The organism is Planomonospora sp. ID82291 (assembly GCF_015711645.1).
Lineage (GTDB): Bacteria > Actinomycetota > Actinomycetes > Streptosporangiales > Streptosporangiaceae > Planomonospora.
In genome coordinates, this window is record NZ_JABTEX010000003.1 from 573818 (window position 1) to 630536 (window position 56719).

General features: G+C 73.2%; 51 protein-coding genes (1 of these 51 only partly in view). 17 read left to right on the forward strand and 34 right to left on the reverse strand.

The window, feature by feature from the left end:
- Together HS045_RS21815 and HS045_RS21820 are read right to left on the reverse strand one after the other, a co-directional pair.
- On the reverse strand, positions 1-831 hold the 5' portion of the coding sequence (locus HS045_RS21815; protein ID WP_196453292.1) for a carbohydrate kinase family protein. The gene continues 87 nt to the left of window position 1, outside the view; only the first 831 of its 918 coding nucleotides appear in the window; it begins with the start codon at positions 829-831; the stop codon falls past the left edge of the window.
- 108 nt (positions 832-939) lie between these two features.
- Entirely contained in the window at positions 940-1728 is a 789-nt protein-coding gene (locus HS045_RS21820) for a serine/threonine-protein kinase (RefSeq protein ID WP_196453293.1), read from the reverse strand.
- A 126-nt stretch (positions 1729-1854) separates the two neighbouring features.
- Here HS045_RS21820 and HS045_RS21825 point away from each other — a divergent pair, with 126 nt between their 5' ends.
- Positions 1855-3855, forward strand: coding sequence for a cation:proton antiporter (locus tag HS045_RS21825; protein WP_230884691.1), 2001 nt, complete (start codon positions 1855-1857; stop codon positions 3853-3855).
- Positions 3856-3918: 63 nt separating this feature from the next.
- Here HS045_RS21825 and HS045_RS21830 read toward each other — a convergent pair whose 3' ends face one another.
- The 4 genes from HS045_RS21830 to HS045_RS21845 form a co-directional block, all read right to left on the reverse strand.
- Positions 3919-5457 (reverse strand): FHA domain-containing protein, encoded by a 1539-nt coding sequence (locus HS045_RS21830; protein WP_196453295.1) that lies wholly within the window; start codon positions 5455-5457, stop codon positions 3919-3921.
- A complete protein-coding gene (locus HS045_RS21835; protein ID WP_196453296.1) occupies positions 5454-5891 on the reverse strand; it encodes a hypothetical protein in 438 nt (145 codons plus the stop codon). Before HS045_RS21835 ends, HS045_RS21830 begins: the two co-directional genes overlap by 4 nt.
- Positions 5892-5904: 13 nt before the next feature.
- Positions 5905-7440 (reverse strand): hypothetical protein, encoded by a 1536-nt coding sequence (locus HS045_RS21840; RefSeq protein WP_196453297.1) that lies wholly within the window; start codon positions 7438-7440, stop codon positions 5905-5907.
- A 280-nt stretch (positions 7441-7720) separates the two neighbouring features.
- Complete coding sequence (locus HS045_RS21845) at positions 7721-8812, reverse strand: site-2 protease family protein (protein WP_196453777.1); 1092 nt, start codon at positions 8810-8812, stop codon at positions 7721-7723.
- 189 nt (positions 8813-9001) lie between these two features.
- On the opposite strand from HS045_RS21845, the gene HS045_RS21850 reads away from it, so the two are divergent.
- From HS045_RS21850 to HS045_RS21865, 3 genes are all read left to right on the forward strand, one after another.
- Positions 9002-9871 (forward strand): RecB family exonuclease, encoded by an 870-nt coding sequence (locus HS045_RS21850; RefSeq protein ID WP_196453298.1) that lies wholly within the window; start codon positions 9002-9004, stop codon positions 9869-9871.
- Between the two features lie 176 nt (positions 9872-10047).
- Positions 10048-11406 (forward strand): histidine kinase, encoded by a 1359-nt coding sequence (locus tag HS045_RS34840; protein WP_307827641.1) that lies wholly within the window; start codon positions 10048-10050, stop codon positions 11404-11406.
- The gene (locus tag HS045_RS21865; protein WP_196453299.1) at positions 11403-12086 is read left to right on the forward strand and encodes a response regulator transcription factor; all 684 of its coding nucleotides are present in this window, start codon (positions 11403-11405) and stop codon (positions 12084-12086) included. Before HS045_RS34840 ends, HS045_RS21865 begins: the two co-directional genes overlap by 4 nt.
- 48 nt (positions 12087-12134) lie before the next feature.
- Here the strand turns inward: HS045_RS21865 and HS045_RS21870 are convergent, their stop codons facing one another.
- Entirely contained in the window at positions 12135-12761 is a 627-nt protein-coding gene (locus HS045_RS21870) for a transcriptional regulator (RefSeq protein ID WP_196453300.1), read from the reverse strand.
- Between the two features lie 17 nt (positions 12762-12778).
- Between HS045_RS21870 and HS045_RS21875 the strand changes: the two genes are divergently transcribed.
- Both HS045_RS21875 and HS045_RS21880 read left to right on the forward strand, forming a co-directional pair.
- Positions 12779-14584, forward strand: a complete 1806-nt coding sequence (locus HS045_RS21875) for a pyruvate, phosphate dikinase (protein ID WP_196453301.1) — start codon at positions 12779-12781, stop codon at positions 14582-14584.
- 89 nt (positions 14585-14673) lie between these two features.
- On the forward strand, positions 14674-15453 hold the full coding sequence (locus tag HS045_RS21880; protein WP_230884527.1) for a GNAT family N-acetyltransferase: 780 nt from the start codon (positions 14674-14676) through the stop codon (positions 15451-15453).
- 31 nt (positions 15454-15484) lie between these two features.
- Here HS045_RS21880 and HS045_RS21885 read toward each other — a convergent pair whose 3' ends face one another.
- Positions 15485-16339 carry a LysR family transcriptional regulator gene (locus HS045_RS21885; protein WP_196453302.1) on the reverse strand — a complete coding sequence of 285 codons (855 nt, stop codon included), beginning with the start codon at positions 16337-16339 and terminating at the stop codon, positions 15485-15487.
- 79 nt (positions 16340-16418) lie between these two features.
- Between HS045_RS21885 and HS045_RS21890 the strand changes: the two genes are divergently transcribed.
- Positions 16419-17243: a GNAT family N-acetyltransferase gene (locus HS045_RS21890; RefSeq protein WP_196453303.1), complete on the forward strand. Its 825-nt coding sequence runs from the start codon at positions 16419-16421 to the stop codon at positions 17241-17243.
- A gap of 69 nt (positions 17244-17312) precedes the next feature.
- Here HS045_RS21890 and HS045_RS21895 read toward each other — a convergent pair whose 3' ends face one another.
- From HS045_RS21895 to metH, 9 genes are all read right to left on the reverse strand, one after another.
- Positions 17313-18986: an ABC transporter substrate-binding protein gene (locus tag HS045_RS21895; protein WP_196453304.1), complete on the reverse strand. Its 1674-nt coding sequence runs from the start codon at positions 18984-18986 to the stop codon at positions 17313-17315.
- A 256-nt stretch (positions 18987-19242) separates the two neighbouring features.
- Entirely contained in the window at positions 19243-20319 is a 1077-nt protein-coding gene (locus HS045_RS21900; RefSeq protein ID WP_196453305.1) for an ABC transporter ATP-binding protein, read from the reverse strand.
- A complete protein-coding gene (locus HS045_RS21905; protein ID WP_196453306.1) occupies positions 20316-21353 on the reverse strand; it encodes an ABC transporter ATP-binding protein in 1038 nt (345 codons plus the stop codon). The genes HS045_RS21900 and HS045_RS21905 overlap by 4 nt, the downstream gene beginning before the upstream one ends.
- Positions 21350-22363, reverse strand: a complete 1014-nt coding sequence (locus tag HS045_RS21910) for an ABC transporter permease (protein ID WP_196453307.1) — start codon at positions 22361-22363, stop codon at positions 21350-21352. Before HS045_RS21910 ends, HS045_RS21905 begins: the two co-directional genes overlap by 4 nt.
- Positions 22364-22445: 82 nt before the next feature.
- Entirely contained in the window at positions 22446-24221 is a 1776-nt protein-coding gene (locus HS045_RS21915; protein WP_196453308.1) for an ABC transporter substrate-binding protein, read from the reverse strand.
- A 63-nt stretch (positions 24222-24284) separates the two neighbouring features.
- Complete coding sequence (locus HS045_RS21920) at positions 24285-25286, reverse strand: ABC transporter permease (protein ID WP_196453309.1); 1002 nt, start codon at positions 25284-25286, stop codon at positions 24285-24287.
- Between the two features lie 269 nt (positions 25287-25555).
- Positions 25556-26092 (reverse strand): cellulose synthase, encoded by a 537-nt coding sequence (locus tag HS045_RS21925; protein WP_196453310.1) that lies wholly within the window; start codon positions 26090-26092, stop codon positions 25556-25558.
- Positions 26093-26183: 91 nt separating this feature from the next.
- Positions 26184-26867 (reverse strand): HAD family phosphatase, encoded by a 684-nt coding sequence (locus HS045_RS21930; RefSeq protein ID WP_196453311.1) that lies wholly within the window; start codon positions 26865-26867, stop codon positions 26184-26186.
- Between the two features lie 19 nt (positions 26868-26886).
- Positions 26887-30387, reverse strand: a complete 3501-nt coding sequence (gene metH / locus HS045_RS21935; protein ID WP_196453312.1) for a methionine synthase — start codon at positions 30385-30387, stop codon at positions 26887-26889.
- Positions 30388-30496: 109 nt separating this feature from the next.
- On the opposite strand from metH, the gene HS045_RS21940 reads away from it, so the two are divergent.
- The 3 genes from HS045_RS21940 (at position 30497) to HS045_RS21950 (ending at position 32769) form a co-directional block, all read left to right on the forward strand.
- Complete coding sequence (locus HS045_RS21940; RefSeq protein WP_307827642.1) at positions 30497-30952, forward strand: universal stress protein; 456 nt, start codon at positions 30497-30499, stop codon at positions 30950-30952.
- Between the two features lie 64 nt (positions 30953-31016).
- A complete protein-coding gene (locus tag HS045_RS21945) occupies positions 31017-31871 on the forward strand; it encodes a PAC2 family protein (RefSeq protein ID WP_196453314.1) in 855 nt (284 codons plus the stop codon).
- Between the two features lie 373 nt (positions 31872-32244).
- Positions 32245-32769 carry a hypothetical protein gene (locus HS045_RS21950; RefSeq protein ID WP_230884528.1) on the forward strand — a complete coding sequence of 175 codons (525 nt, stop codon included), beginning with the start codon at positions 32245-32247 and terminating at the stop codon, positions 32767-32769.
- Here the strand turns inward: HS045_RS21950 and HS045_RS21955 are convergent.
- From HS045_RS21955 to HS045_RS21985, 7 genes are all read right to left on the reverse strand, one after another.
- A complete protein-coding gene (locus tag HS045_RS21955) occupies positions 32673-33425 on the reverse strand; it encodes a sirohydrochlorin chelatase (protein WP_196453316.1) in 753 nt (250 codons plus the stop codon). The two genes, HS045_RS21950 and HS045_RS21955, sit on opposite strands and share 97 nt — an antisense overlap.
- Complete coding sequence (locus tag HS045_RS21960; RefSeq protein WP_374191409.1) at positions 33422-34615, reverse strand: uroporphyrinogen-III synthase; 1194 nt, start codon at positions 34613-34615, stop codon at positions 33422-33424. Before HS045_RS21960 ends, HS045_RS21955 begins: the two co-directional genes overlap by 4 nt.
- 17 nt (positions 34616-34632) lie before the next feature.
- Complete coding sequence (gene nirD, locus HS045_RS21965; protein WP_196453317.1) at positions 34633-35013, reverse strand: nitrite reductase small subunit NirD; 381 nt, start codon at positions 35011-35013, stop codon at positions 34633-34635.
- Positions 35014-35066: 53 nt separating this feature from the next.
- The gene (gene nirB, locus HS045_RS21970) at positions 35067-37514 is read right to left on the reverse strand and encodes a nitrite reductase large subunit NirB (protein WP_196453318.1); all 2448 of its coding nucleotides are present in this window, start codon (positions 37512-37514) and stop codon (positions 35067-35069) included.
- A 29-nt stretch (positions 37515-37543) separates the two neighbouring features.
- Positions 37544-38956, reverse strand: coding sequence for an FAD-dependent oxidoreductase (locus HS045_RS21975; protein WP_196453319.1), 1413 nt, complete (start codon positions 38954-38956; stop codon positions 37544-37546).
- Positions 38953-41079, reverse strand: coding sequence for a molybdopterin oxidoreductase family protein (locus tag HS045_RS21980; protein WP_196453320.1), 2127 nt, complete (start codon positions 41077-41079; stop codon positions 38953-38955). Before HS045_RS21980 ends, HS045_RS21975 begins: the two co-directional genes overlap by 4 nt.
- 127 nt (positions 41080-41206) lie before the next feature.
- The gene (locus HS045_RS21985) at positions 41207-42529 is read right to left on the reverse strand and encodes an MFS transporter (RefSeq protein WP_196453321.1); all 1323 of its coding nucleotides are present in this window, start codon (positions 42527-42529) and stop codon (positions 41207-41209) included.
- A 239-nt stretch (positions 42530-42768) separates the two neighbouring features.
- Between HS045_RS21985 and HS045_RS21990 the strand changes: the two genes are divergently transcribed.
- Together HS045_RS21990 and HS045_RS21995 are read left to right on the forward strand one after the other, a co-directional pair.
- Entirely contained in the window at positions 42769-43248 is a 480-nt protein-coding gene (locus HS045_RS21990) for a peptide deformylase (RefSeq protein ID WP_196453322.1), read from the forward strand.
- A 332-nt stretch (positions 43249-43580) separates the two neighbouring features.
- Complete coding sequence (locus HS045_RS21995; RefSeq protein WP_189236257.1) at positions 43581-43784, forward strand: cold-shock protein; 204 nt, start codon at positions 43581-43583, stop codon at positions 43782-43784.
- Between the two features lie 312 nt (positions 43785-44096).
- Here HS045_RS21995 and mshC read toward each other — a convergent pair whose 3' ends face one another.
- The 5 genes from mshC to HS045_RS22020 form a co-directional block, all read right to left on the reverse strand.
- Positions 44097-45320, reverse strand: coding sequence for a cysteine--1-D-myo-inosityl 2-amino-2-deoxy-alpha-D-glucopyranoside ligase (gene mshC, locus HS045_RS22000; RefSeq protein ID WP_196453323.1), 1224 nt, complete (start codon positions 45318-45320; stop codon positions 44097-44099).
- Between the two features lie 89 nt (positions 45321-45409).
- Positions 45410-46126, reverse strand: coding sequence for an NRDE family protein (locus tag HS045_RS22005; protein ID WP_196453324.1), 717 nt, complete (start codon positions 46124-46126; stop codon positions 45410-45412).
- 35 nt (positions 46127-46161) lie between these two features.
- The gene (locus HS045_RS22010) at positions 46162-46923 is read right to left on the reverse strand and encodes an SCO1664 family protein (protein WP_196453325.1); all 762 of its coding nucleotides are present in this window, start codon (positions 46921-46923) and stop codon (positions 46162-46164) included.
- Positions 46920-47495, reverse strand: a complete 576-nt coding sequence (locus HS045_RS22015; RefSeq protein ID WP_196453326.1) for a DUF3090 domain-containing protein — start codon at positions 47493-47495, stop codon at positions 46920-46922. The genes HS045_RS22010 and HS045_RS22015 overlap by 4 nt, the downstream gene beginning before the upstream one ends.
- 9 nt (positions 47496-47504) lie before the next feature.
- Positions 47505-48203, reverse strand: a complete 699-nt coding sequence (locus tag HS045_RS22020) for a histidine phosphatase family protein (protein ID WP_196453327.1) — start codon at positions 48201-48203, stop codon at positions 47505-47507.
- A gap of 65 nt (positions 48204-48268) precedes the next feature.
- Here HS045_RS22020 and HS045_RS22025 point away from each other — a divergent pair, with 65 nt between their 5' ends.
- Both HS045_RS22025 and HS045_RS22030 read left to right on the forward strand, forming a co-directional pair.
- Positions 48269-49213, forward strand: coding sequence for an aldo/keto reductase (locus HS045_RS22025; protein WP_196453328.1), 945 nt, complete (start codon positions 48269-48271; stop codon positions 49211-49213).
- Between the two features lie 180 nt (positions 49214-49393).
- The gene (locus HS045_RS22030; protein ID WP_196453329.1) at positions 49394-50281 is read left to right on the forward strand and encodes a hypothetical protein; all 888 of its coding nucleotides are present in this window, start codon (positions 49394-49396) and stop codon (positions 50279-50281) included.
- Between the two features lie 77 nt (positions 50282-50358).
- Here the strand turns inward: HS045_RS22030 and fabI are convergent, their stop codons facing one another.
- Both fabI and HS045_RS22040 read right to left on the reverse strand, forming a co-directional pair.
- Positions 50359-51123 carry an enoyl-ACP reductase FabI gene (gene fabI, locus HS045_RS22035; protein ID WP_196453330.1) on the reverse strand — a complete coding sequence of 255 codons (765 nt, stop codon included), beginning with the start codon at positions 51121-51123 and terminating at the stop codon, positions 50359-50361.
- Positions 51124-51265: 142 nt separating this feature from the next.
- Entirely contained in the window at positions 51266-51970 is a 705-nt protein-coding gene (locus HS045_RS22040) for a beta-ketoacyl-ACP reductase (RefSeq protein ID WP_196453331.1), read from the reverse strand.
- A 77-nt stretch (positions 51971-52047) separates the two neighbouring features.
- Between HS045_RS22040 and HS045_RS22045 the strand changes: the two genes are divergently transcribed.
- Positions 52048-53547 (forward strand): TldD/PmbA family protein, encoded by a 1500-nt coding sequence (locus tag HS045_RS22045; RefSeq protein WP_196453332.1) that lies wholly within the window; start codon positions 52048-52050, stop codon positions 53545-53547.
- On the forward strand, positions 53547-54926 hold the full coding sequence (locus HS045_RS22050; RefSeq protein WP_196453333.1) for a metallopeptidase TldD-related protein: 1380 nt from the start codon (positions 53547-53549) through the stop codon (positions 54924-54926). The genes HS045_RS22045 and HS045_RS22050 overlap by 1 nt, the downstream gene beginning before the upstream one ends.
- A 94-nt stretch (positions 54927-55020) precedes the next feature.
- On the opposite strand, the gene HS045_RS22055 is transcribed toward HS045_RS22050, so the two are convergent.
- Positions 55021-55233, reverse strand: coding sequence for a dodecin (locus tag HS045_RS22055; RefSeq protein ID WP_189236246.1), 213 nt, complete (start codon positions 55231-55233; stop codon positions 55021-55023).
- Between the two features lie 82 nt (positions 55234-55315).
- Between HS045_RS22055 and HS045_RS22060 the strand changes: the two genes are divergently transcribed.
- Positions 55316-55633, forward strand: a complete 318-nt coding sequence (locus tag HS045_RS22060; RefSeq protein ID WP_230884529.1) for a DUF3099 domain-containing protein — start codon at positions 55316-55318, stop codon at positions 55631-55633.
- A 229-nt stretch (positions 55634-55862) separates the two neighbouring features.
- Here the strand turns inward: HS045_RS22060 and HS045_RS22065 are convergent, their stop codons facing one another.
- Entirely contained in the window at positions 55863-56120 is a 258-nt protein-coding gene (locus HS045_RS22065; protein ID WP_196453334.1) for a DUF6457 domain-containing protein, read from the reverse strand.
- A complete protein-coding gene (locus tag HS045_RS22070; protein WP_196453335.1) occupies positions 56117-56689 on the reverse strand; it encodes a molybdenum cofactor guanylyltransferase in 573 nt (190 codons plus the stop codon). Before HS045_RS22070 ends, HS045_RS22065 begins: the two co-directional genes overlap by 4 nt.
- Positions 56690-56719: the final 30 nt, after the last annotated feature.

The window sequence follows — 56719 nt, forward strand, 5'->3', positions numbered from 1 at the left end:
GCCGAGCCGGGCGGCGTCCAGGACCGCGCGCCCGCCGGCCAGTCCCGCGATGAACCCGGCGCAGTAGGCGTCGCCGCAGCCGGTGGTGTCGACCACCGCGACGTCGAGCGCGGGCAGCCGGACGGTCTCCGCGGCGGTGGCGACGAGGCTGCCCGCGCCGCCCAGCGTGACCAGCACCCCGCGCGGCCCCTCGGCCAGCAGCGCGGCGGCGGCCTCCTCGACCCCGGCCCGGCCGCTCATCATCAGCGCCTGCTCCTCGTTGGGCAGCACGTAGTCGATGTGCGGCAGGAAGACCTTCGCGCCGAGCACCAGGTCGGGCATGTTGGACAGCAGGTCCATCGTGACGACCGTCCCCGCCGCCCGCACCTCGTCCAGCAGGGCGAGGAAGGCGGGATCGTGCAGGCCCCAGGTCACGTCCATGCCGCCCAGGTGCAGGACCCGGGCCGCCCGCAGCCGCTCCGGGTCCACGTCGGCCGCCGACAGGCCCAGGTTGGCGCCGGGCACGTGGAAGGAGGGGCGTCCGCCGTCCGGGCGGATCGGCAGGATCGAGGCGGCGGTCTGCTCGCCGGGCCTGCGGACGATCCCGGCCACGTCCACCCCGTGCCGCCCCATCACCATCAGCAGGAAGTCGCCCAGCTCGTCGTCGCCGACCGCGCCGGCGGAGGCGACCGGGACGCCCAGCTTGGCCAGGTCGACGGCGGTGCCGGCCGCCGCGCCGGCCGCGGTGATGCGGATCTGCTCCAGCAGGTGGGTGTCCTGCCCCGCGGGGATGGACTCCACCGGCCGGGCCAGGACGTCCACGATGTGCACCCCGAGAGTGACGACGGCCATGGCGAGCCCTCCTCATGTTTTGCGCGCCTGAGCGGATGATAGACGTCCTCCCGGACACGCTGTCAACGGATCCGCCGCCTCCGGTCCGCCCGCGGCCCGGCGCAGAGCTCAGGAGAGCAGGGCGTAGAGGCGGTCGGCCAGCCCTCTGGCCGTGGGCCGCCCGGCCGCGTCCCCGATGCAGGAGCCCACCAGGTCGGCCAGCTCCGGCTCCAGGTCGCCGCGGACCGCGGGCGGGGTGCTGTTGATCTTCCGCAGGGTCAGCAGCGGATCGTGGACGGGCAGCTCGCCGTAGAGCCCGGCGCCGGTCGCCGCCCAGTGGAGCGTCGCGCCGAGCGACCAGACGTCCCCGGCCGGCGTGGGCCGGTCCCCGCGCAGCAGCGCCGGGTCGGTGAACTCCACCGACCCGATCCCGCCCATCCCGGTCACCGTCGCGCCCGGCGCCAGCACCTGCGACAGGCCCAGGTCGGACAGCTTGCCGCCGAGATCGGTGAGGAGCACGTTGCCGGGGGTGATGTCCCGGTGCACGATCCCCTCCTCGTGCAGCGCCTGCGCGGCGTGCGCGACGCAGGCGACGGCGCGCAGCGCCCGGTCCCGGGAGGGCGCCTCGGCCGGGCGGCCCAGCGACCCGCCGGGCAGGTACTCCATCGAGTAGTAGAACGCCCCGCCCTGCCGGCCCGCGTCGTAGAGCGTCACCAGGTACGGCGAGCGCACCGCGGCGAACGCCTTCAACTCCCGGGTGGCCCGCCGGAACGCGTCGGTCCCGGTCCCCCCCAGCACCTTCACCGCGACGAACTCGGCCTCCACCGGCAGCCGCGCCGGTCTCCGGGCGAGATAGAACTCGCCGTGGTTGCCCGCTCCCAGCGACCGGACGAACTCGTAGTCGGCGATGCCTTCCACCGCTGTCTCCCCTCCATGCCCCGTCTCACGCGACCCTCGCGGCGACCTCCGCCAGACGGTAACGTCGCCCTGGTCATTGTCGGGGCTTTTCATGACCTACGGGAAGCGTGCTCGCCTGTGCTCCACATGGACCTCCTCCTGCTCGATCTGGTGATCGTCCTGTCCGCGGCGAGGCTCCTGGGCGCCCTGGCCGGACGGCTCGGCCAGCCGCCGGTCGTCGGCGAGATCCTGGCCGGCATCCTGCTCGGCCCCACCCTGCTCGGCCCGCTCCTCGGCGACGAGCTGTTCGGCCCGGAGATGAAGCCCCCGCTGCAGGCCCTGGCCAACGTCGGGCTGGTGCTGTTCATGTTCGTCGTCGGCCTGGAGCTGGACCAGAAGCTGGTCCGGGGCAAGGGCCGGATCGCGGTGACCGTCGCGCTCGGTTCCACGGTGCTGCCGTTCGTGCTGGGCTGTGCGCTCGCCCTCGCCATCGCCGCCGACCACGTCGGCGGGGACAGGACCCTGCCCTTCGTGCTGTTCATGGGCGCGGCGATGGCCGCCACCGCGTTCCCCGTGCTGGCCCGCATCCTGACCGACCGCGGGATGCAGCGCATCACCCTCGGCGGCCTGTCGCTGGCCGCCGCCGCCGTGATCGACGTGCTCGCCTGGACCGTGCTCGCCGTGGTCGTGGCCGTCGCCGGGGCCGGAGACGCCGAGGGACAGTGGAAGGTCCTGCTCGCGCTGCCGTACGCGCTGGCCATGTTCCTGGTGGCGCGTCCGCTGCTGGCCCGGCTGGTGCCGGCCTACGAGCGGGCGGGGCGGCTGACGCCGGGCCTGCTCTCGGTGGTGCTCCTGGGCCTGATCGGCTCGGCCTGGGCCACCGAGTGGATGCACGTGCACTTCATCTTCGGGGCGTTCCTGTTCGGCGCGGTGATGCCGCGGGAGGGCGCCGAGCGGCTCAACCACGAGATCCTGGAGCGGCTGGAGCAGCTCGCCGTCCTGCTGCTGCTGCCGGTGTTCTTCGTGGTGGCCGGACTCAACGTGAACCTGCGCGCGCTGGACCTGTCCAGTCTGGGCACGCTGGCCGCGATCCTGGCGGTGGCGATCGGCGGCAAGCTGCTGGGCTCGTACGCCGCGGCGCGGGCCGCGGGGGTGGCCGGGCGGCAGTCGTGGGCGCTGGCCACCCTGCTGAACACCCGGGGGCTGACCGAGATCGTCATCCTCACCGTCGGCCTGCAGAAGGGCGTGCTCGACAACGAGCTGTACTCGCTGATGGTGGTGATGGCCCTGGTCACCACCGGGATGACCGGCCCGCTGCTGCGCCGGGTCTACTCCGACCGGCGCGTCGCCCGCGACATCGCCGAGGCCGAGCGCACCGCACTCGGGGAGACGGCCGCGCACCGGGTGCTGGCCGTCGTCCCCGATCCGCCCGGCGCACAGCGCCCGCTGGTGGACCTGGCCACCGCCCTGGCGCAGGCCGCCTCCCCCTCCGAGGTGGCCCTGACCCATCTGCGCCCCTACCCCCGGGAACGGCTGGAGGTCGGCACCGGCCTGTCGTCCGAGCTCGCCGAGATGGCCGAGGTCCTCCACGAGCTGGAGGCGCTGGCCGCCGCCGCCCGCGCGCGGGGCCCCGAGGCGAGGGTGGTGAGCCGGTTCGCCGCCGACACGGCCGCCGAGCTGCCCGAGGTGGTGACCGGCGCCCGGCCGGACCTGCTGGTGCTGCCGGCGGACGTGTCGGGACACGCCGAGGTGCACGCCGCCGCGACGTGCCGGGTGGTGACGGTGCTCTCCCCCGGCGAACCGGAGGCCGCCCTCCCCGGGACCGGGCCGGTCGCGCTCCACCGCGGCTCCGGAGGCTCCGGCGGCTCGGACGCCGCGGCCCACGTGGCGCTCGTCCTCGCGATGCTCGGCGACCGCCCGCTGGTCGTCTCCGGCGGCGGGCGGGCCGCCGCGCTGGCCCAGCGGCTGTCCCGGCTCGGCGTGGCGGCCACCGCGGGCGAGGTCCCGCCCGGCGCCCTGGTCGTGGCTCCCGACACGGGGACCGTGCCGGACGGCGTGCACCTGCTGGTCCGGGCCGAGCAGGACCCCGACCCCGTCGACTGGGCCGCCGCCGTCTCGGCCCTGCGCGCTCCGGCGCCGCGAGGCTGAGGGCGGGCACGGCGCGGGGTACGGCGTGCGCCGTACCCCGCGCCGTGCCCGGAGGCGCTCCGCCTACCGGTTGCGGTGCGACTCGTAGCGCATGGTGCGCGAGACGCCGATCCGCACGGTCGTGCCGGGCATGATCGTGACCGGCTCGTTCGGCGGGATGTCGTAGAAGTTCGGGTCGCCGGGCGGCTGGATCTGGGTCCCGTTGACCGAGCCCAGGTCGATCAGGTTGACGTCCCAGCCGTCCAGCGCCACCCGCAGGTGCCGGCGGGAGACCGAGCCGTCGGGGCTGGTGACCTTGGCCGGGCGGACCGCGCCGTCGGCGACCTCCGGGGCCCGCTCCGGGTCGCGGCCGAGCAGGTAGTCGGCGTCGAGGCGGAGCGTCATGCCGTCGTCCAGCAGGAGCACGCCCAGCGGCGGGCGCGGCCCCTTGTAGGGGACGAGCGTGCGCTGCACCAGGGCGATGCCGCAGACCGCGCAGTAGGGCACCCGGGGGTCGTTGAAGTGGTCGTTCTTGCAGTCCACGCCGTGGACCAGCGGCCGCGACTCCGGCTCGGGCGCCGCGGGCGGCAGGAGGTCCGGCGAGCCCGGCGGGCCGCCGGGGGTCAGCAGTTCGTACTCGAACGACTCGTTGCGCAGGTCGCCCGGGCCGAGGGGGTCGCCGCCCATCCCGTTCGCCCGGGCGGTCTCCATGTCCTCCTGCGAGGCGAAGGCCGGGCCGGAGAGGGGACCCTGCCCCTGCGCGGGGACCGACGGCATCGGCCCGGAGTCCCACGGGTGGGCGGGGACCTGCGGCTCCGCCGGCGGGAGGGGAGGCTGCGCGTAGTGGTCCTGCGGGGTCGGCGGAGGACCCATCGGGTACGGCGGTGCGGGCTGCGCGGGCGGCGCGGCCTCCGCCGGCGGGGCGGACCACTCGGAGGGCGCGGGGACCGCGGAGGCCGCGGAGGGCTCCGAGGAGAACGGCGACCAGTCGGAGTGCGCGGCGGGGAGCACGACGGGCGCCTCCACCGGAGGCGGCGTCACCGGGGCCGGCTCCATCATCATCGGGGCCGGCTCCGGCGTCCGGAGCTCCGGCGCCCGCGGCGCGGAGTCCGCGGACCGGGCCTGCGGCGCGGGGAGCGGCGGGGTCGCGCCCGCCGCCGACGGGTCGCACTCGACACCGCCGCCGACGACCACGCCGCCGTCCAGCCGGGTGAGCCGCTGCGCCGCGCCCGCCTCGGGCAGGCGCAGCTCGACCCGGGTGACCGGGCCCGGAACCAGCCGGTCGGACCAGGTGAGCGCGTCACGCCCGGCGAGCCGGACCTCACCGGCGGAACCGGTGACCGACGCCGACGCGGGGCCGCTGACCAGCACGGCCACGCCCTCGGGCACGGGCCCGGCCACGGCGCACGCCACGGGCTCGCCCATCATGGCGGCCAGCACCTGGGCGACCCGGCGGGCCAGCGCCCGCCCGTCGCCACCCGAGGCCGCGGTCTCCCGCAGCGCCCTCAGCAGGTCCTCCATGACGGCCTCGGCCGCGTCGCACACCAGCAGCAGGCCGCCCACATGGGCCACCAGCCCGTTGCCCGGCAGCGGACGCACCGCTCCGAAGCCCTGGTCGGTCACAGAACTCTCCCTCCCCGGAAACGCCACCGGATGAACGGCACGCGCATCGGCCCGTTCGCCACCAGCCACATGCATACCCAGACCACGGTGAAGTGCGTCCAGAAGGTGCCCGCTGGAATCGGCCCGATGACATCAATCGCACCAGACCGTAGCAAAAAGTACAGTACAAGGCCCTCGGGAATGAGGGTGAGCAGCCCGAACAGGGTCGGCCAGTCCTTCTCCCACCGGAACTGCATGAGGAAGTGGTAGAGCAGCTCCCAGGCGATCCCCAGCGCCCCCACCGCCGCCAGGACGAGCAGCCCGGTGACGTAGCGGTCGCCGAGCGGCGCCCCCGTGCCCGGCAGCAGCGGCATGATCAGCAAGGTGACGACCACGCCCACCGTGGCGAGCAGGAAGAGACGCGTCTGGATGCGCCCCGTCAACGTCGGAACCATGAGGCCGACCTCCTTACACCGGTGAGTTGAGAACCCATTTGAACCACTGCGAGGTGGAGCGCAGCGGTCCCATCCTCCGGACGAATCCGCGCCTGGCCAGGTCGTCGGCGATCTCCTGGGCCGCGATCTGCAGGCCGAGGAAGGTGTCGACGCCCGGGAAGTAGCCGCCCAGGGTGGCCGAGCCGGAGGCGTAGAGCACGCCGTCGCCGCTGGCGGTCCCCTTCACCTCGAAGTGGCGCTCCACGTCCAGGCGGCCGACCGGGTTGCGTCCGGCTCCGCCGTGCTCCAGCAGATCGGCGAAGATCCGGTGCTCGGCGATGTCGGCCTCCAGGCCCGTGCAGTCGATGATGTAGTCGGACACCGGTTCGCGGACGGTCCCGTCGGCGCTGCGCACGTGGCTGACCAGCCGCCCGTCGGGGGAACGCTCCACACGGTCCACCGTGCCCTGCACCGCGTGGTAGTAGCCGCCCTCGCGCCCGGCGCGCATCTGCTCCTGCCAGCGCCGCCGGTAGGGGGTGTTCGTCCCGCCCATCTCCTTGTACTTCTTGGCCCGCTCGGCGCCCTCGAGCTTGCGCATCTCCGCCTTGAGCTGGCCGCCCCACACGGACTTGGGATAGTTGAAGCCCTGGTAGGCCCAGCCGTTGCCGCCCTTGCGCCGCGCCCAGGCGTGCGGGCCGTGGGAGCCGGTGACGAAGGTCCGGAAGATGTGGACGATCTGGGTCTTCAGCCCGAACCTCTCCCGGTCGTCGAACAGGCGCTGGAGCACCCGCGAGGCGACGATGCCGCCGCCCCGGATGACCACCGTGCCCGGCCGGGCCTTGAGGAACTCGTAGACCTGCTCGTGCGGCTCGTAGGCGTTCACCACGTGCTGGTAGTCGCCGTGCTTGGTGCGGAACTCCTGCAGGTCGGGCAGGAACTTCAGGCCCGGGTAGCCGACGGCGATGTGCACGAAGCGCGAGCGGAAGACGATGCGCTTGGTGGGCGCGGCCCCCTCGGGCGGGGTCACCACGGTGAAGTAGCCGCCGCCCGCCCGGCGGCGCACCATCCGGACCTGGCCCTTGACCAGCATGTCCCAGTAGCCGATGCGCCTGGCCTCGCGTTCCAGGTTCTCGAAGACCGTCCCGGCGCGCGGGGTCCAGTAGTCGTTGATCAGGGGCTCGGTGAGCAGCTGCCACAGGTAGGCGGGGTTCTTGTCCTTCCACGCCTCCTCCAGGGCGTAGGAGGGGAAGCCCCAGAGGTTGTCCGGCCGGGAGGAGGAGTCGGAGCGGATCCGCTCGGAGCGGGGGATCTGCGAGCACCGGGTGAGGAACTCGTAGGTCTGCCACGGGTGGTCGATGTTGGAGACCACCCGCATCTGCGAGGCGGGGACCCCGTAGATCCGCAGGTAGTCGAGGGTCACGAAGGAGCCGATCCCGCCGCCGACGGTCAGGAAGGGGATGTCGTAGATCGGGATCCCGGCGGTCGCGACCAGCTGGTCGGTCCATTCGGACGCGCCGAGCAGCTCGGGGGTGAGGTCACCGGGCGAGGCCGGCGTGCGGGGGGGTGCCAATGCGATGCGTCCCTTGGATCCGTGGCCAACCGCTTCGGTCGGCCAAACACTAGTCCCGGTGCGCCCTGAAAACGAGTGGGACGAAGAGGCGTTTTCTCCTCAGACTGCGCCGTCGTCCCCGTTTCGCCGTTCGTGCGCACTCAGTGAGACGCCCGTACCCGCCGGGTGGTTCGCCCGTCCGCTCGGAGCCCGTTCACGGCCCGCTCGGAGCCCGTTCACGGCCCGCTCGGAAGCCCCTCGGAAGCCGCTCCGGCCCCGGGCGGCCCCTCCCGCGGTCCGCTCAGACCCCGGTGAACATCCGGTTCACGTCCGCGGTGGCGAGCACGCCGAAGATCTCCCCGCCGCGCTCGACCAGGAGGTACTCCCCGGCGGGGGCCCCGCGCATCGCCTCGATCAGCGGCTCCCCCTCCAGGTCGGCGGCCAGCACCAGCGACGGCTCCAGGCTGCGCGCCAGCGAGCCGGCCGTCACCCAGGGACGGCGCGCCTCCGGGGTCGCCTCCACCGCCACCTCGCTGACGATCCCGGTCGGGCTGCCCTCGTGGTCCACCACGACCAGGGCGCCGGCCTGCGCCTCCGCGGCCCGGCGCAGCGCCTCGGCCAGCGGCACGTCGGCGGTGACCGGAACGGCCCGCCTGGCCAGGGCGCGGGCGTTGATCTGCGGGATGCGGGCCCGCATCCGGGCGCCGCGCAGCGCCTGGGTGGCGCCGAACCAGATGAAGGAGGCCAGCAGGACCGACCAGACGAGCATGCTCCAGCTCGGCTCCTGCCCGCTCATCAGCGACAGGCCGGCGGGCCAGACCACCAGGAGCACGGCCAGCACGCGCCCGGCCCAGGCCGCCGCGACCGTCCCGGAGGCCGGGTTGCGGGTGAGCCTCCACACTCCGGCGCGGAGCATCCGGCCGCCGTCCAGCGGCAGGCCGGGCAGCAGGTTGAAGACCCCGACGATCAGGTTCGCCACCCACAGCTGGAGGGTCAGGACGCTCAGCACGGTGCCGGGGTCCAGGACATGCTCGAGGGCGTAGCCCGCGCCGCCGAGGCCCAGCGAGAGCAGCGGCCCGGCGAAGGAGATCATGAACTCCCTGCCGGGGGTGTCCGGTTCGCGCTCGATCTCCGAGACGCCGCCGAGCAGGTAGAGCGTGATGCGGCGGACCGGCAGGCCGTACGCCTTGGCGACCACGCAGTGCGCCAGCTCGTGCAGGAGGACCGAGACGTACAGCAGCACCGCGAAGGCGAGCGCCACGAGGTAGGAGAGCCCGGTGCTCAGCTCCGGCAGGCGCGACACCACGACGGGCTGGAAGGTGAAGGTGATGAACGCCGCCACCAGGAACCAGGTCGGCGAGACGTAGACAGGGACGCCGAACGGGCGTCCCATCCGCAGACCCGGGCTGTCCTGGCGCGGGCTGTCGTTGCTCACCGCTGGCTCACCACTCCTCGTCGCACACCGCTTCCGGCCTCGATGCTACGCGCCGGCGGCCTGTCCGTCGGCTCCGAGCGGTCACCGCGCGGCCACCGGACGGCCGGGTGAGCCCGAACTGTCGCCGGGGTGGCCTACAGTGCGGGCATGTCACTGACCGAGCCCACGATCGTCGGAGCGCTGTCGCCGTCCCGTGCCGGTGACTTCATGACGTGTCCGCTGCTCTACCGGTTCCGGGTGATCGACCAGCTGCCCGAGCCGCCGTCGCCCGCCGCCGTGCGCGGCACGGTGGTCCACTCGGTGCTGGAGCGGCTCTACGACCTGCCGGCGCCCGCGCGCACCGTCGCCGCCGCCCTGGACCTGCTGGAGCCCCAGTGGCGGCGGCTGCTGGAGCGGGAGCCCGCCTACGCCGGCATGTTCGACGGCGAGGAGGAGCAGGCCCGGTGGCTGGCCCAGGCCCGCGCCCTGCTGGAGCGCTACTTCACCCTGGAGGACCCCAGCCGGCTGGAGCCCGCCGAGCGGGAGCTCTACGTCGAGGTGGTGCTCGACAGCGGCCTGATGCTGCGGGGCTACATCGACCGGCTGGACGTCGCGCCCACCGGCGAGGTCCGCGTCGTCGACTACAAGACCGGGAGCGCGCCCGGGCCCGCCTTCGAGGGCAGGGCGCTGTTCCAGATGAAGTTCTACGCGCTGGTGCTGTGGCGGCTGCACGGCTCGGTGCCCCGCCTGCTCCAGCTGATGTACCTCGGAGGCGGCGGTGAGATCCTCCGCTACTCCCCCGACGAAGCGGACCTGCGGGCCACCGAGCGCAAGGTCCAGGCCCTGTGGACGGCCATCGAGCGGGCGCTGGACAGCGGCGAGTGGGTCGCCCGGCCCAGCCGCCTGTGCGACTGGTGCAGTTACAAGGAGCTCTGCCCCGCCTACGGCGGCACTCCTCCGCCCCTGCCGGCCCGGCAGCCCGGCGACACCGTGCGCAGCACCCGCCGCGCGGTCAAGGAGGCCACCGACGAGGTCTGAGCGCCGCGCGGACGGCCGTACGGCCCGGCGCGGAGCATCCGCCGCACGGAGTGGTCCGCAGCCGCACGGCCGCCGCGGCGCTCCGGATGGCGGTGGCGCGGCGTCCTCCGCGGGGATGAGGCCGATCTCCCCCTCCAGCAGGGTGGAGCGCCGGGCAGGACGCCTAGATTGATGGTGTGCGCACCACCCTGGGCGGCCTGCGGCCCTGGCTCCGCGACCGGCCGCTGATCGCGGACGCGGCCGTCGCGGTGCTGCTCGCGGTCGCCGCGGTCTCCTCCGTCCGCCTCCCCCTCGCCTCGGACGGTTCCCCGCAAGGTCCCGCCGGGGGACCCGGCTGGCCGGGCGCGGCCCTGCTCGTGCTGGGCTGCCTGGCCGCGGCGCTGCGCGGCTCCCGCCCGCTCCTGGCGCTCGGCCTGGTCCTCGCCGCCGAGCTGGCGCTGGCCCTGCTCGGCGCGGACGGACCGGTGCTCGGGCTCGCCGTGCTCTGGCTGGTCTCCACCGTCTCCGCCCGGCGCGGCCTGGCGCTCAGCCTGTGCGCGCTGGCGGCGGCCATCGCCGGCCGCCTCGCGGTCGCGGTGATCCGGAGCGACCCGGGCGACTGGACCTCCCCGTCGTTCGAGGTCGTCCTCACCGTGACGTGCTGGCTGGTGGGGCGGAGCCTGCGGCTGCGCCGCGCCTACCTGGCGGAGCTGCGCGACCGCGCGGACCGGCTGGAGCGCGCGCGAAAGGCCGACACCCGGGCCGCCAGGGCCGAGGAGCGCTCCCGCATCGCCCGGGAACTGCACGACGTGGTCGCCCACCACGTGAGCGTGATGACCGTGCAGGCCGCCGCGGCCCGGCGGGTGCTGGCGAGCAACCCCGACGGGGCCCGTGAGGCGCTGTCGGCGATCGAGCACACGGGCCGGGCCGCGATGGCCGAGATGCGCGCCATCGTGGGCGTGCTGAGGACCGAGTCGGCCCCCGCCGAGCGGGAACCGCGCCCCGGTCTCCGCTCGCTCCCCTTCCTGGCCGCTCAGATGTCCGAGGCGGGCCTGCGCACGCGGCTGCGGTTCGAGGAGATCGACGGCGCCGGACGGGTCCGCTCCTGCGCGACCGGGAACGCGACCGGGAACGGGAACGACGGCGAAGACGAGACCGGGACCGCGGACCGGAACGGAGGCGGGGACGGAACCGAGGACCGGGGCGAGAACGGGAGCCGGGGCGGGGACCGCGCGGGGGGACCGTCCCCGCTGCCGCCCGGGGTGGACCTGGCCGCCTACCGGCTGGTCCAGGAGGCGCTCACCAACTCCCTGCGGCACGCGGGGCCGGGCGCCCGCGCCTGGGTGACCGTACGGCGCGGCCCCGGCGAGCTGACCGTCCGGGTCGAGGACGACGGCCGGGGCCCCGTCCCCGTCCCCGACGGCGGCCGGATCGGCCACGGGCTGGTCGGCATTCGCGAACGGGTCGCCCTCTATGGTGGAATCCTGAGAATCGGCCCGCGTCCGGAAGGCGGATTCGCGGTCGATGCCCGGTTCCCCTTCAAGGATGCGCGATGACGATCAGGGTGCTGCTCGTGGACGACCAGCCGCTGCTGCGCACCGGATTCCGCCTCATCCTGGAGAGCGAGCCGGACATCGCGGTGGTCGGTGAGGCCGGTGACGGCAAGGTCGCCCAGGACCAGGCGCGGGCGCTGCTGCCCGACGTGGTGCTGATGGACATCCGGATGCCGGGGGTGGACGGCATCGAGGCGACCCACCGGATCGTCCGCGGGGCCACCGGCGGCGCGCACGTGCCGAGGGTCCTGGTGCTGACCACCTTCGACCTCGACGAGTACATCGTGGAGGCGCTCCGCGCCGGCGCCAGCGGCTTCCTGCTGAAGGACGTCCCGCCGGACGAGCTCGTGCAGGCCATCCGGGTGATCGCGGCGGGGGACGCCATCGTCGCGCCGAGCGTCACCCGGCGGCTGCTGGACAGGTTCGGCGCCCGTCTGCCCTCGGTCCACCAGCAGTCCACCCCCGCCCGCCTGGACCGGCTCACCGACCGGGAGCTGGAGGTGCTGAAACTGATCGCGCGCGGCCTGTCCAACGCGGAGATCGCCGCCGAGCTGGTGGTGAGCGAGACGACGGTCAAGACCCACGTCGGCAACGTGCTCACCAAGCTCGGCCTGCGCGATCGCGTCCAGGCCGTGGTCCTGGCCTACGAGACCGGCCTGATCACGCCGGGCGCCACCTCCTAGGCGCGTCCCCCGCCAGGTCCGTCCCGGGGCGCCGCGGGCCGGGACGGGTCAGTGCCGCGGGATGCCCAAGGTGACGAGCAGGTCTTCGTGGAGCTGGAACCAGACGGTGTGGTAGGACTCGACGTCGTCCGTCAGCCGCTCCGGCGCGCCGGAGCCGGCGCGCGCGAGCGCGTCGGCGAGCCGGACGCGGTACCGCCGGAACCGGGGCAGCGCCGCGGACAGCCGCCCGCAGACGGCGTCGGCACGCCGGTCGAAGTCGGTGAACAGCCTCAGGATCCGGGCGTCGTAGGCCGGGTCGGCGTGGTCGTTCTGCGTCACGACGCCGTCGACGGACCGCAGCTGCCACGCCGAGCAGAGATCCAGCAGCTCCGGGTTGAGCACGAGGAAGTCGTCGTACGCCGCGGCCACCGCGCTCCGGGCGCCCGCCGCGTCCAGCTCGGCGGCGATCCGCTCGGCGTCCGCGACGCGACCGGCCTCGGTGAGGCCCCACCCGCCGAACTCCCCGGGAACGCGCGTGACCAGGCCCGCCACCGCGAGGTCGATCAGCTCGGATTCGGCGTCCGGCTCCGGCAGCCCCGTCACCGCGGACACGCGGGCGAGCTCGGCGAACCCGATGCAGCGGAGGGTGTGCAGCACCAGCAGGTCGGCGCTGGTCGGCAGAGGAGGGGTCGGCACGGTGAAAGGATATCCCGGTGACCTGGATCCACCCCCTCGCGCCGGAGACCGAGGAGAGCCCGGACGTCCTCGGCGGCAAGGGCCACGGCCTGGTCGTGCTGCGGCGTCTCGGGCTCCCCGTGCCGCCGGGGTTCGTCATCGGCACCGGGGCGTGCCGCGCCTTCCTGCGCGACGGCCGGCTGCCCGACGGCCTGGGCGCCGAGCTGGCGGCCGCCGTCTCGGGGCTGGAGGCCGCCACGGGCCGGCGCTTCGGCGGCCCCGGGCGGCCGCTGGTCGTGTCGGTCCGCTCGGGCGGCGGCGTGTCGATGCCCGGCATGATGAACACGGTCCTCGACCTCGGGCTGACCACCGGGGCCACGGCGGCGCTGGCGGCCGAGACGGGCGATCCGCGGTTCGCGCTCGACTCGCGCCTGCGGTTCCTGACCGGCTACGCCTCGGCGGTCCTCGGCCTGGACCCGGAGCACCTGGAGGCCGCCGCGCGGGCGGCGGCCGGCCCCGGCGGCGGGGACGACCGCACCGGAGAGGACGACCGCGGCGGTCCGCACGACGGCCACCGCGACGACGGCCACGACGACGGGGCACGCCTCGCCGGGGCGGTCCGACGCGTGGAGGCCCTCATCCGCGAACGCGCCGGACGGCCCGTCCCGGACGACGCGATGGAGCAGCTGGAACCGGCCGTGCGGGCCGTGTTCGCGTCCTGGGACACGCCGCGCGCCAGGACCTACCGCGAGCTGCACGGCATCCCGCACGATCTCGGCACGGCGGTCACCGTGCAGGCCATGGTGTTCGGGAACCGCGATGAGCGCAGCGGCTCCGGCGTCGCCTTCAGCCGCGATCCCAACACCGGTGAGCGCGTCCCCTTCGGCGAGTTCCTGCCCGGCCGCCAGGGCGAGGACGTCGTCTCCGGCAGGTCGGCGACCCGGCCGCTGTCCGAGCTGGCCGGGCGGGAGCCCGCGGTGTGGGCCGGTCTCCTGGACGCCCTGGACCGGATCGAGGGGCACCACCGCGACGCCTGCCACGTGGAGTTCACCTTCGAGGCGGGCGAGCTGTGGATCCTGCAGGTACGGCCCGGCGGCCTCGTCGGGCGCGCCGCCGTCCGCGTCGCGGTCGACCTGGCCGACGAGGGGGTCATCGACCGCCGGGAGGCCCTGCTCCGGGTCTCCCCGCAGCACCTCCGCCACGTCCGCACACCCCGGGTGGACACCGCCGCGGGGGTCGACCTCCTCACCCGGGGTCTGGGCGCCTGCCCGGGGGTGGCGACCGGCAGGGTGGCCACCACCGCCGACCGGGCGGTCCGGATGGCCGCCGGCGGACCGGTCATCCTGGTGCGCCCGCACACCTCCCCGCTGGACGTGCACGGCCTGGCCGCCGCGGCGGGGGTCGTCACCGCCCGCGGCGGACCGGCCAGCCACGCCGCCGTCGTCGCGCGGGCGATGGGCAAGCCCGCCGTGGTGGGAGCGGCGGACCTCGTGGTCGACGTCGCCGCCGGCTGCGTGCGGGCCGGCGGGCGCACCGTCCCGGAGGGCGCGCTCGTCACCGTCGACGGGACCGGCGGGGAGGTCGTCGTCGGCGCGGCGCCCCTCGCCCCCGCCGCGGCCGGCTCCCACCTGCGCCGTCTGCTCGCGTGGGCCGACGAGGTCGCGGGCCGCGCCCGGGGCGGCGACCCGGGGAGCGGCGTGGCGGGCGACCCGGAGGGCGGCCGGGAAAGCGGCGGCCGGGGCGACGCGGAAAGCCGCTCCGGAGACGGCTCCGAAGGCACCGCAGAGAGCCGGGATGAGGCGGAGCGCCTCAGGGCCGCCCAAGCCGTCCTCCGGAACGCCTAGCCGCGGTTCCGGGAGGCATTGCTCCATGTCGGTACGACGGGATCCGCAGGCGTCCGGCGCCGGCGGTCCCTGGAAGGAGGTGCGTGCGCATGTCGGCGACGTCGACCGCGAACGGCCTGGAGATGGTGAAGGACCTGCAGGAGAGGGCCGCCCGGGCTCTGCCCGCCGAGCGGGTCGAGGACGCCGGCGGGTGGTGGCTGCGCCACGCCCCCGGCTGCTCCTGGTGGGTGGGGACGGTGCTGCCGCACGGTCATGCCGAATCCGCCGGGCTGGCGCGCCGGGTCGCCGAGGCGGAGGAGTTCTACGCCGCCCGCGGCCTGGTCCCGCGGTTCCAGATCAGCCCGGGAGCGTGCCCAACGGAGCTCGACGCGGTTCTGGCCGGGCGCGGTTACCTCCGGCAGAGTCCGATGTCGCTGCGGACCGCACCGACCGCGCAGGTCCTGCGGCGGGCGCGGGCGGCGGCGGGAACGCTGCGGGTCCGGCTGGACGGGCACCCGACCCGCGCGTGGTTCGAGGCCTGGCACGCCGTGCACGGTCACGGCGATCCGCGCTCCGAACGGGACCTGCTCGACCGGGTGGAACGGCCCTCCGCCTACGCCTGCGCGCTGCTCGGAGACGACGTCCTCGCCGTGGGCCGCGCCGTCGCCGACACCGGCTGGGCGGGGGTGTTCGGCATGGCCACGCTTCCGGAGGCCCGCGGCAGGGGCGCGGCCCGGCAGGTGCTCGCCGCACTGGCCGACTGGGCCGGAGCGCACGGAGCCGACCGCATGTACCTGCAGGTGGAGCGCGACAACGCCCCCGCTCTGCGGCTGTACGACCGGACGGGTTTCAGCGAGTTGTGCGGCTACCACTACCGCGCCGCGGAGTGAGCGGCCCCGCCGGCCGCCCGCGCCGCGGGCGTCAGAGGCCCGCGACGACGCCGGTCAGCACCGGCCGGGTGTCGCCGCGCCGCCAGGCGACGGCGGTGGCGCACCGGTGGTCGGTCGGGAGCGGGACGAAGACCACGCCGGTGCGGGCGTAGTGCTCGTCGGTGCTCTCCGAGAGCAGGGCGACGCCCCGGCCGGCCGCGACCAGCTCCAGCGTCTCCTCGATCGCGCCGGAGCCGACCTCGCCCGCGACGTCGGACACCCCGATGGAAGCCGGATGGCGGAAGGCCCGCCAGACGGGGTCCGGACTGCTCGGCACCACCCACACGCGACCGCCGAGCTCGGCGGGGTCCGCCTCCGGCCGCCGGGCCAGCGGGTCGCCGGCCGGCACCGCGACGGCCCGCCGGTCGGTGCCCAGCGGCCGGACCTCCAGGACGTCCCCGGTGGTCAGCGGCGGCCACACCACGGCCAGGTCGCTGACCCCGGTCAGCAGGCCGCAGGACGGGTCGTCGAAGTCGAAGCGGCGCAGCCGTACCTCGCGGCCGGAGACGCGGCGCACCTCGTCGAGCAGCCCGGCGGTGAGCGCTCCCGCCGCCTCCCCCATGAAGCCGACGGTCAGCTCCGGCGCGCGCCCGGTCAGCTCCGCCTCCAGTTCGTCGGCGGCGCTGACCACGCTCGCCGCGTGGGCCAGCACCCGCAGGCCGTGCCCGGTCAGGCGCACCCCGTCGCGGTCCCGCACCAGCAGCCGCTCCCCCGCCACCGCCTCCAGGCGTCTGACGGCGGCGCTCACGGTGGGCTGGCTGACGCCGAGGCGGGCCGCCGCCTCCCGGAAGGAACCGGCCCTGGCGACCTCGACGAACGCCCGCACCGCGGGCAGTGTCACGCTCATGCGGCCACGATAGCCATCGACTATCGCCATGTCCGGAAACTATCGGACGGCCGCGAGCCGCGGCGTGGATGATCGTCTCATGCTGATCCGGGAACTGACCCTCGACGACGTGGACGCCTGCCTGGACCTGGCCGAGAGCCGGGGATGGGGACGGGAGGAGCGCAAGTGGCGCTTCCTGGCGGAGGGCGGTGAGGGCTACGGGATCACCGATCCGGACGGCGCGCTCGTCGCCACGACGCTCCTGACCCGGTACGGCTCCCGCACCGCGGCGGTCAGCATGGTGCTGGTGGCCGAGCGGTGCGAGCGCCGGGGGCTCGCCGGCCGCCTGGTCCGGCACGCGGTGGAGCGGGCGGGCGGCGCGACGGTGTTCCTGAACGCGACCGCGATGGGCCGCCCCCTGTACGAGCGCCTCGGTTTCCGCGTGACGGGCGCGGCGGCCATGCACGTCGGCGTCTTCACCGGTGAGGCGGCGGAGGTCTCCCGCCCGGCCGCGCCGGAGGACCTGAAGGCGATCACCGGCCTGGACGCGGAGGTCGCCGGCGCCGACCGGTCGGCGCTGCTGGAGAGGTACGCGGACTTCGCCGAGGAACTGCGGGTGGTCGAGGACCGGCGCGGGGGGATCGCCGGCTACGCCGGGCGGTGGCGCAACGTGAGCAACGCCGTCATCGGACCGGTGATCGCCCCGGACCCCGCCGCCGCCCGGGCGCTCATCGCCGATCTCGCCGTCCGGGCGCGGGGGCCGGTCCGCGTCGAGGTCGCCGACGACCGCCCGGAACTGGCGGCGTGGCTGGAGGCCCGCGGCGTGGCGGCGGGGATGCGGACCTCGGACATGGTCCTCGGCGCCGGGCCGCTCCCCGGCGACCGGAGCCGGTTCTTCGCCCCCGTCATGTCCGCCCTGGGCTGACGCCGAGGACGCGGGTGGACGCCTCCCGGCGGAGTCCGGCTCCCGGCCTGGCAGCGGGGACGCGGCCGGTCACCGCAGCGCGACCCGGGCGAAGGAGTCGCTGGGCAGCACCGGGCTCGGCGTCCAGCCGGTCACGTTCCTGGCGGCGGCCGAGAACGAGGGGCTCTGCGCGTACGGCACGCCCGGCACGAAGTCGGCCAGCAGCGCGTTCGCCCGCCGGTACAGCCTCTCCCGCACGGCCTGCTCGGGCTCCTTCTCGGCCGCGTCCAGCACCCTGAAGATCTTCTCGTTCCGGAACGACCACTGGTGGGAGAACGACTGGAAGAACGTGCCGAGGAAGTTGTCGGGGTCGCCGAAGTCGCTGTTCCAGCCCAGGAGGTACAGCGGGCAGTCGCCGGCCCGGGTGGCGTCGAGGTAGTCGGGGCTCCACCGCAGGACCTTCGGCCGGACCGTGAGGCCGGCGGCCTCCAGGTCGGCCCTCATCAGCCGGAAGTTGCCCTCCGGGTCCACCATGTAGGCGCGGCTGACCCCGCTGGGGTAGCAGAACTCCAGGACCGGGTCCGCCACGCCGGAGGCGGCGACGAGCCGCCGGGCCTCGGCCACGTCGTGGTCGTACCGGGCGAAGTCCTCGCTGTGGCCCCACAGGCTGTCCGGCATGAACGCCTCGGCGACCTTGGCGCCCGCGCCGTACCGGGTCCTGACGATCTTCTCCCGGTCGATCGCGTGGGCGATGGCCCGGCGGATCCGCCGGTCCCGCATGATCGGGGTCTTCTGGCTGAAGCCCAGGTAGCCCATGTTGAACGACGCCCGCTCCAGCACCTGCGCACCGGCCTTCCTGAGCGTCTCCAGGTCGGCCGGGTCGGCGTAGTCGAAGGCGTGCACCGCGCCGGCCAGCAGCGCCCGCGCCCGGTCGGCGGTCTTCTCGATCGGTCGGAAGACGATCTTGTCGAGTCTGGCCTTCTCACCCCAGTAGTCGTCGTTGCGCACCAGTTCCAGCCGGTCGCCGGGGATCCAGCCGGCGAACCTGAACGGGCCGGTGCCGATCGGGTGCCGGGTGCCGAAGGTCCCGGTGAACCGCGGCGCGCCGGCGGTCCCGGCGACCTCGTCGGCCCGGTACGCCGTGAGCGCCTTCGGGCTGGCGATGCCGAACGACGACAGCGTCAGCGCCGACAGCACGGCCGCGGACGGCTCGGTGAGCCTCAGCTCGACGGTCCTGTCGTCGCGGGCCTCGCAGCCGCCGTACAGGCTCTTGCGGAGGGTCCGGGACTCGTTCTTCGCGAAGCCCCGGAAGACCGTCACCCAGTAGTAGGAGACCGAGTCCGACTGGGCCAGACCGGTGAAGTTGTACCAGCGCTCGAAGTTGGCGCAGACCGCCGCGGCGGTCAGCGGCTCGCCGTCGTGGAAGCGCACGCCCGGGCGGAGCGTGAAGGTGTAGACGTCGGCGTCCGCGCCGACCTTCCAGCTCTCCGCGAGGCCGGGCGCGACCCCGGTGCCGCCCGGCTCGGTGGTCACGAGCGTCTCGAAGATCTGGCTGGTCACCCGGGAGGACTCACCGTCGCTGTGGAAGGCCGGATCGAGGATGGCCGGGTCGGCCGACGAGGCGAAGACGAGGACCGACTCCTGCGCCGCCGGCCGGGCCCGCTCCGGGGCCGGGTCGTCCCCGCACGCCGCGGCGGCCAGGACCAGGGCCGAACCCGCGATCACCGCCGCCGTCCTGCGCGGGGGCACGCCGTCTCGTCGCATGCTGCACCTCATAGCCGTCTCACCGCCGGATCGCGGCCGTCCGCGCGGACCGGCGCTCCGGTGATCGAAGGATCCACGGGCGCGAGGCGGCTGGCCACCCTCGGTGAGAGGATGTGGCGGAAATGTGACAGTCGGTCGCCGGATGGCGCCGCCGGGACCCCGATCGCGTTCCCGGCGTGGGGCGCCCCGGACACGGGAGCGTCCGGCGGGGACGTGCGCGTGCGAGCCGCGCCCCCGCCGGACGGTCAGGCCGCGCTCAGGCGATCGTGCTCTTCGGGTGCTGCGCGTCCTGCACGTTCTGTGCGATCTTCGCGGCCGCCGGAGCCGAGATCGTGTCGGCGTTCTCCGGGAAGTGGCAGGCCACCTGGTGGCCGGGGGCCAGCTCCACCAGCGGCGGCTCCTCCGTCTTGCAGATCACCTGGGCCTTCCAGCACCGGGTGTGGAAGCGGCAGGCGGGCGGCGGGTTGAGCGGGCTGGGCACGTCGCCCTGCAACCGGATCCGCTCGCGGTCGCCCCGGTGCTTGACGTCGGGGATGGGGACCGCCGACAGCAGCGCGTTGGTGTACGGGTGCATCGGCGCGTCGTACAGGTCCTTGCGGTCCGCCAGCTCGACGATCTTACCGAGGTACATCACCGCGACCCGGTCGCTGATGTGCCGGACCACCGACAGGTCGTGCGCGATGACCACGTAGGTCAGGTCCAGCTCGTTCTGCAGGTCCTCCAGCAGGTTGACGACCTGGGCCTGGATCGACACGTCGAGCGCGGAGACCGGCTCGTCGGCGATGATCAGCTTGGGCTTGAGCGCGAGGGTCCGCGCGATGCCGATGCGCTGGCGCTGACCGCCGGAGAACTCGTGCGGGTAGCGGTTGTAGTGCTCGGGGTTCAGGCCGACCAGCGCGAGGATGTCCTGGACCTCCTTCTTGATCCCGTGCTCGGTCTTGACCCCCTGGATGCGGAAGGGCGCGCCGACGATGGCGCCGACCGTGTGCCGCGGGTTCAGCGAGGAGTACGGGTCCTGGAAGATCAGCTGCATGTCGCGGCGGAGCGGCCGGATCTTCGACTGCGACATGTGGGTGATGTCGTTGCCCTCGAAGACGACCTTTCCGCCCGTCGGCTCGATGAGCCGGGTGATCAGGCGGCCCGTCGTGGTCTTGCCGCAGCCGGACTCGCCCACCAGGCCGATCGTCTCGCCCTTGAAGACGTCGAAGCTGACGCCGTCCACCGCTCTGACCGCGCCGACCTGGCGCTGGAACAGGCCCTTGGTGACCGGGAAGTGCTTCTCCAGCCCCTGCACCGACAGCAGCGGCTCACTCCGCTGACCGCGCTCGCTCATGAGGACTCCAGGTTGGGCTTGATCTCGTTCTCCCAGATGTCGCGCCTGAGCTCCGGCGGCATGTGGCACCGGACCAGGTGGCCGCCCGAGGACTCCAGCAGCGCCGGCACCTCGGTGTCGGCTTTGCCGCCGGTACGCCCCTCGAACGCGCAGCGCGGGTGGAAGGCGCAGCCCGCGGGCACGTTGATGAGCGACGGGGGGTTGCCCTTGATCGGCATCAGCCGCTCGGTCGGCTCGCGGTCCAGGCGGGGCATCGATCCCAGGAGCCCCCAGGTGTAGGGGTGCTCGGGGCGCTCGAAGATGTCCTCGGCGGTGCCGTACTCGATGCACTTGCCGCCGTACATCACCAGGATGTCGTCGGAGAGCTCGGCCACGACGCCCAGGTCGTGGGTGATGATGATGAGCGCCGCGTTGAAGTCGCGCTGCAGGTCCCGCATGAGGTCGAGGATCTGCGCCTGGACGGTCACGTCGAGGGCGGTGGTCGGCTCGTCGGCGATCAGCAGCTCGGGGTCGCACGACAGGGCCATGGCGATCATCGCGCGCTGGCGCATGCCGCCGGAGAACTCGTGCGGGTAGCTGTCGACGCGCCGCTCCGGCTGCGGGATCCCGACCCGGCCGAGCATGTCGATCGCGTGCTTGCGCGCGACCTTCTTGCTGACCTTGTGGTGGATCCGGTAGGCCTCGACGATCTGCTGGCCGACGGTGTAGAAGGGGTGCATCGCCGACAGCGGATCCTGGAAGATCATCGCCATCTTCTTGCCGCGCAGCCGGCGCACGTGCTCGGCGGAGGCGCTGACCAGTTCCTCGCCGTCCAGCCAGATCTCACCGGAGATCTTCGCCCGGGTGCCCTTGTGCAGGCCCAGGATGCCCAGCGAGGTCACGCTCTTGCCGGAGCCGGACTCGCCCACGATGCCGAGGGTCTTGCCGCGCTCCAGCTTGTAGGAGAGCCCGTCCACGGACTTCACCAGACCGTCGTCGGTCGGGAAGTGGATGCGCAGGTCCCTCAGCTCGAGGAAACTCGTCGGAGTGCTCATCCCAGCCTCACCCTCGGGTCGACCACCGCGTAGAGCAGGTCGACGATCAGACTCGCCATCACGACGAAGAGCGCCGCGACCATGGTGACGCCCATGATCTTCGGAAGGTCGTTCGTCATGATCGCCTGGACGGCGTAGTCGCCGATGCCCTTCAACGAGAAGGTGGTCTCGGTGAGCACCGCGCCGCCGAGCAGCAGCCCCAGGTCCAGGCCGAAGATCGTCACGATGGGGGTGAGCGCGGCGCGCAGGCCGTGCTTGGTGATGACGGTGGACTCGGGCAGGCCCTTGGCCCGGGCGGTGCGGATGTAGTCCTCGCCCATGGTCTCCAGCATGCCCGCGCGGGTGAGCCGGGCGTAGGAGGCCGCGTAGAGGAAGGCGAGGGTGATCCAGGGCAGCAGGAGGTTGTAGGCCCACTCCGCCGGGTTCTCCTCGAACGGCGTGTAGGCACCGCCCGGCGCGGTGATGCCCATCCCGTAGCTGAAGACCACCAGGGAGACGATGCCGGTGAAGAAGATCGGCAGGGAGACGCCCGCGAGCGCGACGCTCATCGCCGCGCGGTCGAAGAACGAGCCCCGCTTGAGGGCGGAGAGCACGCCGGTCGCGACGCCGCCGAGCAGCCAGATGACCGACGCGCCGATCGCGAGCGAGAGCGTCACCGGGATCCGGTCGATCAGCTCCGGCCAGACCGGCTGCCGCTTGACGAAGGAGTAGCCGAAGCAGGGAGCGGGGCACTGCTCGACCGAGGCGCCGGTGTCGTACTCGGCGCCGGCGAAGACGCCTTTGATCCAGCGCCCGTACTGCACCGGGACCGGGTCGTTGAACCCGAGCTTCTCCGCCGCCACCGCGGCCATCTCCGCCGTCGCGGCCTTGCCCAGGTAGCGGTTGGCGAAGTCCTCCGACGTGGCGCCCGCCATCCGGGGGACCACGAAGAAGATCGAGAATGTGACCATGCTCACGATGACGAGCATGAGCAGGGCGCCGATCAGGCGCCTGATGATGTATGTGACCACAGTCCCCCCGGCTCCGGGGGCCGGCCTCGTGGGCCGGCCCCCTTACGCCTTGGCTCTCGTCTGAACGGGTTTCCGGCAGGACTTACTGCTGGACGCCCATGCCCAGGTAGTCGTACATGTCGAACGCGCCGGTGACGAACACGTTGGTCGCGCCCTGCGGGCGGACCAGCACGCTCTTGGACCACACGGAGGGCAGCACGTAGGCCCGCTCCATGACCATCTGGTCGATCTGGCCCCAGATCGCGTCGCGCTTGGCGGTGTCGGTCTCCAGCATGGCCTTGTCGACCAGCGCGTCGACCTCCTTGTCCTTGACGCTCAGGTTGTAGTTGCCCGAGGCGCGGATCGTGCGGCTGTCGACGATCTGGGACATGAAGCCGAAGCCGTCGTTCCAGTCGGCGCCCCAGCCGTTGGTGGCCAGGCCGATGCCGTTCTTCTTCACGAACTCCGGCTTGCCGGCGTACAGGGTGAAGTAGTCACTGGTCGGGTAGCCCTTGAGGGTCAGCTTGATGCCGACCTTGGCCAGCGCCTGCTGGAGCGACTCGGCGGTCGCCTTCTCCTTCGGGCGGTCGGCGCGGTAGGCCATGGTGGTCTCGAAGCCCTCGGGCTTGCCGCAGGCGGCCAGGGCCTCCTTGGCCTTCGCCGCGTCGCCGGTGCCGGTCGGGAAGAGGTCGAGCTTCTTCCAGCCGCCGATCGACGGGGGCATCAGGCCGGTGGCGATCTCGCCGCCGGCGAACTCGCCGCCGTAGGCGTTCTGCAGGCCGACCCGGTCGGCGCCGTAGACGATCGCCTTGCGGCAGTCGACGTTGTCGAGCGGGGGCACGTCGCCGATGATCGAGGTGTACCAGGTGCGGGCGCCGGTGGGGTTGTCCACGCGGGCCTTCATCGCCGGGTCGCTCAGCACGCGGCCGAGCGCGGCCGGCTGCACGCCGGAGCCGGCCAGGTCGACGTGCAGGTCGCCGGAGATGATCCGGTTGTCGAGGTCGTCGGCGTTGACGCCGAGGGTGATCTCGTAGCGGTCCGGCAGGGCCTTGCGGACCGGGTCGGTCGCCTGGTCCCAGTTCTCGTTGCGGACCAGCGTGTACTGCTTGCCGGCCTCGACCTTCTCGAACTTGTAGGGGCCGGTGGCGATGACGTGCTCGCGGTACTTGACGCCGGTGTCCTTGGCCTGGGGCACCGGGATGGTGCCGGGCAGGGCGGCGAAGTTGTCGAAGCCGGCGTAGGGCTTCTTCAGGTGGAAGACGATCGTCTGGTCGTCCGGCGTCTCGATCGCGGAGTCGGTGTTGACGTCCGGGGTCTTGTAGACGCTCTTGAAGTCCTTCGGCAGGTCCAGCCAGTCGTTGAAGTACGTCGGGCCGTTGGGGAAGGTCTCCTTGTCCATGGAGCGCAGCACCGCGTACTTCACGTCCTTGGACGTGACCGGCGTGCCGTCCTCGAACTTCACACCCGCGCGGAGCTTGTAGGTCCAGGTCTTGCCGCCGTCGCTCGACTCGCCCAGGCCCTCGGCCAGGTCCGGGGAGAGCTTGCGGCCCTCGGCGCCGGGGGCCGGGGTGTAGGTCACCAGCGAACGCCCGTAGATGCGGACGAGGTTCCACGACAGGGCGTAGTAGGTGTCACCCGGGTCGACGGAGTCCCAGTCCTCGGAGATGGCGAACTTCAGCGTGCCGCCCTTGGCGTCGGACGGGTTGAACACCTTGTCCACGCCGGCGTTGAACGCCTCCTGCGCGGCCGGTGCGCTCGCCTTGTCGCCACCGGTCTGGCCGGCCTGGTTGCCCTGGCTGCTGCCGCCGCCGCAGGCGGCGAGGCCCACGGTGAGGACGACGCCCGCGGCCGTGAGGCCCAGTGCGGATCCCTTTTTCATTACGTGCACCCCTTGCTGGATAGGGAGAAGAGCGGAACAGGAGAGGTCGGTGGGGGAGCCGGGTCAGCGCGAGGACTTCGGGTCGAGCGCGTCGCGCAGCCCGTCGCCGAAGAGGTTGAACGCCAGCACCGTGATGAAGATCGCCATGCCAGGGAAGAACATGAAGTGCGGGACCGTGTAGAACTTCACCGCCTGCGCGAGCATGCCGCCCCAGGTCGCCGTGGGCGCCTGGATGCCGACGCCGAGGAACGACAGCGCCGCCTCGAACAGCACGTTCGTCGGGATCAGCAGCGTGGCGTAGACCAGGATCGGCGCGATCAGGTTCGGCAGGATCTCCCTGAACAGGATGTACGGCCCGCGGGCGCCGAGGCTGCGGGCGGCGTCGACGAACTCGCGCTCGCGCAGCGAGAGCGTCTGCCCGCGGATGATCCGGCCGATGTAGGGCCAGTTGAAGAAGCCGATCACGAAGATCAGCAGCATGATGCGGAGCGTGTCGCCCTTCACCCCGAGCTCCTGCTCGAACTGGCCGAGCACGCCGACCAGGGCGATCGCGAAGACGAGCAGCGGGAAGGCGAGGAAGACGTCCATCAGCCGGCTGATCACGGTGTCGACCCAGCCGCCGAAGTAGCCCGCCATGACGCCCATGACGGTGCCGATGACCACCGAGAGCACGGTGGCCAGGAAGGCGATCAGCAGCGAGATCCGCGCGCCGTACACGACGCGACTGAACAGGTCGCGGCCGTTGAGCGGCTCCACGCCGAACAGGAACTCCCCGCTGATGCCGCTGCCCCCCTTGGGGGTCATCGTGGAGGGGTCGATCATCTCCTGGTGGAACTCGTTCGGCGGATGGCCGAACCAGCCCACGATCAGCGGCGCGAAGACCGCGACGAGGATCAGGAAGACGACGACACCGGCCCCGGCGAGCGCGACCTTGTCGCGCTTGAGCCGCAGCCACGCGATCTGGCCGAGCGAGCGGCCCTGGATGGCCTTCCCGCTCACGCCCGCGACTACGGCCTCCGGCTCGGCCTCGGCAGCCTTGCCGGGCGCGTCGAGCGGTGCGGTCATACAGTGGCCCCCTGGGTCCCAGACGACGTTGTCCAACGGGCGCGACGCTCCGGATCCGGAGCGTCGCGCCCTGAAGTCTACGGGCCCGTTCCTTGCGGCCCCGCCTCGCAGAATCTATGGGCTGATCTGCGATGACCAGTCCATCAGGGGGTTATGTGGCTTAACTGTGATTTACGCGAAATTCATTTGTTCTGATCTTGACGTGCATGTTTGAGAAGTGTTCCGGTTATGTCTTGATTCTGTGACAGAACCGGGGCGAGTCCGCCACGTCACCCGATCCCCCGGCGCTTGAGGATGGCCTCGATGTCGGAGAAGTCGTCGTCGGCCGCGGGCCGGGCGGCGGGCTTCGGCGCCGGCGTGGCCGCGGCGGGCGTGCGCTTCGGCAGCGGCTGGGTGACCGCGGCGGCGCCCGGCGCCGCGGGGGCGCCCTGCACCGCGGCGGCGCTCCGGGCCGCGGGGGCCGCCGGCGCGGCGGCGGGGTCCGCCTTGCGCGCCGCCGCCAGGCGCCGCCCGCGCAGGAAGCCCGAGACGAGGAAGAGCAGCACCGAGACCCCGGCCACCGCCACCCCGGCCCACACCGTGGGATTGAGCACCAGGCCGGTCACGAACCCGGTGACCGCCGTGCCGATCTGCCACAGCGTCGGCAGCGCACCGGTCAGATAGGCCGCCAGCGGCAGCAGCGACCAGGCGGCGGCGCGCAGTCCCGCCGCGGCCCCCCGGCGGCGCAGCAGCAGGAAACTCAGCACCAGCCCCGCACCGGTCAGCCCGGCGCAGACCGGCAACCACGCGATCTGGTCGAATGTCATGGCGGATCGCCCCCCTCGTCATCGTGTACCCGGTTTCCATCCTGGCACGCGAATCCGCGGTCGATCCTCCTTCTCAGGGATGGATCGCCCCTTAGGGGTCGAAGCTCCGCAGATCAGGGAAGGACCCCTCGTCGCCCTCCGACAGCGCCCGCAGGACCTCCACGTCCACCTCGCGCAGGGACGCCACGACCAGGCGGCCGGGCGCGTGCGGGATCGGCAGCACGCTCGGCACCGCCACCACCCGGCAGCCCGCGGCGGTGGCCGCCGTCACCCCGTTCGGGGAGTCCTCCAGCGCCACGCAGCGGGCCGGGTCGGCGCCCAGCAGCCGGGCCGCGGTCAGGTAGGGCTCGGGGTCGGGCTTGGTCCGCTCCACGTCGTCGCAGGTCACCACCTGGTCGAAGTGGTGCCCGCCGATGCTCTGCAGGCAGGCGTCGGCGATCTTCCGCGAGGAGGAGGTGACCAGGGCGGCGGGCAGCCCCGCCCGCCGTACGGCCGCCAGCAGGTCGGCGGCGCCCGGCATGAGCTCCACTCCGCCGGACAGGCGGCCGATCATGCCCTCCAGCATCCAGGCCGCCACGTCCGCGGGGTCGGCCGGCGAGCCGGAGACCTTCAGCATGTAGGCGACGGTGGCCGGCATGGAGCCGCCCACCAGGTGCTCCTGGTCCTGCGGGCCCCACGCCCCGCCCAGCCGCCCCATCACCTCGGTCTCGACCTGGAACCAGACCTTCTCGCTGTCCACGAGGAGCCCGTCCATGTCGAACAGGACCGCGTCCATCCCCGGGTCTCCCCCCGCCTCAGACGTTGAAGTAGCCGGCCTCGGGGTGGTGCACGATCAGCGCCGACGTCGACTGCTCGGGGTGGAGCTGGAACTCCTCCGACAGCTTGACTCCGATCCGCGCGGGGTCGAGCAGCTCCACGAGCTGGACCTGGTCCTCCAGGTTGGGGCAGGCCGGGTAGCCGAAGGAGTACCGGCAGCCGGTGACGTTGACCTTGAGCATGTCCTCCAGCGACTCGTCGCCGCCGATCCCGAGCTCCGAGCGGACCCGGGCGTGCCAGTACTCGGCGAGCGCCTCGGTGAGCTGGACCGACAGGCCGTGCAGCTCCAGGTAGTCGCGGTAGGCGTCCTTGGCGAAGAGCTCGGCGGTGGCCTCGGAGATCCGGCCGCCCATCGTGGCGACCTGGAAGGCGACCACGTCGACCTCGCCGGAGTCCTTGGAGCGGAAGAAGTCGGACAGGCACAGGTGCCGGTCGCGGCGCTGGCGCGGGAAGGCGAACCGGGTCCGCTCGTTGCCGGCGTCGTCGAGGACGATCAGCGAGTCGCCGTCGCTGACGCACGGGAAGTAGCCGTAGGCCACGGCCGCCTCCAGCAGCCCCTCGGTCTGCATCCGCTCCAGCCACATCCGCAGCCGGGGGCGGCCCTGCGTCTCGACCAGCTCCTCGTAGGACGGCCCGTCGCCGCCGCGGGCGGCCTTGAGGCCCCACTGGCCCATGAACGTCGCCCGCTCGTCGAGGAAGGCGGCGTAGTCGGCCAGCGGGATGCCCTTGACCACGCGGTCGCCGAGGAACGGCGCGGCCGGGACCGGGTTGTCGGCGGCCACGTCGGAGCGGGCCGGCAGCTCCTCCACCGGGGTGCGGGTCAGCGTCGCCCCGGTCTTGACCCGGCGCTCGCGCAGCGGCGGCAGGCTGGCGCCCTCCACCCCGCGCTTGACCGCCATGAAGGCGTCCATCAGGCGCAGGCCCTCGAAGGCGTCGCGGGCGTAGCGGACCTCGCCCTCGAACAGCTCGGCGAGATCCTGCTCGACGTAGGCGCGGGTCAGCGCGGCGCCGCCGAGCAGCACGGGGTACTTCTCGGAGATGCCCCGGGAGTTCATCTCCTCGAGGTTCTCCTTCATGATGACCGTGGACTTCACCAGGAGGCCGGACATGCCGACGACGTCGGCTCCGGACTCCTCGGCGGCCTCCAGGATCGCCGAGACCGGCTGCTTGATGCCGAGGTTGACGACCTCGTAGCCGTTGTTGGACAGGATGATGTCCACCAGGTTCTTGCCGATGTCGTGCACGTCGCCCTTGACGGTCGCCAGCACGATGCGGCCCTTGGTCTCGCCCTCGACCCGCTCCATGTGCGGCTCCAGGTAGGCCACGGCGGTCTTCATGACCTCGGCCGACTGGAGCACGAACGGCAGCTGCATCTGACCGGAGCCGAACAGCTCTCCGACCGTCTTCATGCCGTCCAGCAGCACGTCGTTGACGATCTCCAGGGCCGGACGCCGGGTGAGCGCCTCGTCCAGGTCGGCCTCCAGGCCCTTGCGCTCCCCGTCGACGACGCGCCGCTTGAGCCGCTCCCACAGCGGCAGCGCGGCCAGCTCCTCGGCCCGGGACACGGCGGTGGCGGCGCTGTCGACGCCCTCGAACAGCTCCATGAAGCGCTGCAGCGGGTCGTAGCCCTCGCGGCGGCGGTCGTAGACCATGTCCAGGGCGACCTGGCGCTGCTCCTCGGGGATGCGGGCCATCGGCAGGATCTTGGAGGCGTGCACGATGGCCGAGTCCAGCCCGGCGTTGACGCACTCGTTGAGGAAGACCGAGTTGAGCACCACGCGGGCGGCCGGGTTGAGGCCGAACGAGATGTTGGACAGGCCCAGGATCGTCTGCACGGCCGGGTAGCGCCGCTTGAGCTCGGCGATGGCCTCGATGGTCTCCAGGCCGTCGCGCCGGGTCTCCTCCTGGCCGGTGGCGATCGGGAAGGTGAGGGCGTCGACGACGATGTCCTCGACCCGCATCCCCCAGTTGCCCGTCAGGTCCTCGATGAGGCGGGTGGCGATGCGCACCTTGTCCGCGGCGGTGCGGGCCTGCCCCTCCTCGTCGATGGTCAGGGCCACCACGGCGGCGCCGTGCTCGCGGACCAGCTTCATGATCCGGGTGAAGCGGGAGTTCGGGCCGTCGCCGTCCTCGTAGTTGACCGAGTTGATGATCGCCCGGCCGCCGAGCATCTCCAGGCCGGCCTCCAGCACGGCGGGCTCGGTGGAGTCCAGCATGATCGGCAGCGTGGAGGCGGTGGCGAAGCGGAAGGCCAGCTCCCGCATGTCCTGCGTGCCGTCGCGGCCGACGTAGTCGACGCACAGGTCGAGCATGTGCGCGCCGTCGCGGGCCTGGGCCCGGGCGATCTCGACGCACTCCTCCCAGTTGGCGGCGAGCATCGCCTCGCGGAACGCCTTGGAGCCGTTGGCGTTGGTCCGCTCGCCGACGGCCAGGTAGGAGGTGTCCTGGCGGAAGGGGACGTGCTGGTAGAGCGAGGAGGCGCCGGCCTCGGGATGCGGGCGGCGGGCGGCGGTCGCGCGGCCGCGCCGTGTCTCGCCCCCATCGCTGCGCACTCCCGCCCCCACGCGCTCGACGACCTTGCGCAGGTGCTCGGGGGTGGTGCCGCAGCAGCCGCCGACGAGCGACAGGCCGTAGGTGCGGGTGAAGGTGTCGTGCGCGTCGGCGAGCTCGTCCGGACTGAGCGGGTAGTAGGCGCCGTCGGAGGTCAGCACGGGCAGCCCGGCGTTGGGCATGCACGACAGGCGCACCCGCGCGTGGCGGGCCAGGTAGCGCAGGTGCTCGCTCATCTCGGCGGGGCCGGTGGCGCAGTTGAGGCCGATGACGTCGACGCCGAGGGGCTCGATCGCGGTGAGCGCCGCGCCGATCTCCGAGCCGAGCAGCATCGCGCCGTTGGTCTCGATGGTGACCTGGGCGATGATCGGCACGTCGCGGCCCGCGTCGGCGATGGCCCTCCTGGCGCCGGTGACGGCGGCCTTGACCTGGAGCAGGTCCTGCGAGGTCTCGATGATCAGTGCGTCGGCGCCGCCGGAGACCAGGCCGGCGGCGTTGTCGTAGTAGGCGTCGCGCAGCTCGCCGTACGGCTTGTGCCCGAGGGTCGGCAGCTTGGTGCCGGGCCCGATGGAGCCGAGCACGAAGCGGGGGTGGTCCGGGGTGGACCAGTGGTCGGCCGCCTCGCGGGCGACGCGGGCGCCGGCCTCGGAGTAGGCGAAGACGCGGTCGGCGATGTCGTACTCGCCCAGCGCGGCGAGGTTGGCGCCGAAGGTGTTGGTCTCCACGCAGTCGACGCCGACGGCGAAGTAGGCGTCGTGCACGGCCCGGACGATGTCGGGGCGGGTGGCGTTGAGCACCTCGTTGCAGCCCTCGTGGCCCTCGAAGTCGTCGAGGGTGACGTCGTGGGCCTGCAGCATCGTTCCCATGGCCCCGTCGGCGACCATCACACGCTCGGCCAGGACGTCACGGAAGGACGGTGCGTTTGTCATAGGCGGAAGCTTACTGGGAGCCGCGCGGCGGCTGCGGAGGCTATCGTTCACAGTAACAATTGCACTTTTCGTCCAATTGCCCCCCGTCTCCGTAATGAGGTGCATTCCGGTGGCCTACCGCACCGTCGTCGTCGGCACCGACGGCTCCCCCTCCTCCTTCCGCGCCGTCTCCGCCGCCGCCGCCCTGGCCGCCGCGACCGGCGCCACCCTCGTGCTGGCCTGCGCCTACCTGCCGATGCGCGAGCGCGACCGCAGCGCGGCGGCCGACCTGCTCGGCGAGCTGTCCTACAAGGTGAGCGGCTCCACCCCGGCCGAGGACGCGCTGCGGGCCGCCCGCGAGCACGCGGTCGCCGCGGGCGCCTCGGCGATCGAGCTGGCCGCCGAGGAGGGCGACCCGGTCGACGTGCTGGTCTCCCTGGCCGCCCGGTTCCGCGCCGACCTGCTGGTCGTCGGCAACCGGGGGCTCAACAGCCTCGCCGGGCGGCTGCTCGGCTCGGTGCCGTCGAGTGTCGCGCAGCGGGCGGAGTGCGACGTGCTGATCGTCCGCACCACCTCCGGGAGGTGACGCGGGACCGCCTTGAGCGCATAGGCTTAGCCGGAGGCAGCGAGGCGGGACAAGGAGGCGGCGCGTGATCGAACTCGAGGGGTTGCCCGAGCTCGTCGACCCGGTGCTGATCGCCGCGTTCGAGGGGTGGAACGACGCGGGCGAGGCCTCCAGCGGAGTGATCGCGCACCTGGAGGCCGAGTGGAAGGCCACCGAGCTGGTCTCCCTCGACCCCGAGGACTACTACGACTTCCAGGTCACCCGGCCCGTCGTCGAGATGGGCGAGGGCCTGACCAGGTCGCTCACCTGGCCCACCACGAAGCTGTCGGTGGCCCGGCCGCCCGGCTCCGCCCGCGACGTGGTCCTGCTGCGGGGGATCGAGCCCAACATGCGCTGGCGCTCGTTCTGCGCGGAGATCGTCGGCGTCTGCCGCGCGGTGGGCGTGGAGCTGGCCGTGCTGCTCGGCGCGCTGCTCAACGACTCGCCCCACACCCGGCCGGTGCCGATCGTCGGCTCGGCGACCGACGAGGGGCTGGCCCGGGCGATCAATCTGGAGCTGAGCCGCTACGAGGGCCCGACCGGCATCGTCGGCGTCCTGCAGCACGCCCTCGGTGCCGCGGGGCTGCCCGCGGTCTCCCTGTGGGCCTCGGTCCCGCACTACGTCGCCCAGCCGCCCAACCCCAAGGCGACCCTGGCGCTGCTGAGCCGGATGGAGGACCTGCTCGACGTCCCGATCCCCCTGGGCGAGCTGGCCGAGGAGGCCAGGGCCTGGGAGCACGGCGTGGACGAGCTGGCCGCCCAGGACACCGAGGTCGCCGAGTACGTCCGGGAGCTGGAGGAGCGCAAGGACGCCACCGAGCTGCCCGAGGCGAGCGGCGACGCCATCGCCGCGGAGTTCGAGCGCTACCTGCGCCGCCGGGACCGTGACGCGGACGGCTGAGACGGACGGCCGTGACGCGGACGGCTGAGACGGACGGCCGTGACGCGGACGGCTGAGACGGACGGCCGTGACGCGGACGGCTGAGACACACAGCGGACAGTTACCGTTATTTACCCCATTTCTCGCTGATTTAGGGTAATAATCAGTCTCCATCGGATTTCCGCCGGAACGCACCCGGCGGAGATCGCGGGCCGGCAACGATTGCACAACCAGGAGAAACACGGCTCGGCAAACACCGGCCGATGGCGTCACCCCCACGCCGAACCTTGTCCCTGTGACTGCGCACGTAAGGGCAACCATGGCGACTCCCCGGCTCGACCCGTACCAGAAAGCACAGGACACGCGGCGCCGCGTTCTCGAGATGGGCACGTTCATGAAACGCCAGGACGGTGAGAGCGCCCTCCTCTCCCCTGGAGGGCGGGGTTCCGCCGTCCCCGGGCAGTCGGTGGACCTGTTCCTCGCCCTGCTCCAGGACAGGCTCCCGGTCTGGCTGAAGATCCTCGACGACCTGATGCACCTGGTCGGCAAGGGCAGCGTCGGCGACAACCTGCTGCCCATCGCCCGGGCGGGCATCGACTACTACGCGGAGGTCCAGTCGGTGGCGCTGCCGGCCTTCACCTCCCCCTCGGTCACCGTCCGGTTCCGCGAGGCCATGAAGGACACCCGGCTCAGCCCGATGTCGGAGGTCGTGCCGCTGACGGACTACCTCGCGGCGGAGCAGCGCGCGGGCCGCGTCGCCGCGCAGGTGGATCCGGTGGCCACCGCCCGGCTGCTGCTCGCCGGGTGCTTCCGGCACGCCTACTACGAGCTCTTCGTCGGCACCGACTTCGTGCCCTCGCGCGACGAGAGCGCCGAGGAGATCATCCGGGAGCTGAGGCTGGAGTCCCACGCCGTCTGATCGAAGCGGCGCCACACCAGCTCCGCCAGATCGGGGTCCACCCCCAGGGGCGCGGCGACCAGGTCGGCGCCGAGGCCCTCCAGGCGGCTCTGGAAGAACCCGGGGGCCAGGAGGTAGGAGGCGACCGCGATCCGGGGCGCGGGCGTCGCCCTGAGCCCCTCCAGCGCCTCGGCCGTCGTCGGGCTGCCCGCCGAGGCGAAGGCTGCCCGCACCGGGCGCGACAGCCGCGCCGACAGCAGCCGCGCCGCCGCGCGCACGTCGTCCAGCGCCGCCGGGTCGGAGGAGCCCGCCGCGCCCAGCACCACCGCGTCGGTGTGCCGCAGCCCCGCGGCGGCCAGCCTCCTGGCCAGCACCGCGGCCAGCAGCGGGTGCGGCCCGAGCGGGGCGGCCACCGTCGCGTCCGGCCGGGCGGCGGCGACCACCGCCGGCAGGTCGATGTGCACGTGGTAGCCGCCGGCCAGCAGCAGGGGGACCACCACCACGGGACCGGGCAGGTCGGCCAGCACGCCGGCCAGCGGGGGCGAGCTGATCTCCAGGAAGGCGAGCTCCACCCGCCGTCCGGGACGGGCCCGCCGCACCAGGTCGCGCAGGCCCGCGAGCGTCTCCTCCCCGGCCGCGCTGCGCGTGCCGTGCGCGGCCAGGACGAGCGTCGTCACGCGACCTCGCCTCGTTCGCACGCCAGGCGGTAGCCGCGCTTGACGACCGTCTCGACGATGCCCGACGGGCCGAGGGCCCGCCGCAGGCGGGTGATCGCCATCTCCACGGCGTGCTCGGCCGAGTCGCGGGCCGGGCCGCCGGGCAGGACGGTGCGCAGCTCCGAGCGGGCCACCACGTGACCGGGCTTGTCGGCCAGGCGCTTGAGCACCGCCATCGGGGCCGGCGGCAGCGGCTTGAGCTCGCCGTCGACGGCGACGGCGTGGCCGCGGATCTCCAGCCCGTGGCCGCCGGCGACCAGCCGGGTGACGCCGTGGGCGGGCAGGTGCCGGGCGAGCGCGCGGGCCAGCGCGCCGAGGCGGGCGCGCTCGGGCTGCACCACCGGCACCCCGCGCGCCTCCAGCGGCGCGGCGGTGACCGGCCCCACGCAGGCCGCGACGACCCGCCCGGCGAACGCCGCCAGCAGGGCCTCCTCCAGCCCGTCCGCGCGGGCCGCGCCGAGCATGGCCAGGACCGCCGGGGCGCTGGTGAAGGCCACCGCGTCCACCCCGCCGGAGACCGCCTGGCTGATCAGGCGGCGCAGCGGCGACGGGTCGCGGTAGGGCAGCCACCGGTAGACCGGCACCTCGACGACCTCGGCCCCCGCCGCGCGCAGCGCCGCCGTGAAACCGGTCAGCGGCTCGCCGTGCAGCTGCACCGCGATGCGCCGGCCGCGCAGGTCCTGGGCGAGCAGGTACTGCTTGACCTCCTCGCACGACTCGGTGGCCGGCGTCCAGTGGTCGTTCAGCCCCGCCGCCCGGACCGCGCCGCGGGCCTTGGGGCCCCGGGTCAGCAGCCGGGCGGCGGTCAGGTGCTCCGTCAGCTCCCCCGACAGCCCCCACCCCTCGGCGGCGGCCGTCCAGCCGCGGAAGCCGACCCCCGTGGTGATCACCACGTCGTCGATCGGGGCCGCCAGGACGTCCCGGGTCGCGGCCAGCAGGTCCGCGTCCTCGGCCAGCGGCACCAGCCGGATCGCCGGGGCCTGCACGACCCGGGCCCCCCGCCGTTCCAGCAGCGCGCAGAACTCCTCGCGCCGCCGGGTGGCGGTGACCCCGATCGTGAACCCGGCCAGCGCGTCGGGCTCCGTCTCGGGGGATCCCGGCGGGGAGGCCGGCGACGGGACCGGCGGGGAGGCCGGGACCGGCGACGGGATCAGGGGAGCCGGGGAGCTCACGGGACCCTCACCTCCACCGCGCCGCCGGACAGGCGGACCGGATAGGTCGGTACGGCCGTGGCCGGGTCGTCCAGGCACCGGCCGGTCACCAGGGAGAAGACCTGCTTGTGCATGGGGGAGGCCACGGTCGGCTCCGCGCCCCGGGTCCCGACGATCCCCCGCGACAGGACGCAGGCCCCGCTGAACGGGTCGAGGTTGCCGGTCGCGTACAGCTCGCCGTCGAAGGTGCGGAACACCGCGATCTGGCGCCCGTCCACCAGGACGCACGCGCCCTGCTCGGGCAGCAGGTCGGTGTAGGCGCAGACCGCGGTCCAGCCGGCGGTCTCCGGGGCGGCGGTCTCCGGGGCGGCGGCCGGGTTCTCGCGCAGGATGGTCATCGGGGAAACCCCTCCTTCTTTTCCGGTCGGTGTGAGGTCGAGGGTCGCGGTGGTCAGGACCGCACCGCCTCCAGCGGGATCAGGACCGGCTTGACCTGGTCCCGCTCGGGGGCGAAGGCGATCGACGGGTCCGGGGTGCCGGGCGCGTTGACGAAGGAGACGAAGCGCCGCATCCGCTCGGGGTCCTCCAGCACGGCGCGCCACTCGTCGGCGTACCCGGCGACGTGCCGCTCCATCTGCGCGTCCAGCTCGGCGCAGATGCCCAGGGAGTCCTCCAGCACGACCTCCTTGACGTAGTCGAGGCCCTGGTTCTCCAGCCAGACCGAGGTGCGCTGGAGCCGGTCGGCGGTGCGGATGTAGAACATCAGGAAGCGGTCGATGACCCGGATCAGCCCGTCGGTGGACAGGTCCGAGGCGAACAGGTCGGCGTGCCGCGGGGTGAAGCCGCCGTTGCCGCCGACGTAGAGGTTCCAGCCCTGCTCGGTGGCGATGATGCCGAAGTCCTTGCCGCGCGCCTCGGCGCACTCGCGGGCGCAGCCGGAGACGGCCGACTTCAGCTTGTGCGGCGAGCGCAGCCCCCGGTAGCGCAGCTCCAGCGCGATGGCCAGGCCGACGGAGTCCTGCACGCCGTACCGGCACCAGGTGGAGCCGACGCAGGACTTGACCGTGCGCAGCGACTTGCCGTAAGCGTGGCCGGACTCGAAGCCGGCGTCGACCAGGCGCTTCCAGATCAGCGGGAGCTGCTCGACGCGCGCGCCGAACAGGTCGATCCGCTGCCCTCCGGTGATCTTCGTGTAGAGGCCGAAGTCGCGGGCGACCTCGCCGATCACGATGAGCTTGTCGGGGGTGATCTCCCCGCCGGGGATGCGCGGCACGACCGAGTAGGTGCCGTTGCGCTGGATGTTGGCCAGGTAGCGGTCGTTGGTGTCCTGCAGCGCGGCCTGCTCGCCGTCGAGGATGTGGCCGTTGCCCAGGGAGGCCAGGATCGAGGCGACGACGGGCTTGCAGATGTCGCAGCCGCGCCCGGTGCCGTGCTCGGCGATGAGCTGGGAGAACGTCGTGATGCCGCGCACCCGGACGATGTCGAACAGCTCGGCCCTGCTGTGGGTGAAGTGCTCGCACAGGGCCTTGGAGACCTCGACGCCGGACTTCACCAGGATCTGCTTGAGCATCGGGATGCAGCTGCCGCAGGTGGTGCCCGCGCGGGTGCAGTCCTTGATCCCGGCGACGTCGGTCAGGCCCTTGTCGGCGATGGCCGAGCAAATCTGCCCGTGGGTGACGTTGTTGCAGGAGCAGACCACCGCCTCGGCGGGCAGCTCCATGTTCGCCGGGCCGCCGGTGAACAGCAGCTCGCTCGGCGAGCCCGGCAGCTCCCGGCCGACGAACGGCTTGAGCGTGTTGTACGGCGTGGCGTCGCCGACGCAGATCCCGCCGAGCAGGGTGCGGGCGTCGTCGCTGACGAACAGCTTCTGGTAGACGCCGGTGACCGGGTCCATGAAGGTCACGTCGAGCGCGCCGTCCATCGCGCCGAACTGGGCGACCTCCACGCCGAGCAGCTTGAGCTTGGTCGACATGTCCGCCGGGGTGAAGGCCGCCGCGCCGCCGAGGATGCGGTCCGCGGCGACCTCGGCCATGGTGAAGCACGGCCCGACCAGGCCGTAGACCATGCCCTGGTGCAGCGCGCACTCGCCGATCGCGTAGATCGCCGGGTCGCTGGTGCGCATGCCGTCGTCGACGGCGATGCCGCCGCGCTCGCCGACCGCCAGGCCGCTGGTCCGGGCCAGCTCGTCGCGGGGGCGCACGCCGGCGGAGAAGACCACGACCTGCGCCTCGATCGTCTCGCCGCCCGGCGTGACCAGGCCCGCCACCCGGCCGGCGTCGTCGGCGGCGATCTCCTTGACTCCGGCGCCGGTGTGCACGGCCAGGCCGAGCGACTCGATGTGGCCGCGCAGCACCGCGCCGCCGCCCTCGTCGACCTGGCGGGGCATGAGCCAGCCGCCCATCTCCACGACGTGCGTCGAAAGGCCCAGCCCGCGCAGCGCGTCGGCGGCCTCCAGGCCGAGCAGCCCGCCGCCGATGACCACGCCGGCCGTGGCGCCCGCCGACGCCTCCCGGATCGCGTCCAGGTCGTCGATGGTGCGGTAGACGAAGCAGCCGTCCAGGTCCCGGCCCGGCACCGGCGGCACGAACGGGCTGGAGCCGGTGGCCAGCACCAGCACGTCGTACGGCTCGGCGTGCCCGTCGGCCGTCGTCACGGTCCGGCCGTCCCGGTCGATGGCGGTGACCGCCGCGCCGAGCCGGAGCACGACGCCGTCGGGCACGGGGTAGGTGAGGTCCTCGGCGCTCTTTCCGGCCAGGTAGGAGGTGAGCGCCACCCGGTCGTAGGCGGGCCGGGGCTCCTCCCCCAGGATCGTGATCCGCCCGCCGAAGCCGCGGTCGGTCAGCGTCTCGACCAGCCGGTGGGCCGTCGGCCCGTGTCCCACCACTACCAGCCGCGTCATCTGCGCGCCCCTTCCTTCCACCGCGTTCGTCACGCCGAGACCCCTTCCTGCTCGCACAGCCAGCCGACGATGCCCTCGACCGCGTCGCGGCAGCCGCCGCAGCCGGTCGTGGCACGCGTGGCGGCCGCCACGGCCTCCACGTCGCGGGCCCCGGACTCCCAGCAGGCCCGGATCTGGCCCTTGGTCACGTTGTTGCACTGGCACACCTTGGCCGCGTCCGGCATCCGCACCGGGCTGTCGGCCACCGGCGTCCCGCCCAGGCCGGGGAAGAGCAGCCCCGCCCGGTCGCCGGGGACCGGGGCGCCCCGGTCGAAGAGCTGGGTGAGCGTGCCCACCGCCGCCGTCTCGCCGAGCAGGATCGCCCCGACCAGCCGGCCGTCGCGGATGACGAGCTTGCGGTAGGTGCCGCGGGCCCGGTGGCTGAAGCGCACCACCTCCGTGGCGCGGTCGGCGTCCTCGTCCACGTGGGTCTCGCCCATCGCCGCCAGCTCGACGCTCTTGGCCTTCAACCGGGTCACCAGCCGCGACCCGCGGTAGCGGGCCGTCTTGTCGGCGCCGGTCACCAGGTCGGCGACGACCGCCGCCTGCTCCCAGGCGGGGGCGACGAGGCCGTAGACCGTGCCCTCGTGCTCGGCGCACTCGCCGATCGCGAAGATCGACGGGTCGTCGGTGCGCATCTCGGCGTCCACGACGATCCCGCGCGCCACCTCCAGGCCCGCGTCCCCGGCCAGGGCGGTCACCGGGCGGACCCCGCAGGCGAGCACCACCAGGTCGCCGTCGACCGTCTCGCCGCCGGCCAGCCGTACGCCGCGCTCCTCGATCTCCTCCACCACGACGCCGGTCCGGATCCGCACGCCCAGCTCCGTCAGCGTCTCCTGGAGCACCAGCCCCGCCTCGGCGTCGAGCTGGCGCTCCATCAGGTGCCCGGCCAGGTGCAGCAGCGTCACCGGCAGCCCGCGCCCGGCCAGCCCCCGGGCCGCCTCGATGCCCAGCAGCCCGCCGCCGACCACCACCGCGCCGCGCGCCGTGGCGGCGGCCGCCAGGATCGCCTGGCAGTCGTCCAGGGTCCGGAAGGTGACGGCCCGCTCCGCGCCGGGCACCGGCGGCACCACGGCCTCGCTCCCGGTCGCCAGCACCAGGACGTCGTACGGCTCCCGCCCGCCGTCGGCGGTGACGACCGCCTGCGCCTCCCGGTCGATGGCCGTCACCGCGACGCCCGGCAGGGCCGTCACGCCGTGGTCGGCGTACCAGGACGGGTCCAGCAGCCGCACCTGGTCCGGGAGCATGGTCCCGGCCACCACGTTCGACAGCAGCACCCGGTTGTACGGCTGCCAGTCCTCGGCGCCGAAGACGGTCACCTTCATGTCCTTGTCGCGGGCGCGGACCTCGTTCACCAGGCGGGACCCCGCCATCCCGTTGCCCACCACCACCAGCCGGGTCATCCCACACGCTCCACTCTCACGGCGCACACTTTGAACTCCGGCATCCTCGACACGGGGTCGAGTTCGGGATTGGTCAGCACGTTGGCTCCGATCCAGTGGAACGGCATGAACACGGTGTCGGCGCGGATCGCCGGGTTGATCCGGACCGCGCCCTCGGTCCGGCCCCGGCGGCTGACCAGCCGCAGCGTCTGGCCCGGCGACACCTCCAGGCGCTCGGCCAGGTCGGGGTGGATCTCCACGAACGTCTCGGAGACGACCGCGTTGAGGGCCGCGATCCTGCGCGTCTGCGCGCCGCTCTGGTAGTGGGCCAGCACCCGGCCGGTCGTCAGGTACAGCGGGTAGTCGGCGTCGACGTCCTCACCCGGCGGGCGGTGCTCGACCGGGACGAACCGGGCGCGGCCGTCGGGGGTGGCGAAGCCGTCCAGGAAGGGCCGGGGCGTGCCGGGGTGGTCCTCGGCGGGGCAGGGCCAGAAGACGCCGGTCTCGGCGGCGATCCGCTCGTAGGTGATGCCCGCGTAGTCGGCCGGCCCGCCGGCGCTCGCGCGGCGCAGCTCGTCGAAGACCTCGCGCGGGTCGGCCGGGAACCCCGCGGCCCCCCGCGGCCCGTCCGCGTCCGGCCCGGCCAGCCGTACGGCCAGGCCCCGCAGCACCTCCAGGTCGCTGCGGACCCCCTCCGGCGCGGTGACCGCCCGGCGGCGGAGCAGGACCCGTCCCTCCAGGTTGGTCATCGTGCCCTCCTCCTCGGCCCACTGGGTGGTGGGGAGCACCACGTCGGCCAGGGCGGCGGTCTCCGACAGGACGAGGTCGGAGACCACCAGCAGGTCCAGGCCCTTCAGCCGCTCGGTGACGTGCCCGGAGCGGGGCGCGGAGACCACCGGGTTGGAGCCGAACAGCAGCAGCGCGCGGGGGCCGCCGGCCGTGCCGAGGGCGTCGAGCAGCTCGTAGGCCGAGCGTCCGGGGCCGGGGAGCTCGTCGGGCTCGACGCCCCAGACCCGGGCGACGTGCGCGCGGGCGGCGGGGTCGTCGATCTTCCGGTAGCCGGGGAGCTGGTCGGCCTTCTGGCCGTGCTCGCGCCCGCCCTGCCCGTTGCCCTGGCCGGTCACGCAGCCGTAGCCGGAGCCCGGCCGGCCGGGCAGGCCCAGGGCCAGGGCCAGGTTGATGAAGGCGGTCACCGTGTCGGTGCCCTTGGCGTGCTGCTCGGCGCCGCGGCCGGTGAGGATCGCCGCGCGGGCCGCGTCGCCGAGGATCTCCACGGCCAGGCGCATCTGCGCGACCGGGACGCCGGTGATCCGCTCCACCCGCTCCGGCCACCAGGCCGCCACCGAGGTGGCCACCGCCGCGAAGCCGTTCGTGCGCCCGGCCACGTACTCCTCGTCCACGCGGCCCTCGGTGACCACGAGGTGGAGCAGGCCGAGCGCGAGCGCCAGGTCCGTGCCGGGGGTGGGCTGCAGGTGCAGGTCGGCCATCCGGGCGGTGGCGGTGAGGCGGGGGTCGATGACGATCAGGCGGCCGCCCCGGTCCCGCATCGCGGTCAGGTGGCGGACGAACGGCGGCATGGTCTCGGCCATGTTGCCGCCGGCCAGCAGCACCGCGTCGGCCCCGGCCAGGTCGGTGATCGGGAAGGGCAGCCCGCGGTCCATGCCGAAGGCCCTCATCGAGGCGGCGGCGGCCGAGGACATGCAGAACCGGCCGTTGTAGTCGATCTGGCTGGTCCGCAGCGCCACCCGGGCGAACTTGCCCAGCAGGTAGGCCTTCTCGTTGGTGAGGCCGCCCCCGCCGAACACGGCCACGCCGTCGGGGCCGTGTTCGGCCTGCAGCGCGCGGATCCGGTCGGCGACGAAGTCGAGCGCCTCGTCCCAGCCGACCGGCTCGCCGTGCAGGAGCGGGGTGGTGAGCCGTGCACCGCCGGTGAGGAGCTCGCCGGCGGTCCAGCCCTTCTGGCACAGGCCCCCGGCGTTGGCCGGGATGTCCTGCCGCGGGGTGATCGCCACCGTGCCGTCCCCGGTCCCGGCGTCGCCGCCGGTGCCGGCGGCGACGTTCATGCCGCACTGCAGGGCGCAGTAGGGGCAGTGGGTCGCCACCGGCGCCTTCACAGGCGCGGCGACGGGAAGTGAGGTCGGCATGCGTCCGATGGTGCTTTCGAGCGGTTTCACCGCGGGGTCCCTCCTGTTACCGCTGTGCTACAAGCCTCTAACCGTGGTCACGTTCGCCTTCACCCCGGCGCGGGCCGGGACGGGCGGAGACGGGCGGTCAGACGCGGGCCGCCGCCAGGCTCGGCACCGGGCCGACGGTCCGCAGGTAGCAGGCCCAGGTGATGGCCGCGCACAGGACGTAGAAGCCGGCGAAGGCGGCCAGCGCGGCGCCCGCCCCCCCGGTGGCGGCGATGGAGCTGCCGAACCCGCGGTTGATGAAGAAGCCGCCGAACGCGCCGATCGCGGAGATGAGCCCGACCGCGGCCGAGGCGTCGCGCTTGCCGACGGCCAGCGCCGCCTCGTGGGCGGGCGTGCCGGCGGGGATCCCGGCGGTGGCCTTGGCCCGGAAGATCGCCGGGATCATCCGGTAGGTGGAGCCGTTGCCGATGCCGGTGGTGGCGATCAGCAGCATGTAGGCGCAGAAGAACAGGGGGAAGCTCTGCTGCACGAGCCCCTGCCAGACCAGCGCCACCGCGCCGGCCATCGCGCCGAAGTTGACGAGCGTCACCCGCGAGCCGCCGATCCGGTCGGCGAGCCAGCCGCCCGCGGGGCGGATCAGGGAGCCCACGAGCGGGCCGAGGAAGGCCAGGGTGACCAGGGAGTTCTGCTCGGGGAACTGGCTCTTGATGAGCAGCGGGAAGGCCGTGGAGTAGCCGATGAAGGAGCCGAAGGTGCCGATGTAGAGGACCGCCATGATCCAGGTCTGGGCCCGTCCGGCGATCTTCAGCTGCTCCCTGGGGTCGGCCTTGGCCGAGGTCAGGTTGTCCATGAAGAAGTAGGCGCCGGCGGCGGCGGCCAGGATGAACGGGATCCAGAACAATCCGGCGGCGGCCAGCCCGAACGCGCCGATGACCAGGGGCATGAACAGCTGCACGGAGCTGACGCCGATGTTGCCGCCCGCGGCGTTGAGGCCCAGCGCCGAGCCCTGCTTGGCCTGCGGGTAGAAGTAGGTGATGTTGGCCATGCTGGAGGCGAAGTTCCCGCCGCCCAGGCCCGCGGTGGCCGCGATGGCCAGGAACACCCAGTACGGCGTGCCGGGGTCGCCGACCGCGACGGCCAGCAGCACCGCCGGGACGAGCAGGAGCAGCGCGCTCACCACCGTGAAGTTCCGGCCGCCGAACTTCGCCGGGCCGAAGGTGTAGGGGATGCGCAGCGCCGAGCCGACCAGGTTCGGCAGGGACACGATCCAGAAGAGCTGGTCGGTGGAGAAGTCGTAGGAGCCGAGTTTGACGGCCACGATGCTCCACACCGTCCACAGCGTGAAACCCAGGTGCTCGGCGAAGACGGAGAAGACCAGGTTCCGCCGGGCGACCCGCTTGCCGCTCCGCTCCCAGAAACCGGGGTCGTCGGGCCGCCATTCGGTGATCCAGCGCTTCGCCATCGTTCCTCCTCCTGCTCGGGTTCTCGGGGGATCCGGTCCCGAAATCTAGGAGGGCGGCGTTACGCACATTCACGTTGTGTGATGGTGCACCGGTTACGTGCGGCTAACCGCAGAAATGTGCAATGCACACGTCGCACGTCCGCAACATTGCGGAAACATGGCCGAATGCCCGGCTTGGATTGGGAATCGGCGATGATGGGAATCGTAGGCACATCAGCCCGCCGCTTCGGGGAGTGCGCGTGACCGTCCAGCCGATCCGCCTGTTCAACGATCCCGTGCTACGGACCGTGACCGAGCCGGTGACCGCGTTCGACCGCGAGCTGCGCCGGCTCGTCCGGTCCCTCCAGTTGACCCTGCGGGCGGGCGCGGGCCGCGCGGGCCTGGCCGCCCCCCAGATCGGCGTCCCGCTGCGGGTCCTGGCCTACGAGCTCGACGGCCGCTCGGGCCACCTCGTCAACCCGCGGCTGGAGCCGTCCGCGCGCACGGTCACGGCCGACGAGGCGTGCCTGTCGGCGCCCGGCCTGTGGTGGCCGCTGGAGCGCTCCTACATGGTGACCGCGCGGGGCCGCGACATGTTCGGCAAACCCGTGACCGTCCGCGCGATCGGCCTGCTCGCCCGGGTGCTCCAGCACGAGGCCGACCACCTCGACGGCGTGCTCTTCTCCGACCGGCTCCCCGAGGAGGAGCGCGATCGCTTCCTTAAGAATGTCCCGTTTTGAGCTTTTTGTCCTTATTGAAGAACGAAGTTCGCCCGCCGGCCCCCACCTCCGGGACGGGCCGCGGCCCGCGACGCCGCACACCGCGGGAAACCCGGCCGGAGGCGGAGGCGCGTCCACGGATATTTGCCAGACGTCCCGGAGTCCGGTAGCTTGAAGAGGTTGCCGTCGCAGTTTTCACGTAGCTTGTCACCGCAAGTGTTTGAGAAGTCCGTCGACAGCGGGCGTTCCAGCTTTCTCCGGATGGTCTCCGCGGATGCATGGTAGTGTCCGCAGTGCAGCCCCGGTGCGCCGACCTGGCGTTTCGGTGAGGCTCCCAATGAGGAGAAGTAGTTTTGTCTGAAGGCACCGTTAAGTGGTTCAACGCCGAAAAGGGCTTCGGATTCATCGCTCCGGACGACGGTAGCGCCGACGTTTTCGTGCACTACTCGGCTATCAACTCCAGCGGCTACCGCAGCCTGGAGGAGAACCAGCGGGTCAGCTTCGTCACGACCCAGGGCCAGAAGGGTCCGCAGGCTGAGCAGGTTCAGCCCATCTGACGCCGGTTAGCAGCTTCATCTGAGCCCGTACCGCTCCAGCGGTGCGGGCTCAGTGCTTTCTGCAGGCTCAATGCTTTTCCGGACCGCGCTTTCCCGGACCGCGCGCTCCGGGCCTGGGCCTTCCGCGGCGCCCTTCCGGCCCCCGCGCCGCAGAGCCGGAAGCCGAAGGACGCGCACGGCCGGCGCCGAAAGGCGTGCAGGCGCCCGAGCCCGCACGCGGTCCCCGAAGGCGCGGGAGACCCGCGTGCGCGACGTGCGGCGCCGGAGCGCGGCGGCCCCGGAACCGGGCCTACAGCCGGACGGGAACCGGGCCTACAGCCGGACGCCGAGCAGCGCGTCCGCGATGTCCCTGACGAGCGCGGGCGCCTGCGGATCGGTGCCGCCCTGCGAGAGCGCCCGCTCCGCCCAGTCGTCCAGGACGGCCAGCGCCCCGGGAGCGTCCAGGTCGTCGGAGATCCGGGCTCGAACGTCCGCCAGCACCGCGTCCGCCGCGGGCCCGGCCGCCAGCCCCGCGGCCGAGCGCCAGCGTGCCAGCCGTACCTCGGCGGAGGCCGCCTGGTCGGCGGTCCACTCCCAGTCGTCCCGGTAGTGGTGCGCCAGCAGCGCCAGCCTGACGGCCATGGGGTCGCTCTCCTGGCGGAGCCGGGAGACGAAGACGAGGTTGCCCCGGGACTTGGACATCTTCTCCCCGTCGAGGGCGACCATGCCCGCGTGGACGTAGGCCCTGGCGAAGGGCCACTCCCCCGTCGCGACGTGGCCCTCGTGGGCGCCGCACTCGTGGTGCGGGAAGATCAGGTCGGAGCCGCCGCCCGCGACGTCGAACCCGGTGCCGAGGTTGGCCAGCGCGATGGCGGTGCACTCGATGTGCCAGCCGGGCCGTCCCGGGCCGAACGGGGAGGGCCAGGACGGCTCCCCCGGGCGCTCGGCGCGCCACAGCAGCCAGTCGAGCGGGTGCTTCTTGCCGGCCCGCCCGGGGTCGCCGCCGCGCTCGCCGGACAGGGCGAGCATCGACTCCTCGGCGTAGCCGGAGACCGCGCCGAACTTGGGAGCCGCCGCGACGTCGAAGTAGACGTCGCCGTCGAGCACGTAGGTGGCGCCCTTGTCGCGCAGGTTCACGATCAGCTCGGCGACCTGGTCGATCGACTCGGTGACGCCGACGTACTCCCGGGGCGGGAGGATCCGCAGCGCCTCCATGTCGGTGCGGAACAGCTCGATCTCGCGCTCGGCGAGCTCCCGCCAGTCCTGGCCGGTCTGCCCGGCGCGCTCCAGGAGCGGATCGTCGACGTCGGTGGCGTTCTGGGTGTAGTGGACCTCGTGGCCGGCGTCCCGCCAGGCCCGGTTGACCAGGTCGAAGGCGAGGTAGGTGTTGGCATGGCCCAGGTGGGTGGCGTCGTAGGGCGTGATGCCGCAGACGTACATCCGCGCCACGGAGCCCGGCTGCGTGGGGACGACCTCTCCGGCGGCGGTGTCGAACAGCCGCAGCGGAGCACCAGCACCAGGGAGCCGAGGAACCTTCGGCGCAGACCACGATCTCATGTAGTGAGCCTATCCAGGGGACGGACCGCCCCGATCACCCCGGGGCGGTGGATACGGGACGTCCATCACAACCATCGGGACCGGTCCGCTCATTCCGGCAGGATCCGGTGGAACGCTCCGGGATCACCGGGATCACCGGTGAAGTCGTAGCGGATCCCGGCGTCGGCGAGGGCCAGCAGGGTGACCGAGAGCGAGGCGAAGACCCGTCCGTCGGGGAGCGCATGCCGGATGATCATCGCTCGGGGGTCGCCGGCCGGCAGGCCCGCACCGGTGGCCAGGACCGCCCACTCGCCCCAGGGGGCGTCCAGCGCGGCGGGCCGGCGGGCCCGGGCGAACAGGGGACGGAAGAACGCGACGCGCTCGTTGTCCGCGCCGCGCTCCCATCCGCTGTTGACGATCATGTGGGTCCCGGCGGGGAGCTCCGTACCGTCCAGGGCTGCGCCGTCCCAGCTCCACAGGCGCGCCCCCGCGGCGTCGGCCAGCACGAGGTGGAAGGGGTCGTAGCCCGCCAGGTCCAGATCCGCGGGGTCGCCCCCGGACGCGATCAGCAGCGGCAGCTCACCGCGGGAGCGGCGGATCGGCTCGGGTGCGGGCACGCCGTGGCCGTTGAGCAGCGCGCAGGCCCGCCCGGCTGCGGGGTCGACGGCCAGCCAGGTCCCGCCGGCCAGCAGGTCCCGGCCACCGACCAGCCCGGGCCAGTGCTCCGCCGGGGGCACCCAGGGGCGGCCGGTGAACTCGTCCCGGACGCCGACCAGGATCAGCGGGATCCCGGCGCCGGGGTCGATGCTGACGACAACCGTGCACATGTCCGGCAGACTACGGCAGACCCACGGCCTCGGCCTCAGATGGGCGGCCAGGGGACGGCGGGCCAGTCCTGTGAGGGGCGGGGGTGCAGACCGGTGTCCAGGAGCTTGCGGACCCTGGTCCAGGTGGCCTCCACCTCGGCCAGGGTGAGGAGTTCCCGGAGGCGGCGGCCCAGGCGCCCCCGTTCCAGTTCCCGTTCCAGACGGGCCAGGACGTTCATCGCCTCCCGGGGCAGCGGCTTGCCGCGCCACTGCCACAGCACGGTGCGGAGCTTGTCCTCGGCGGAGAAGCAGACGCCGTGGTCCACCCCGTGGACGTGCCCGTCGGGGAGCGGGAGCAGGTGCCCGCCCTTGCGGTCGGCGTTGTTGACGACGGCGTCGAACACGGCCATCCGCCGCAGGGCGGGCTGGCGGCTGCGGATCAGCGCCATCAGGTCGGCCTCGGGATCGGTGTCCACCCACAGCTGGCACATGCCGGGGCCGAAGGGCCCGTCCCGGTAGACCGTCGGGGGGACGATGCGCCAGCCGGTGGCGACCGAGACCTCGAACGCGGCGACCTCGCGCGCGGCCAGGGTCCCGTCGGGGAAGTCCCAGAGCGGTCGCTCGCCCCGCACCGGCTTGTAGACGCAGGCGGCGGCGCGGCCGCCCAGCCGAACCGAGCAGTAGAGCGTCATGTTCGTCGCCTCGACCAGCCGGCCGGCGACCTCGAGGTGACCTTCGCGGAGCAGTCGCAGAGCGGTCTCGTCGTCCAGTCCCGTCGCGGGCGGCGCGCTCAGCGTGGGCTCGCTTTCGGCACTCATTCGCCTCCTCCACCGGATGCAGCTCCACTGCCTCGGTAACCGTTGAGCCGTACGCACACGTGCCCCTCCGCGTCGAGCGGCTGGGAGCACAGCGGGCAGGGCGGGCGGCCCGCGGCGACGAGGGCCATGGCCCGCCGGGTGAAGGCCCTGGCGGCGGCGGGGCTGATGCGGACCCGCAGCACGGCGGGCTCGTCGAGGAGGGACGACTCGAACTCCTCGTCCTCCTCGACGACCTCCTGCGCCTCGATCACCACCTGGGACGCCTCCGGGTCCCAGGCGAGGGCCATCGTGCCGACCCGGAAGTCCTCGCTGATCGGCGTGTCGAGAGGGTCGTTGTCGGTCAGCGCCTCGGGGGCGGCGGCCGGCACGTGGGCGGTTCCGCCGCTCCGGCGCAGCACCTCGTCCAGCAGCTCCTCCAGGCGGTCCGCGAGCGCGGCCACCTGGAACTTCTCCAGCCCGACGGTGGTCAGCCGTCCCTGGCCCCGGGCCTGCAGGAAGAAGGCGCGCGAACCCGGCTGTCCCACCGCACCAGCCACGAACCTCTCAGGTGGGTCGTAGTCGAACACCGGCATAGCCCGACCTTACGTGGTCCCGGATCCGCCGCCGACTGCGGCATCGCTCCCGGTGGGATTTTCTCCCCCGTCTTCTTCCTCCGAACCCTCCCGGGGTCGCAATCCGGTCACATCTCCGCCCACGTCGTTGAGCCTGAGGAGGAAGGGGCGCATGGGGGTGTAGCGGATGACGGTGAGGGAGGCGGGGTCGGCCGCTATCCGCTGGAACTGGTCCAGGTGCAGGCCCATGGCGTCGGCCACGACGGCCTTGATCACGTCGCCGTGGCTGCAGACGAGGTAGACGGCCCGGGGGCCCAGGCGGGCGTTCCACTCCCTGACCGCGGCCACCGCGCGGTGCTGGACCGCCAGGAGGGATTCTCCCCCGGGGAAGGTCACCGCGCTCGGGTGGGCCTGCACCACGGGCCAGAGCGGGTCCCGGGCGAGCTCGGCGAGCGGGCGGCCGGTCCAGTCGCCGTAGCGGCACTCGCCGAACCGCTCGTCGGTCAGCACCTGCGCGCCGCGGCCCGCGGCGACCGCCTGCGCGGTCTCCTGGCAGCGTTCCAGCGGGCTGGCGACGATCGCGTCCAGTTCCAGAGGGGCCAGCCGCCGCGCCAGGGCCTCCGCCTGCGCCCGGCCGGCGTCGCTGAGATGCACCTCCGGGGTCCACCCGGCCAGCACCGGGCCGGTGAGAGGGGTAAGGCCGTGTCTTGCCAGCAACAGCGTCGTCACGGCTCCAAGTCTTGCAGCAGTGGTTCCCTCGTTTTCACCTATCCGGACGGTAACCTGGCCGGATCATGGAGCAGCGCTATGTCGGCCGGAGCGGCCTGTCGGTGTCCCGCCTCGGGCTCGGGACGATGACATGGGGACGCGACACGGGCGCCGAGGACGCCGCGGCGCAGCTTCGCGCCTTCGCCGACGCCGGAGGCACGCTGATCGACACCGCCGACGTCTACACCGGCGGGGAGGCCGAGCGGCTGCTCGGGCGGCTGATCCGCGACACGGTGCCGCGCTCGGAGCTGGTGCTCTCCACCAAGGCCGTGCTCACCCCCGCGGGACGACGGCCGCGCGACGCCTCCCGGAGGCACCTGATCGCCGCCGTCGACGCCTCGCTGACCCGTCTGGGCGTCGACGAGGTCGACCTGTGGCAGCTGCACGCCTTCGATCCCGAGGTGCCCCTGGAGGAGACCCTGGCGGCGGTGGACGCCATCGTGTCCTCGGGACGGGCGGCCTACGCCGGGGTGTGCGACTACACCGGCTGGCAGCTCGCCGCGGCCGCCGTCACCCAGCGGGCGGTCCCCGGCCGGGCCCCGGTCGTCGCCGCCCAGGTCGAGTACTCCCTGCTGGCCAGGGAGCCCGAACGCGACCTGCTGCCCGCCGCCGAGCACGTCGGCGCCGGGGTGCTGGCCTGGTCCCCGCTGGGGCGCGGGGTGCTCACCGGCAAGTACCGCACGGGCATCCCCGCCGATTCCCGGGCGGCGACCCCGCACCTGGCCGACTTCGTCACGCCCTACCTGGACGAGCGGTGCCGGCGGGTCGTGGAGTCGGTGGCGACCGCCGCCGAGGGACTGGGCGTCTCCCCCCTGTCGGTGGCCCTGTCGTGGGTCCGCGACCAGCCGGGGGTGGCCACGGCCATCGTCGGCGCCCGGACCTGCGCCCAGCTGGCCGGAGTGCTGGAGACGGAGGACCTGACGCTCCCCGTGGAGATCAGGGAGGCCCTCGACGACGTGTCGGCGGACTGAGCCCCGGCCCTCACGAGGCGCCCGTATAGAACGAGAGTCTTTCTCGCATGTCACTACTCGATACCGAATCGCAACTTTCCGTGGAAAAACGCGGCCTTCGCACAAAACTGTCATTCGCATGGCAGACGGGGTACGGGCAGGCGCCGGCGAGGTCGCGCCGCCGGCACACGAGGGGGAACGATGCGATCTGCGATCTCGGCGGGCGCGCTGGCGCTGGCGCTGGGCAGCGGGATCCCCGTGGTCGCGACCGCATCCGCAAGCGTCGCCCGGCCGGTGGACTGCCCCCGGGGCGGCGGGCTGCTGGGCGGGGTCACCAGCGGGCTCTGCCGGACGGTGGACGGCGTCACCGACACCGTGGACGGACTGACCGGCTCGTCTCTGACCCCGGCGACCGGACGACTCGACGTCACGGCGGAGAAGGCGCTCAAGCCCGTCGGCGAACTCGTGCCGACGGGGCCGCCGGGAGCCGGTGAGGGCTCTTCTTCCAGTGCCTCTCCGGACGGCGGGGGCGGTGCGGGCGGTTCCGGCGCCCCGGGCGGGAAGGGGGGCGAAGGGCTGCTGCCCGAGACCCTCAGCGACGTCTGCCTCCCGCTGGTGGACTCCCCCGAGTGCACGGCCTCCGCCGCGACGTCCTCCGTACCGGACCGGCCCGTACGGCCGTCCGCCACGCCCGCCCCCGCCACGACCCGCGCACCCGGCACGCGGCGGACGGAGGACGACCGGGAGGCGCGGATCCCGGTCCCGCCGGTCTCCCCGCGTCCGCCGGAGCCGCGGACGCACACCACGGAGGTGCGCGACCCGGTGCTCCCCGAGCGGTTCGCCGTCGACGCCGAGGCGCCCCGGGTGGATCCGCTCTGGCCCGGGCCCCTGACCCAGGAACTGCAGCAGCGGATGCCCGGCGAGCGGACCGTCACGCCCACCCGCTCGCCCGACCCGCTGGGCACCGCCCTCACCACGGTCCTGCTGGCCGCCGCGGTCCTCGCCGTCCGGCTGGTGTACGTCCGGCGGGCCGAGAAGGGGTCCATCCCGTTCGAGCCGCTCCGGGTGGGACGGCACCGCGTCGCCTGACCGCCGCCCGGAGACGTGCGGACCTCGGGACCATGCGGCCCCGGGACCATGCGACCCCGGGGCCGGAGGACCGGCGGTCAGGCGCCGATCGCGTGCACCCCGCCGTCGACGTGCACGATCTCGCCGGTCGTGGCGGGGAACCAGTCCGACAGGAGCGCCAGGCATGCCTTGGCCGCGGGAACGGTGTCGGACAGGTCCCAGCCGAGCGGGGCCTTGTCCGGCCAGCCTTCCTCGAACTCCTTGAACCCCGGGATGCTCTTGGCCGCCATCGTGCGCAGCGGCCCGGCCGCCACCAGGTTCACCCGGATGCCGTGCCTGCCCAGGTCGCGCGCCAGGTAGCGGGAGCACGACTCCAGCCCCGCCTTGGCGACGCCCATCCAGTCGTAGACCGGCCAGGCCTTGGTGGCGTCGAAGTCGAGGCCGACCACCGAGCTGCCCTGCTTCATCAGGGGCAGGCAGGCGACCGCCAGCGACTTGAACGAGTAGGTCGAGATGTGCATCGCGGTCGCCACGTCCTCCCACGGGGTGTTGAGGAAGTTGCCGCCGAGGCAGCTCTGCGGGGCGAAGCCGATGGAGTGCACCACGCCGTCGAGCCCGCCCACGTGCTCGCCCACCCGCTCGGCCAGCGAGTCGAGGTGCTCGGTGTTCTGCACGTCCAGCTCGATCACCGGCGGCGGCTCGGGGAGCCGCCGGGCGATGCGCTCGACCAGGCTGAGCCGGCCGAAGCCGGTCAGCACGACGGTGGCGCCCTCCTCCTGGGCCAGCCGGGCCACGGAGAAGGCGATCGAGGCGTCGGTCAGGACGCCGGTGACCAGGATCCGCTTGCCGTCGAGGATTCCCATGAATACCGTCCTTTGTGAAGTGCTGCCGCGGACGAGTCCGAGGGCTCGCCCCCGGCGCGTCCGGCCGTTCCGGCGGTTCCGACTCTTGCGGTGGTCGCGGGCGGTGGCCCCGGTGACCCCGATGGTGGGCTCGGTGGTGGGCTCAGTGGCCCATGCCCAGGCCGCCGTCGACGGGGATCACGGCCCCGGTGATGTAGGCGGCGTCCTCGCCCGCCAGGAAGGCGACGACCTTGGCGATCTCCTCGGGCCTGGCCTGCCGGCCCAGCGGGATGTTCTTGCGGATCTGCTCCTGGTAGGACTCCTCCAGCGCGGCCGTCATGTCGGTCTCCACGAAACCCGGGGCGACGACGTTCACGGTGATGCCGCGCGAGCCCAGCTCGCGGGCGGCCGACCGGGCGAAGCCGATCATGCCGGCCTTGGAGGCGGCGTAGTTGGTCTGCCCGGCCGAGCCGAGCATCGCCACGACCGAGGAGATGAGCACGATCCTGCCGCGCTTGAGCCGCAGCATGCCGCGGGTGGCCCGCTTGGCCACCCGGTAGGCGCCGGTCAGGTTGGCGTCGATGACGTCGGTGAAGGTCTCCTCCTTCATCATCGGCAGGAGCGTGTCCTTGGTGATGCCCGCGTTGGCGACGAGCACCTCGACCGGGCCCTGCTCGGCCTCGACCTTCCCGAACGCCGCTTCGACATCGGCCATGCTGGTCACATCGCACTGCACGCCGAACAGCCCCTCGGGGGGCTCTCCTGAGCGGTAGGTGACGGCGACGGCGTCGCCGGCCCTGGCGAGTTCGCGGGCGATCGCGAGGCCGATGCCGCGATTGCCGCCGGTTACGAGAACAGATCGAGCCATGGAGCCGACGCTATCCGTTACTCGCCGGTAGACCCGTTATCCGCGAAGGACAAGATCGCAGGTCTAGGATCGTGGACATGCGCCAGATCGATCCCGACTTCCTCGCCCTGCCCATGAGGCGGATGGCGGACGCGGCCCTGCAACGTGCCCGTGACCTCGGTGCCGAGCATGCCGACTTCCGGCTCGAACGCATCCGCGCCGAGACCCTGCGCCTGTCGGACGCCCGGCTGGAGGGCTCCATCGACGCCGACGACCTCGGCTACGCCGTACGGGTCGTCAAGAACGGCACCTGGGGCTTCGCCGCCGGCATCGAGCTCACCCCCGAGGCCGCGGCCGCCGTGGCCCAGCAGGCCGTCGAGGTGGCGGTCGTCTCCGCCGCCGTCAACCGCGAACCCATCGAGTTGGCCCCCGAGCCGGTCCACGCCGACGTCACCTGGGTCTCCGCCTACGACGTCGACCCGTTCGACGTGCCGCTGCGCGACAAGGTGGAGCTGCTGGCCGACTGGTCGGGCGGCCTGCTGAAGGACCCGCGCGTGGACCACGTCCAGGCCTCGCTGATGCAGGTCAAGGAGCAGAAGTTCTACGCCGACACGGCGGGCACCTGCACCACCCAGCAGCGGGTGCGCCTGCACCCGGTGCTGGACGCCATGAAGACCGGCGAGGGCCGCTTCGAGGAGATGCGCACCCTGGCCCCGCCCGTCGGCCGCGGCTACGAGTACCTCACCGGCACCGGCTGGGACTTCCCCGCCGAGCTCGCCGCCCTCCCCGAGCTGCTGGAGGAGAAGCTCGGGGCCCCCTCGGTCGAGGCCGGCGTCTACGACCTGGTCATCGACCCGTCCAACCTGTGGCTGACGATCCACGAGTCGATCGGGCACGCCACCGAGCTGGACCGCGCGCTCGGCTACGAGGCGGCCTACGCCGGGACCAGCTTCGCCACCTTCGACCGGCTCGGCAGCCTCGTGTACGGCTCGCCGGCGATGAACGTGACCGGCGACCGCACGGCCGCGCACGGCCTGTCCACCATCGGCTACGACGACGAGGGCGTGGCCACCCGCGAGTTCGACATCGTCTCCGGCGGCGTCCTGGTCGGCTACCAGCTCGACCGGCGGATGGCCCGGATGAAGGGCCTGGGCGCCTCCAACGGCTGCGCCTTCGCCGACTCCCCCGGGCACATGCCGATCCAGCGCATGGCCAACGTCTCGCTGCGGCCCGCGCCCGGCGGCCCCTCCACCGACGAGCTCATCGCGGGCGTCGAACGGGGCGTCTACGTCGTCGGCGACAAGAGCTGGTCGATCGACATGCAGCGCTACAACTTCCAGTTCACCGGGCAGCGGTTCTACCGCATCGAGAACGGCCGGCTGGCCGGTCAGCTCCGCGACGTCGCCTACCAGGCCACGACGACCGACTTCTGGCGCTCGATGGAGGCCGTCGGCGGCGAGCAGACCTACGTGCTGGGCGGCGCGTTCAACTGCGGCAAGGGCCAGCCCGGCCAGGTCGCGCCGGTCAGCCACGGCTGCCCGTCGGCGCTCTTCCGGGGCGTCCGCGTCCTCAACACCGTGCAGGAAGGCGGGAAGTGATGACCTCTCAGATGAGCCCGCAGGAGATGGTCGAGCGGGTCCTGGAGCTGTCGACGGCCGACGACACCGTCGTCATCGCCGACTCCGGCTCCAGCGCCAACCTGCGGTTCGCGGGCAACACCCTGACCACCAACGGCGTCTCCCGCTCCGCCCAGCTGACCGTGATCTCGATCGCCGGGCAGGGCGTGGGCGTGGTGTCGCGGGCGGCGGTCCGGCCCGAGGAGCTGGCCGACGTCGTCGCCGCGGCCGACCGCGCCGCCGAGGACGCGCGCCCCTCCGAGGACGCCCGGCCGCTGGTCGCGGGCGCCGTCTCCGCCGACTGGGACGCCCCCGCCGAGCCCACCGCGATCGGCGTGTTCGGCGCCTTCGCCCCCGCGCTGGGCGAGGCCTTCGCCGCCGCCGAGGCGGGCGGGCGCAGGCTGTACGGCTTCGCCGAGCACGGCGTCACCACGACGTTCCTGGGCACCTCCACCGGCACCCGCCTCCGGCACGTCCAGCCCACCGGGCGCCTGGAGCTCAACGCCAAGTCCGCGGACATGAAGCGCTCGGCCTGGACGGGCGTGGCCACCCGCGACTTCGCGGACGTGGACGTGGCGGCGCTGGACGCCGCGCTGGCCCGGCGGCTGGAGTGGGCGAAGAACCGGATCGACCTGCCCGCGGGCCGGTACGAGACGCTGCTCCCGCCGGGCGCCGTCGCCGATCTGATGATCTACCTGTACTGGACGGCCGGGGCCCGCGACGCCTTCGAGGGCCGCACGGTCTTCTCCCGGCCCGGCGGCGGCACCCGCGTCGGGGAGACGCTCGCCTCCCTGCCGGTCCGGCTGCGCAGCGACCCGGCCGCCGCGGGCCTGGAGTCGGCCCCGTTCGTGGTCGCGCACACCTCCAGCAGGCAGAATTCGGTGTTCGACAACGGCCTGCCGCTGGCGCCGACCGACTGGATCGCCGACGGCACGCTGGCGAACCTGATCCAGACCCGGCACTCGGCGGAGCTGACGAACCTGCCCGCCACCCCCGCGATCGACAACCTGATCATGGAGGGCCCGGCGGGGGGCAGGTCGCTGGAGGAGATGATCGCCTCCACCGAGCGAGGGCTGCTGCTCACCTGCCTGTGGTACATCCGCGAGGTGGACCCGCAGAGCCTGCTGCTCACCGGCCTGACCCGCGACGGCGTCTACCTCGTGGAGGACGGCGAGGTGGTCGGCGAGGTCAACAACTTCCGCTTCAACGAGAGCCCGGTGGACCTCCTGGGCCGCATCACCGAGATCGGGGCGAGCGAGCAGACGCTGCCGCGCGAGTGGAACGACTACTTCACCCGCACGGTGACGCCCCCGGTCCGGGTGCCCGACTTCAACATGTCGACGGTCAGCCAGGCGAGCTGATCCGGCACGCCGGACCGGCCCGGGGCGCGTCCGTGCGCCCCGGGCCGGTCCGGCGCCGGGCGAACGGACGCCCTCCGGGCGGCTTCCCGGCGGATCAGCCGTCCTCCAGGCGGAAGCCCACCTTCATGCCGACCTGGAAGTGGGCGACCTCCCCGTCGACGATGTGCCCGCGGACCTCGGTCACCTCGAACCAGTCGAGGTGGCGCAGGGTCTGTGCGGCGCGGCGGACGCCGTTGCGGACCGCCGCCTCGATGCTCTCCCCCGACGTGCCGACTATCTCGGTCACCCGGTACGTTCGATCCGTCATGCCCCCGTCCTACCCGGAAGCCATGATCACATGACCGTTCACATCCGATCGATCCGAGGTCTACGGTGGAAGGAGTGAGGGGATGGCCGTGAAGGGATGGCGCAGACGCGCGGCGGTTCACCAGGTGACCGACGCCCGGCCCTCGTTGAGCGAGGACATCGGGCGGCGGGAGCGGAACTACCTGATCAAGATGGGGATCCGGCTGGCCTGCCTGGTCCTCGCCTTCACCGTGCCCGCCCCGATGGCGGTCAAGATCCTGCTCTTCGCCGGAGCGATCTTCCTGCCGTACGTCGCCGTGGTCGGCGCCAACGCCCCCCGCGGCGGAGCGCCCGCCGATCCCGCCTTTACCGATCCGGGACAGAACGAGATCCCGATGCACCGGCGCGAGATCGGGTCGTGACGAAGTCTTGACGCATCCTCCGGGTTGGAGGTGTACGCTTTAACCAAGTGCCCTGGTCCCCCGTCGGGGCACTGGTGCCGGCGTTCCGGGCCCCCGTCGGAACGCCGATGAAGCGACGCCGGGTGGTTTGCCCCCGTAACCACCCGGCGTCGCCCTTTTCTCCGGCCTTCTGGTCCCATCCTGGTTTCCTGCGCGCCGTTCCCTACTCCGGTTTCCTGCGCGCCGTTCCCTATGCGTCGCCCAACGTCTCCGTGGTCGCCCGCTCCCAGTCGCGGGCCAGTTCGCTCACCCGCTCCACCGCGCCGGGCGGCGCCGTCCCCGCCCCCTGGGCCAGGCCCAGCACGTAGGCCGTCAGCGGCGCGGCCGGGCGGGCCACCCCGTGGGCCACGTCCCTGGTGAGGTCGAGCAGCGCGTCCCGGTCCACCCGCGCGGGGTCGACGCCGAGTTCCCTGCAGACCAGCGCGGTCCACTCCTCCAGCACGTTCACGTCCTGCTCCTCACATGCGTCAGATCGTCCACCGTGTCGCAGTCGAACCACGGTTCCCCGGGCAGGTGGAGCCTGACCGGGTCCAGCGGGGCCAGCAGCCCCCGCAGGGACCGCCCCGCGTAGCCGGAGAGCGCCTCGGCGAGCGCCGCCGTCCGCCAGGCTCCCACCAGCCACTGCTCGTGGCCGCCGTCGTCGACGAGCAGCGCGCCCGCGCCGTTCCCGCCGTCCCCTTCTGCGCCGTCCGCCGCGTCGAGGAGCGCCTCGACGTGCCGGGCGCGCAGGAACGGCAGGTCGGCGGCGAGCAGGACCACGCGGGGGGCGGTCGCCTCCGGCAACCCGGCCCGCAGCGCCGGGACCGGCCCGCCGCCCGGCGGGTCCTCGGTGCGGAAGACCGCCCGGTCGAGTCCCGGCCGCGGCGGCCCGACCACGATGAGGCGGCCGGCGCCGGGCACGGCGGCGGCCACGCGCTCGATGAGCGGCACGCCGCCCACCTCCAGGCCGGGCTTGTCCCGTCCGCCGAGCCGCGAGGCCCGCCCTCCGGCGAGGATCAGCGCGTCGTACCCGGTCATGGAGATGAGGCTAGCTCACGTCGTCCGGAC

Excerpts from the sequence above, each read along its gene's own strand:
- HS045_RS21975 (WP_196453319.1), bottom strand. The coding sequence starts at position 38,956 with ATGACCCGGCTGGTGGTGGTGGGCAACGGGATGGCGGGGTCCCGCCTG.
- HS045_RS21865 (WP_196453299.1), top strand. The coding sequence starts at position 11,403 with ATGACGATCAGGGTGCTGCTCGTGGACGACCAGCCGCTGCTGCGCACC.
- HS045_RS21880 (WP_230884527.1), top strand. The coding sequence starts at position 14,674 with ATGTCGGCGACGTCGACCGCGAACGGCCTGGAGATGGTGAAGGACCTG.
- metH (WP_196453312.1), bottom strand. The coding sequence starts at position 30,387 with ATGACAAACGCACCGTCCTTCCGTGACGTCCTGGCCGAGCGTGTGATG.
- HS045_RS21905 (WP_196453306.1), bottom strand. The coding sequence starts at position 21,353 with ATGAGCACTCCGACGAGTTTCCTCGAGCTGAGGGACCTGCGCATCCAC.
- HS045_RS22070 (WP_196453335.1), bottom strand. The coding sequence starts at position 56,689 with ATGACCGGGTACGACGCGCTGATCCTCGCCGGAGGGCGGGCCTCGCGG.
- fabI (WP_196453330.1), bottom strand. The coding sequence starts at position 51,123 with ATGGGAATCCTCGACGGCAAGCGGATCCTGGTCACCGGCGTCCTGACC.
- HS045_RS21950 (WP_230884528.1), top strand. The coding sequence starts at position 32,245 with ATGAAACGCCAGGACGGTGAGAGCGCCCTCCTCTCCCCTGGAGGGCGG.
- HS045_RS22060 (WP_230884529.1), top strand. The coding sequence starts at position 55,316 with ATGGCCGTGAAGGGATGGCGCAGACGCGCGGCGGTTCACCAGGTGACC.
- HS045_RS21915 (WP_196453308.1), bottom strand. The coding sequence starts at position 24,221 with ATGAAAAAGGGATCCGCACTGGGCCTCACGGCCGCGGGCGTCGTCCTC.
- mshC (WP_196453323.1), bottom strand. The coding sequence starts at position 45,320 with ATGAGATCGTGGTCTGCGCCGAAGGTTCCTCGGCTCCCTGGTGCTGGT.
- HS045_RS22005 (WP_196453324.1), bottom strand. The coding sequence starts at position 46,126 with ATGTGCACGGTTGTCGTCAGCATCGACCCCGGCGCCGGGATCCCGCTG.
- HS045_RS21980 (WP_196453320.1), bottom strand. The coding sequence starts at position 41,079 with ATGCCGACCTCACTTCCCGTCGCCGCGCCTGTGAAGGCGCCGGTGGCG.
- HS045_RS21845 (WP_196453777.1), bottom strand. The coding sequence starts at position 8,812 with ATGGGACGCCCGTTCGGCGTCCCTGTCTACGTCTCGCCGACCTGGTTC.
- HS045_RS21825 (WP_230884691.1), top strand. The coding sequence starts at position 1,855 with ATGGACCTCCTCCTGCTCGATCTGGTGATCGTCCTGTCCGCGGCGAGG.
- HS045_RS22045 (WP_196453332.1), top strand. The coding sequence starts at position 52,048 with ATGCGCCAGATCGATCCCGACTTCCTCGCCCTGCCCATGAGGCGGATG.
- HS045_RS22010 (WP_196453325.1), bottom strand. The coding sequence starts at position 46,923 with ATGAGTGCCGAAAGCGAGCCCACGCTGAGCGCGCCGCCCGCGACGGGA.
- HS045_RS21890 (WP_196453303.1), top strand. The coding sequence starts at position 16,419 with ATGCTGATCCGGGAACTGACCCTCGACGACGTGGACGCCTGCCTGGAC.
- HS045_RS22055 (WP_189236246.1), bottom strand. The coding sequence starts at position 55,233 with ATGACGGATCGAACGTACCGGGTGACCGAGATAGTCGGCACGTCGGGG.
- HS045_RS21885 (WP_196453302.1), bottom strand. The coding sequence starts at position 16,339 with ATGAGCGTGACACTGCCCGCGGTGCGGGCGTTCGTCGAGGTCGCCAGG.
- HS045_RS22030 (WP_196453329.1), top strand. The coding sequence starts at position 49,394 with ATGCGATCTGCGATCTCGGCGGGCGCGCTGGCGCTGGCGCTGGGCAGC.
- HS045_RS22050 (WP_196453333.1), top strand. The coding sequence starts at position 53,547 with ATGACCTCTCAGATGAGCCCGCAGGAGATGGTCGAGCGGGTCCTGGAG.
- HS045_RS21985 (WP_196453321.1), bottom strand. The coding sequence starts at position 42,529 with ATGGCGAAGCGCTGGATCACCGAATGGCGGCCCGACGACCCCGGTTTC.
- HS045_RS21930 (WP_196453311.1), bottom strand. The coding sequence starts at position 26,867 with ATGGACGCGGTCCTGTTCGACATGGACGGGCTCCTCGTGGACAGCGAG.
- HS045_RS21920 (WP_196453309.1), bottom strand. The coding sequence starts at position 25,286 with ATGACCGCACCGCTCGACGCGCCCGGCAAGGCTGCCGAGGCCGAGCCG.
- HS045_RS21900 (WP_196453305.1), bottom strand. The coding sequence starts at position 20,319 with ATGAGCGAGCGCGGTCAGCGGAGTGAGCCGCTGCTGTCGGTGCAGGGG.
- HS045_RS21925 (WP_196453310.1), bottom strand. The coding sequence starts at position 26,092 with ATGACATTCGACCAGATCGCGTGGTTGCCGGTCTGCGCCGGGCTGACC.
- HS045_RS22015 (WP_196453326.1), bottom strand. The coding sequence starts at position 47,495 with ATGCCGGTGTTCGACTACGACCCACCTGAGAGGTTCGTGGCTGGTGCG.
- HS045_RS22040 (WP_196453331.1), bottom strand. The coding sequence starts at position 51,970 with ATGGCTCGATCTGTTCTCGTAACCGGCGGCAATCGCGGCATCGGCCTC.
- nirB (WP_196453318.1), bottom strand. The coding sequence starts at position 37,514 with ATGACGCGGCTGGTAGTGGTGGGACACGGGCCGACGGCCCACCGGCTG.
- HS045_RS21895 (WP_196453304.1), bottom strand. The coding sequence starts at position 18,986 with ATGCGACGAGACGGCGTGCCCCCGCGCAGGACGGCGGCGGTGATCGCG.
- HS045_RS21835 (WP_196453296.1), bottom strand. The coding sequence starts at position 5,891 with ATGGTTCCGACGTTGACGGGGCGCATCCAGACGCGTCTCTTCCTGCTC.
- HS045_RS22025 (WP_196453328.1), top strand. The coding sequence starts at position 48,269 with ATGGAGCAGCGCTATGTCGGCCGGAGCGGCCTGTCGGTGTCCCGCCTC.
- nirD (WP_196453317.1), bottom strand. The coding sequence starts at position 35,013 with ATGACCATCCTGCGCGAGAACCCGGCCGCCGCCCCGGAGACCGCCGCC.
- HS045_RS21850 (WP_196453298.1), top strand. The coding sequence starts at position 9,002 with ATGTCACTGACCGAGCCCACGATCGTCGGAGCGCTGTCGCCGTCCCGT.